At 37.0% G+C, this 57,671-nt stretch carries 58 protein-coding genes, 1 tRNA gene, 1 other RNA gene and 1 pseudogene (2 of these 61 cut by a window edge); 40 read left to right on the top strand and 21 right to left on the bottom strand.

Translation table 11 applies throughout. From position 1 onward, the window contains the following. The 5 genes from recJ to nth form a co-directional block, all read left to right on the top strand. Positions 1 to 1,690, top strand: partial view of a single-stranded-DNA-specific exonuclease RecJ gene (gene recJ / locus CBF33_RS02255; RefSeq protein WP_126761209.1) — the 3' portion only. 620 nt of this gene lie to the left of the window's left edge; only the last 1,690 of its 2,310 coding nucleotides appear in the window; its start codon lies off the left edge, out of view; it ends in the stop codon at positions 1,688 to 1,690. An 11-nt stretch (positions 1,691 to 1,701) separates the two neighbouring features. After that, the gene (locus CBF33_RS02250) at positions 1,702 to 2,214 is read left to right on the top strand and encodes an adenine phosphoribosyltransferase (protein ID WP_126761207.1); all 513 of its coding nucleotides are present in this window, start codon (positions 1,702 to 1,704) and stop codon (positions 2,212 to 2,214) included. Between the two features lie 92 nt (positions 2,215 to 2,306). Next, positions 2,307 to 2,924: a lysozyme family protein gene (locus CBF33_RS02245; protein ID WP_126761205.1), complete on the top strand. Its 618-nt coding sequence runs from the start codon at positions 2,307 to 2,309 to the stop codon at positions 2,922 to 2,924. 17 nt (positions 2,925 to 2,941) lie between these two features. Further along, positions 2,942 to 3,667, top strand: a complete 726-nt coding sequence (locus tag CBF33_RS02240) for a DnaD domain-containing protein (protein WP_126761203.1) — start codon at positions 2,942 to 2,944, stop codon at positions 3,665 to 3,667. Then, positions 3,667 to 4,323: an endonuclease III gene (gene nth, locus CBF33_RS02235; RefSeq protein ID WP_126761201.1), complete on the top strand. Its 657-nt coding sequence runs from the start codon at positions 3,667 to 3,669 to the stop codon at positions 4,321 to 4,323. The genes CBF33_RS02240 and nth overlap by 1 nt, the downstream gene beginning before the upstream one ends. A 28-nt stretch (positions 4,324 to 4,351) precedes the next feature. Here nth and CBF33_RS02230 read toward each other — a convergent pair whose 3' ends face one another. Next, entirely contained in the window at positions 4,352 to 6,571 is a 2,220-nt protein-coding gene (locus CBF33_RS02230; protein WP_126761196.1) for a PBP1A family penicillin-binding protein, read from the bottom strand. A 15-nt stretch (positions 6,572 to 6,586) separates the two neighbouring features. Further along, on the bottom strand, positions 6,587 to 7,180 hold the full coding sequence (gene recU / locus CBF33_RS02225) for a Holliday junction resolvase RecU (protein WP_126761194.1): 594 nt from the start codon (positions 7,178 to 7,180) through the stop codon (positions 6,587 to 6,589). 57 nt (positions 7,181 to 7,237) lie between these two features. Here recU and CBF33_RS02220 point away from each other — a divergent pair, with 57 nt between their 5' ends. From CBF33_RS02220 to CBF33_RS02200, 5 genes are all read left to right on the top strand, one after another. Then, the gene (locus CBF33_RS02220; protein ID WP_237662147.1) at positions 7,238 to 7,789 is read left to right on the top strand and encodes an SLOG family protein; all 552 of its coding nucleotides are present in this window, start codon (positions 7,238 to 7,240) and stop codon (positions 7,787 to 7,789) included. A gap of 98 nt (positions 7,790 to 7,887) precedes the next feature. Then, the gene (gene gpsB, locus CBF33_RS02215) at positions 7,888 to 8,250 is read left to right on the top strand and encodes a cell division regulator GpsB (RefSeq protein ID WP_126761191.1); all 363 of its coding nucleotides are present in this window, start codon (positions 7,888 to 7,890) and stop codon (positions 8,248 to 8,250) included. A gap of 18 nt (positions 8,251 to 8,268) precedes the next feature. Further along, positions 8,269 to 8,642, top strand: an RNA gene (rnpB, locus tag CBF33_RS02210) — RNase P RNA component class B. Positions 8,643 to 8,751: 109 nt separating this feature from the next. After that, a complete protein-coding gene (locus tag CBF33_RS02205) occupies positions 8,752 to 9,903 on the top strand; it encodes a THUMP domain-containing class I SAM-dependent RNA methyltransferase (RefSeq protein WP_425330194.1) in 1,152 nt (383 codons plus the stop codon). A 13-nt stretch (positions 9,904 to 9,916) separates the two neighbouring features. Continuing rightward, a complete protein-coding gene (locus CBF33_RS02200; protein ID WP_126761407.1) occupies positions 9,917 to 11,413 on the top strand; it encodes a carboxypeptidase M32 in 1,497 nt (498 codons plus the stop codon). Between the two features lie 35 nt (positions 11,414 to 11,448). Here the strand turns inward: CBF33_RS02200 and CBF33_RS02195 are convergent, their stop codons facing one another. Next, entirely contained in the window at positions 11,449 to 12,624 is a 1,176-nt protein-coding gene (locus CBF33_RS02195; protein ID WP_126761187.1) for a dicarboxylate/amino acid:cation symporter, read from the bottom strand. 89 nt (positions 12,625 to 12,713) lie between these two features. Then, on the bottom strand, positions 12,714 to 13,109 hold the full coding sequence (locus CBF33_RS02190; protein WP_126761185.1) for a ribonuclease HI family protein: 396 nt from the start codon (positions 13,107 to 13,109) through the stop codon (positions 12,714 to 12,716). A 77-nt stretch (positions 13,110 to 13,186) separates the two neighbouring features. Between CBF33_RS02190 and CBF33_RS02185 the strand changes: the two genes are divergently transcribed. Further along, the gene (locus CBF33_RS02185; protein ID WP_126761183.1) at positions 13,187 to 13,621 is read left to right on the top strand and encodes an EbsA family protein; all 435 of its coding nucleotides are present in this window, start codon (positions 13,187 to 13,189) and stop codon (positions 13,619 to 13,621) included. Positions 13,622 to 13,635: 14 nt separating this feature from the next. On the opposite strand, the gene CBF33_RS02180 is transcribed toward CBF33_RS02185, so the two are convergent. Continuing rightward, entirely contained in the window at positions 13,636 to 13,857 is a 222-nt protein-coding gene (locus CBF33_RS02180) for a cold-shock protein (protein WP_126761181.1), read from the bottom strand. Positions 13,858 to 14,072: 215 nt separating this feature from the next. Here CBF33_RS02180 and CBF33_RS09650 point away from each other — a divergent pair, with 215 nt between their 5' ends. The 23 genes from CBF33_RS09650 (at position 14,073) to CBF33_RS02070 (ending at position 38,662) form a co-directional block, all read left to right on the top strand. Next, positions 14,073 to 14,207 (top strand): hypothetical protein, encoded by a 135-nt coding sequence (locus CBF33_RS09650; RefSeq protein ID WP_023606256.1) that lies wholly within the window; start codon positions 14,073 to 14,075, stop codon positions 14,205 to 14,207. Between the two features lie 106 nt (positions 14,208 to 14,313). After that, entirely contained in the window at positions 14,314 to 14,700 is a 387-nt protein-coding gene (locus tag CBF33_RS02175; protein WP_126761179.1) for a hypothetical protein, read from the top strand. Then, positions 14,697 to 15,398: a CBS domain-containing protein gene (locus tag CBF33_RS02170; RefSeq protein ID WP_126761177.1), complete on the top strand. Its 702-nt coding sequence runs from the start codon at positions 14,697 to 14,699 to the stop codon at positions 15,396 to 15,398. Before CBF33_RS02175 ends, CBF33_RS02170 begins: the two co-directional genes overlap by 4 nt. Then, a complete protein-coding gene (gene lspA / locus CBF33_RS02165) occupies positions 15,382 to 15,864 on the top strand; it encodes a signal peptidase II (RefSeq protein ID WP_235047333.1) in 483 nt (160 codons plus the stop codon). Before CBF33_RS02170 ends, lspA begins: the two co-directional genes overlap by 17 nt. Positions 15,865 to 15,867: 3 nt before the next feature. Beyond that, on the top strand, positions 15,868 to 16,770 hold the full coding sequence (locus CBF33_RS02160) for an RluA family pseudouridine synthase (protein WP_126761174.1): 903 nt from the start codon (positions 15,868 to 15,870) through the stop codon (positions 16,768 to 16,770). Between the two features lie 209 nt (positions 16,771 to 16,979). Continuing rightward, positions 16,980 to 17,510 (top strand): bifunctional pyr operon transcriptional regulator/uracil phosphoribosyltransferase PyrR, encoded by a 531-nt coding sequence (gene pyrR / locus CBF33_RS02155; RefSeq protein WP_126761172.1) that lies wholly within the window; start codon positions 16,980 to 16,982, stop codon positions 17,508 to 17,510. Between the two features lie 137 nt (positions 17,511 to 17,647). After that, positions 17,648 to 18,940, top strand: a complete 1,293-nt coding sequence (locus CBF33_RS02150; RefSeq protein ID WP_126761170.1) for a solute carrier family 23 protein — start codon at positions 17,648 to 17,650, stop codon at positions 18,938 to 18,940. A 24-nt stretch (positions 18,941 to 18,964) separates the two neighbouring features. Beyond that, the gene (locus CBF33_RS02145; RefSeq protein WP_126761168.1) at positions 18,965 to 19,891 is read left to right on the top strand and encodes an aspartate carbamoyltransferase catalytic subunit; all 927 of its coding nucleotides are present in this window, start codon (positions 18,965 to 18,967) and stop codon (positions 19,889 to 19,891) included. 3 nt (positions 19,892 to 19,894) lie between these two features. Continuing rightward, complete coding sequence (locus CBF33_RS02140; RefSeq protein WP_126761166.1) at positions 19,895 to 21,193, top strand: dihydroorotase; 1,299 nt, start codon at positions 19,895 to 19,897, stop codon at positions 21,191 to 21,193. Next, positions 21,190 to 22,275 carry a carbamoyl phosphate synthase small subunit gene (locus CBF33_RS02135; protein WP_126761164.1) on the top strand — a complete coding sequence of 362 codons (1,086 nt, stop codon included), beginning with the start codon at positions 21,190 to 21,192 and terminating at the stop codon, positions 22,273 to 22,275. Before CBF33_RS02140 ends, CBF33_RS02135 begins: the two co-directional genes overlap by 4 nt. Beyond that, a complete protein-coding gene (gene carB / locus CBF33_RS02130; protein WP_126761162.1) occupies positions 22,268 to 25,447 on the top strand; it encodes a carbamoyl-phosphate synthase large subunit in 3,180 nt (1,059 codons plus the stop codon). The genes CBF33_RS02135 and carB overlap by 8 nt, the downstream gene beginning before the upstream one ends. A gap of 20 nt (positions 25,448 to 25,467) precedes the next feature. Next, positions 25,468 to 26,256 (top strand): dihydroorotate dehydrogenase electron transfer subunit, encoded by a 789-nt coding sequence (locus CBF33_RS02125; RefSeq protein WP_126761160.1) that lies wholly within the window; start codon positions 25,468 to 25,470, stop codon positions 26,254 to 26,256. Beyond that, entirely contained in the window at positions 26,253 to 27,170 is a 918-nt protein-coding gene (locus CBF33_RS02120) for a dihydroorotate dehydrogenase (protein WP_126761158.1), read from the top strand. Before CBF33_RS02125 ends, CBF33_RS02120 begins: the two co-directional genes overlap by 4 nt. 1 nt (position 27,171) lies before the next feature. Then, positions 27,172 to 27,885, top strand: a complete 714-nt coding sequence (pyrF, locus tag CBF33_RS02115; protein WP_126761156.1) for an orotidine-5'-phosphate decarboxylase — start codon at positions 27,172 to 27,174, stop codon at positions 27,883 to 27,885. A gap of 1 nt (position 27,886) precedes the next feature. Then, complete coding sequence (pyrE, locus tag CBF33_RS02110) at positions 27,887 to 28,519, top strand: orotate phosphoribosyltransferase (protein WP_126761154.1); 633 nt, start codon at positions 27,887 to 27,889, stop codon at positions 28,517 to 28,519. 25 nt (positions 28,520 to 28,544) lie between these two features. Then, positions 28,545 to 29,261 carry a carbonic anhydrase family protein gene (locus CBF33_RS02105; protein WP_126761152.1) on the top strand — a complete coding sequence of 239 codons (717 nt, stop codon included), beginning with the start codon at positions 28,545 to 28,547 and terminating at the stop codon, positions 29,259 to 29,261. Positions 29,262 to 29,366: 105 nt separating this feature from the next. Beyond that, positions 29,367 to 31,199 carry a cation:proton antiporter family protein gene (locus CBF33_RS02100; RefSeq protein ID WP_126761150.1) on the top strand — a complete coding sequence of 611 codons (1,833 nt, stop codon included), beginning with the start codon at positions 29,367 to 29,369 and terminating at the stop codon, positions 31,197 to 31,199. 183 nt (positions 31,200 to 31,382) lie between these two features. Further along, entirely contained in the window at positions 31,383 to 32,282 is a 900-nt protein-coding gene (locus tag CBF33_RS02095; RefSeq protein WP_126761148.1) for a phosphate ABC transporter substrate-binding protein PstS family protein, read from the top strand. 80 nt (positions 32,283 to 32,362) lie between these two features. Then, positions 32,363 to 33,082, top strand: coding sequence for a response regulator transcription factor (locus tag CBF33_RS02090; protein WP_126761144.1), 720 nt, complete (start codon positions 32,363 to 32,365; stop codon positions 33,080 to 33,082). Then, positions 33,079 to 34,809: a sensor histidine kinase gene (locus CBF33_RS02085; protein ID WP_126761142.1), complete on the top strand. Its 1,731-nt coding sequence runs from the start codon at positions 33,079 to 33,081 to the stop codon at positions 34,807 to 34,809. The genes CBF33_RS02090 and CBF33_RS02085 overlap by 4 nt, the downstream gene beginning before the upstream one ends. Before the next feature lie 67 nt (positions 34,810 to 34,876). Further along, entirely contained in the window at positions 34,877 to 36,079 is a 1,203-nt protein-coding gene (locus CBF33_RS02080; RefSeq protein WP_126761140.1) for a chloride channel protein, read from the top strand. Positions 36,080 to 36,277: 198 nt separating this feature from the next. Continuing rightward, positions 36,278 to 37,474: a hypothetical protein gene (locus tag CBF33_RS02075; RefSeq protein ID WP_126761138.1), complete on the top strand. Its 1,197-nt coding sequence runs from the start codon at positions 36,278 to 36,280 to the stop codon at positions 37,472 to 37,474. Between the two features lie 21 nt (positions 37,475 to 37,495). Continuing rightward, on the top strand, positions 37,496 to 38,662 hold the full coding sequence (locus CBF33_RS02070; protein ID WP_126761136.1) for an amidohydrolase: 1,167 nt from the start codon (positions 37,496 to 37,498) through the stop codon (positions 38,660 to 38,662). A gap of 32 nt (positions 38,663 to 38,694) precedes the next feature. Here CBF33_RS02070 and CBF33_RS02065 read toward each other — a convergent pair whose 3' ends face one another. Continuing rightward, positions 38,695 to 39,294 carry a class I SAM-dependent methyltransferase gene (locus CBF33_RS02065; protein ID WP_126761134.1) on the bottom strand — a complete coding sequence of 200 codons (600 nt, stop codon included), beginning with the start codon at positions 39,292 to 39,294 and terminating at the stop codon, positions 38,695 to 38,697. A gap of 253 nt (positions 39,295 to 39,547) precedes the next feature. Beyond that, complete coding sequence (locus CBF33_RS02060; RefSeq protein WP_126761133.1) at positions 39,548 to 40,027, bottom strand: hypothetical protein; 480 nt, start codon at positions 40,025 to 40,027, stop codon at positions 39,548 to 39,550. Positions 40,028 to 40,351: 324 nt separating this feature from the next. Between CBF33_RS02060 and CBF33_RS02055 the strand changes: the two are divergent. The 4 genes and pseudogenes from CBF33_RS02055 to CBF33_RS02040 all read left to right on the top strand — a co-directional run bounded on the left by CBF33_RS02055 (position 40,352) and on the right by CBF33_RS02040 (position 45,469). After that, positions 40,352 to 41,752: pseudogene (locus tag CBF33_RS02055) on the top strand (PTS mannitol transporter subunit IIBC). 26 nt (positions 41,753 to 41,778) lie between these two features. Then, positions 41,779 to 43,848, top strand: coding sequence for a BglG family transcription antiterminator (locus tag CBF33_RS02050; RefSeq protein WP_126761131.1), 2,070 nt, complete (start codon positions 41,779 to 41,781; stop codon positions 43,846 to 43,848). A gap of 30 nt (positions 43,849 to 43,878) precedes the next feature. Next, positions 43,879 to 44,307 carry a PTS mannitol transporter subunit IIA gene (locus CBF33_RS02045; RefSeq protein ID WP_126761130.1) on the top strand — a complete coding sequence of 143 codons (429 nt, stop codon included), beginning with the start codon at positions 43,879 to 43,881 and terminating at the stop codon, positions 44,305 to 44,307. Position 44,308: 1 nt separating this feature from the next. Continuing rightward, complete coding sequence (locus CBF33_RS02040) at positions 44,309 to 45,469, top strand: mannitol-1-phosphate 5-dehydrogenase (protein ID WP_126761128.1); 1,161 nt, start codon at positions 44,309 to 44,311, stop codon at positions 45,467 to 45,469. A 36-nt stretch (positions 45,470 to 45,505) separates the two neighbouring features. On the opposite strand, the gene CBF33_RS02035 is transcribed toward CBF33_RS02040, so the two are convergent. From CBF33_RS02035 to CBF33_RS02020, 4 genes are read right to left on the bottom strand one after another with little or no spacing between them, the layout of a single operon-like run. Next, on the bottom strand, positions 45,506 to 46,165 hold the full coding sequence (locus tag CBF33_RS02035) for an amino acid ABC transporter permease (protein WP_023606229.1): 660 nt from the start codon (positions 46,163 to 46,165) through the stop codon (positions 45,506 to 45,508). A gap of 20 nt (positions 46,166 to 46,185) precedes the next feature. Continuing rightward, the gene (locus CBF33_RS02030) at positions 46,186 to 46,833 is read right to left on the bottom strand and encodes an amino acid ABC transporter permease (RefSeq protein ID WP_126761126.1); all 648 of its coding nucleotides are present in this window, start codon (positions 46,831 to 46,833) and stop codon (positions 46,186 to 46,188) included. Between the two features lie 12 nt (positions 46,834 to 46,845). Continuing rightward, positions 46,846 to 47,652: a transporter substrate-binding domain-containing protein gene (locus tag CBF33_RS02025; protein ID WP_023606227.1), complete on the bottom strand. Its 807-nt coding sequence runs from the start codon at positions 47,650 to 47,652 to the stop codon at positions 46,846 to 46,848. An 18-nt stretch (positions 47,653 to 47,670) separates the two neighbouring features. After that, entirely contained in the window at positions 47,671 to 48,402 is a 732-nt protein-coding gene (locus CBF33_RS02020) for an amino acid ABC transporter ATP-binding protein (protein WP_126761124.1), read from the bottom strand. A 324-nt stretch (positions 48,403 to 48,726) separates the two neighbouring features. Here CBF33_RS02020 and CBF33_RS02015 point away from each other — a divergent pair, with 324 nt between their 5' ends. Then, positions 48,727 to 48,918: a hypothetical protein gene (locus CBF33_RS02015; RefSeq protein WP_126761122.1), complete on the top strand. Its 192-nt coding sequence runs from the start codon at positions 48,727 to 48,729 to the stop codon at positions 48,916 to 48,918. 119 nt (positions 48,919 to 49,037) lie between these two features. Here the strand turns inward: CBF33_RS02015 and CBF33_RS02010 are convergent. The 8 genes from CBF33_RS02010 to CBF33_RS01975 all read right to left on the bottom strand — a co-directional run bounded on the left by CBF33_RS02010 (position 49,038) and on the right by CBF33_RS01975 (position 55,334). Beyond that, a tRNA-Ala gene (locus tag CBF33_RS02010) sits at positions 49,038 to 49,110 on the bottom strand. Positions 49,111 to 49,174: 64 nt separating this feature from the next. Next, the gene (locus CBF33_RS02005; protein ID WP_126761120.1) at positions 49,175 to 50,971 is read right to left on the bottom strand and encodes an acyltransferase family protein; all 1,797 of its coding nucleotides are present in this window, start codon (positions 50,969 to 50,971) and stop codon (positions 49,175 to 49,177) included. Between the two features lie 178 nt (positions 50,972 to 51,149). Next, entirely contained in the window at positions 51,150 to 52,190 is a 1,041-nt protein-coding gene (locus CBF33_RS02000) for an AI-2E family transporter (RefSeq protein WP_126761118.1), read from the bottom strand. A gap of 23 nt (positions 52,191 to 52,213) precedes the next feature. Beyond that, entirely contained in the window at positions 52,214 to 52,450 is a 237-nt protein-coding gene (locus CBF33_RS01995; protein ID WP_126761116.1) for a YozE family protein, read from the bottom strand. Further along, positions 52,443 to 52,970 carry a peptide-methionine (S)-S-oxide reductase MsrA gene (msrA, locus tag CBF33_RS01990; protein WP_126761114.1) on the bottom strand — a complete coding sequence of 176 codons (528 nt, stop codon included), beginning with the start codon at positions 52,968 to 52,970 and terminating at the stop codon, positions 52,443 to 52,445. The genes CBF33_RS01995 and msrA overlap by 8 nt, the downstream gene beginning before the upstream one ends. A 10-nt stretch (positions 52,971 to 52,980) precedes the next feature. Continuing rightward, positions 52,981 to 53,622, bottom strand: a complete 642-nt coding sequence (locus CBF33_RS01985) for a YpmS family protein (protein WP_244919672.1) — start codon at positions 53,620 to 53,622, stop codon at positions 52,981 to 52,983. Next, positions 53,609 to 54,439 (bottom strand): SGNH/GDSL hydrolase family protein, encoded by an 831-nt coding sequence (locus tag CBF33_RS01980; protein ID WP_126761112.1) that lies wholly within the window; start codon positions 54,437 to 54,439, stop codon positions 53,609 to 53,611. The genes CBF33_RS01985 and CBF33_RS01980 overlap by 14 nt, the downstream gene beginning before the upstream one ends. 55 nt (positions 54,440 to 54,494) lie before the next feature. After that, a complete protein-coding gene (locus CBF33_RS01975) occupies positions 54,495 to 55,334 on the bottom strand; it encodes a DegV family protein (protein WP_126761110.1) in 840 nt (279 codons plus the stop codon). Between the two features lie 126 nt (positions 55,335 to 55,460). On the opposite strand from CBF33_RS01975, the gene trhA reads away from it, so the two are divergent. After that, on the top strand, positions 55,461 to 56,105 hold the full coding sequence (gene trhA, locus CBF33_RS01970) for a PAQR family membrane homeostasis protein TrhA (protein ID WP_126761108.1): 645 nt from the start codon (positions 55,461 to 55,463) through the stop codon (positions 56,103 to 56,105). A gap of 50 nt (positions 56,106 to 56,155) precedes the next feature. Here the strand turns inward: trhA and CBF33_RS01965 are convergent, their stop codons facing one another. Beyond that, complete coding sequence (locus CBF33_RS01965; protein WP_126761106.1) at positions 56,156 to 56,872, bottom strand: amino acid racemase; 717 nt, start codon at positions 56,870 to 56,872, stop codon at positions 56,156 to 56,158. 3 nt (positions 56,873 to 56,875) lie between these two features. After that, a protein-coding gene (locus CBF33_RS01960; RefSeq protein ID WP_126761104.1) for a carboxylate--amine ligase crosses the window boundary here: on the bottom strand, positions 56,876 to 57,671 show its 3' portion. 449 nt of this gene lie beyond the right edge of the window; only the last 796 of its 1,245 coding nucleotides appear in the window; its start codon lies off the right edge, out of view; its stop codon occupies positions 56,876 to 56,878.

Below are 57,671 nucleotides of genomic sequence, written 5' to 3'. Positions count from 1 at the left end.
TGCTTCTGCACTATTAGAAGACGCTCCATTAGAGTTGCTTGATTTAGTTGCGATAGGAACGGTTGCTGACTTAGTATCACTGACAGGTGAAAATCGGTTACTTGTGAAGCATGGTTTAGAAATGTTAAAACAGACGGAGCGAGTCGGTTTACAAGTGTTGTATGAGGAATTAGGAATTGACACTACTCAGTTAGGCTCAGAAGATATCGGCTTTCGAATTGCCCCCCGTCTTAATGCGTTGGGCAGAATGGAAGAGGCTATTGTCGGCGTCGAGTTACTTTCGACCTTTGAACCTGAACACGCACGAACGCTTGTCGCACAAGTCGAAACAACGAATCAGGCGCGTCAAAAAACGGTACAACTCATCAATCAGGAAGTCGATACGTTAATAGAAGCTGAAAAATCAGATATCTATGTTCTCGCAAAAAAAGGATGGCATGAAGGGGTTTTAGGAATAGTGGCAAGCTATGTTGTAGAAAAAACGCAACGACCGGCTATTATTTTATCAATTTCTGAAGAAGGCCACATAGCGAAAGGCTCGGCACGTAGTGTTCCAGGAGTCAATATTTTTAATCTATTAAAAGAAGTAGCACCGCTTTTACAACAGTTTGGTGGGCATGATATGGCAGCAGGCTTAAGTGTTTCAGTAGACAAGTTAGCGGAGTTGAAAGCTGCATTAAATAACGTCATCAAGACAGATAATTATGATTTAGGGCAAAAGGAGACACTGACCGTTTTAGAAGTCACACAATCAGAGATGTTAAGCATTGATTGGATTGAAAAACTTGCGGTATTAGAGCCATTCGGAACGGATAATCCTAAACCGTTATTATTGTTAGAAAATGCTCGTCCAATGGATGCTCGTCAAATTGGCATTGACCATCGACATTTAAAAGCACAGCTTCAACATAAAGTAGCTGAACGCCCTCTAGATTTAATCGGATTTGGCTTTGGTGAAGCTTACGACAGCTTTAGCATGACAGACGAAGTCGATGTAGTAGGTACATTATCGATTAACGAGTGGAATGGAGTTAGACAGCCACAGCTAATGCTGAAAGATTTTAAATTACAAGGCACACAATTATTAGACTTTCGAGAACAAGCTCATAAAGTAAAAGATATCATGCGTGATAACACTGTCTATTTCTATTTTAAAGAAGACACAGCTAAGCAGTTTTCTTTTATCCCTACTGCACAATTAATCGCAGTGAATGAATCTCAGCCTATTGAACAGTTAGATATCGAAGCAGGGACTAGTGCGGTTTTTTTAGACTGTCCAGTCGAAGCAGAAACGTTACGTACGATAGTAAATCTGACAGAGTTTTATAAAATCTATTTAATACTCTTAAGTGAAACGCAAGCTTATTTAACAGGTATGCCATCTCGTCAGGATTTTGCTGCCCTCTATCGCGTCATCCAATCCAGTCAGGAAATAGACGTGCGAAATAAACTACCAATGCTTGAGAAATATTTAAGAATTCCAATTTCTAAGATAAAGTTCATGATAAACGTGTTTTTTGATTTGAATTTTGTTACAATAGAAGATGGTTTGATGACAAAAGTAGTGGAACCAGTCAGCACACCTCTTGAAGAAAGTCGTTATTATAAAGAACGACAAAAACAAATGAAAACTGAAGAATTTTTATTATATGGTGATATCAATCAAATAAAAGATTGGTTACATCAATAGGAGGAAATAGTGTGAATTTAAAAGATTATATTGCAAGTATACCGGACTATCCAAAAGAAGGAGTTATCTTCCGTGATATTTCCCCATTAATGGGTGACGGAGCGGCTTATCGAGAAGCGACGCATCAGATTGTAACTTATGCCAAAGAAAAAAATATTGATATGATTGTTGGGCCTGAAGCGCGTGGTTTTATTATCGGCTGTCCAGTTGCTTATGAATTGGGAGTAGGATTTGCCCCAGCGCGTAAAAAAGGAAAATTACCTCGTGAAACGATTGAAGTAAGCTATGGCTTAGAATATGGTGAAGCCATCCTAACCTTGCATAAAGATGCTATTAAACCTGGCCAACGTGTTTTAATTTGTGATGATTTATTAGCAACTGGTGGTACCATCGCGGCTACTATCGAAATGGTTGAGAAACTTGGCGGCGTTGTTGTCGGATGTGCCTTTCTAGTAGAATTAACTGAGTTAAATGGTCGAGATAAGATTAAAGATTATGATATTTTAACTCTTATGGATTTCTAAAATATGATAAAAGCGTAGGGAGCGTATTTTGTTCCTTACGTTTTTTTAAACAATGGGAGCCTGTTACCGACTGGGAAAAAGAAAGGATAGTTATGCGAAAAAAGAAAAAAATCGGAACGTTTTTAATTGGATGTGTGCTCCTATGTTTTCTAATGCTAAGTGGTATTTATCTTTACCGAGTAAAAAAGGGAATTCGAGAGTTAGAAAAATGGGAAGGGTATATTAATCAAATGGTCGTAAAATATGATATACCGGATGATCAGAAATTAGTAGAAGCGATTATTTTAACGGAAACTAAAGGACAACATATTGATATTATGCAAAGTAGTGAAAGTCAGACGGGAAATCCGAATACGATTTTCAGCTCGGAAGAGTCGATTGAATCCGGCGTTAAGCATTTAGCCGATGTGATTCACTATGGGGAGCAAAAAGAGGTAGATAAGTGGACGAGTGTTCAGGCTTATAACTTTGGTAGTCAATATATAGATTATGTAAACCAAAGAGGGAATATCAATACATTGGATCTAGCGGAGGAGTATTCAAAAACCGTCTTAGCCCCGTCATTAGGAAATAAAGATGCTACAACGTATCGTTATTTAACACCTAAAGCGGTTTGGTATAATGGGGGCTACTTGTATCAAAATGGCGGAAATATTTTTTATGCAGATCGCGTTAAATGGCATTTAACACTGATAAAATGGTTGGAATGAGAAATGGAGAGAAGTAAATGGAACTATCGAGCTATTTGGAAGCGGGAGGGACGTATGTCTCTAACTTAGTCCTTCAATACTATCGACATATTGGGTTAAATGAAAAAGAAGTCATGCTATGGATGCAAGTGAATCGGTTCATTCAACAAGGTGTTTACTTTCCTAACATGCAACAAATTAGCGATGAGACGGGCGTCCCTTCCGAAGAGCTGTATCATCTATTAGAAGAACTTGTGAATAAAAAAGTCCTTGCCATAGAGTCAGCGGTCGATCAACAAGGACGAACCTATGATCAATATAATGTGACGCTTATTTATGGTCAAATTGAAGAGTATTGTCAAGAAAGCATGCATCAACATCAAGTCGTTGAACAAGAAATCAGTGAAAAACAACTATTTCAAGAAATTGAAGTAGAATTTGGACGAACCTTGTCTCCTATTGAGCGAGAAACAATAGGTTATTGGTTAACAAAAGATGGTTATGGTGTAGAATTAATCTCGCTAGCGTTAAAAGAAGCAGTATTAAATCAAGCTTACAGCTTAAAATATATGGATAGAATTTTATTAAGTTGGGAAAGAAAAAACATTCGTAATGCGCAGGATGTCGAAAAAGAAAAACGTCGTTATGAAAACCAGATGACAGATAAACATACTCCTGACTATGAGGATCATACTCGAAACGCACCTCGAGTTCCATTATATAATTGGCTAGATCCTTCAAAAAATAATGCGGAGGAATCATAATGTTATCAAAGAAAAAAACATTAAAAGCGATAGATGTTATGGCTGAGATGTTTCCAAATGCCGAAGGAGAATTAATACATAAGAATTCATTCGAGTTGCTAATTGCTGTGATTTTAAGTGCGCAAGCGACCGATGTATCGGTTAATAAAATTACCCCTGCTCTGTTTGAAAAATTTCCAACTCCGCAGGCTTTTGTAGAGGCTCCTTTAGAAGAAATTGAGAATAGTATTCGCACTATCGGCTTATTTAGAAATAAAGCCAAGCACATAAAAGGGTGCTGCGAAATGTTAATCCGAGATTTCAATGGGGAAGTCCCTCAAACTATTCCTGAGTTAATGAAACTACCCGGTGTTGGCAGAAAAACAGCGAATGTCGTAGCAGGAGATGCATTTGGTATTCCTGCAATAGCAGTTGATACGCATGTTGAACGTGTATCCAAACGGTTACGCATTGTTAAGCAATCAGCATCGGTTATAGAAGTAGAAAAAACACTCATGCAAAAAATACCGAAAGAACGTTGGGTAGATACACATCACCGCATGATTTTCTTTGGTAGATACCATTGTTTAGCACGTGCGCCAAAGTGCGAAACATGTCCACTGCTTTATCTGTGTGAAGAGGGACAAAAAAGATTAAATGTAAATGAAAAAAAGTAAGCAATGCGATTTAGCATTGCTTACTTTTTTAGTTATCCCGATTTGATTCAGTCGGTTTTTCTTCAGGCTTTTGTGTCGTCTGAGGCTGTGTTTGCTCAGTAGTCGGTGTTGTTTCGGTTGGTGCTTCAGTTTCAGTAGAAGTTTCAGGTGGTTCAGTGGCGGTGGTTTCTGTTTCTTCTGACTGAGTTGTTTCTGTTTTGGGTTCTTCTGTCGATGGTTTCGTTTTGGCAGTAGTTGGTGCTGGTTTCCAAGTCGTTTGATCTCTGACGTGGTCTTTTACATATAACTCATTACCTATTTTAACGACACTATCTGGCATGACCCAATCTTTTGGTTCAGTATTTTCTGTTAGATATCCCATTAGATACTTATAAATAAGCATCGCAAGGTGTTGCTCTTGGTAAGGAATAGGACGATAAAAATCTTTATAACCCGTCCAAACTGAAATCACATAATCTGGATTATAACCGACGAAACTAATATTAGGCGCGCCAGTAGTATCGCCTTTAATCTTATCCATGTCTTTTTCATCATAGTTAGACGTTCCTGTTTTACCTGCGTGGAAAATGTAAGGAATATCTGCTTGTGCCCCTGTACCGCGTTTTAGGACGTCTTTCAACATATCTGTGACAATGTAAGCCGTTGAGTCTTTTATGACTTTTTTGCCTTTTTCTTTGAAGATTTCCTCTGTACCGTCTGGGTAGATGATTCGGTTAATATAGGAAGGTTTGTGATAGGTTCCTTCATTTGCTAATGCACCGTATGCAGCCGCCATGCTTAACGAGTTTGTTTCTCCAAAAATAGCAGAGGAAGGATTTACGCCACCTGGATATTCCATATCAATACTTTCAAGAAATTCTGAAACTTTATCTAAACCAACTTCTTCGATCGTTTTAGCAGCAGGAACATTTCGCGAATCGACAAGAGCTTCACGAATAGTAATCGCTCCTAGATAACGACGATCGTAGTTATAGACATTCGTATTCGTATTAGGATACTTGTAAGGTTCATCTACAACGATTCTTGCACTTGAATAATTGAGAAATTCAACCGCAGGCGCATACACATTTATCGGTTTGACCGCAGAGGCAAAGTCACGTTTAGCTGACGTCGCTAAGTTTTCACCTAATTGAACGTCTTCAGGGACTTTACGTCCACCAATCTGAGCGATAACATCTCCCGTGTGAACATCTAAAATTGTAATTGCCGCTTGGAAATCGTCATTTGGAAATTGAATCTGTTCATCGCCATTGACTAGATTATATAAATATGATTGTGCATCTAAGTCAAGATTGGTATGAATTTCTAAGCCATCTGTATAAATATCTTTTTCAGATTTTTCTTTTGCTTCAGCAATCACTTCTTTAATATAGTTATCAATCATTCGATAGCTTTCCGACTGGTTTTCTAATGGTCGCAAGCCTTCTTCGATAGATTCATTGATTGCTGCTTGGTATTCTTCTTCATTAATGCGATTATCTCGCTTCATCTCACCAAGTACAATATCCCGTCTTTTCTTAGCAAGGTCAGGATTGACGTAAGGGTCGTAGGTAGCAGGGGCTTGTGGTAAACCTGCTAACAGTGCCGTCTGAGCGAGTGTTAACTGGTCAAGTGATTTCCCAAAATAAATTTCAGACGCGGTTTCCATACCATATAAACCATTAGACATGTAAACCTTATTGATGTAATACGTTAAAATTTCATCTTTGGTTTTGCTACGCTCCAATTCAATTGCTAAAGAAGCTTCTTGTGCTTTTCTTTTTAATGTTTGATCTTCTTCTTTAGTTGAGAAGTAAGATAACTTGATGAGCTGCTGTGTTAACGTACTACCACCTTGTAATGAATCAGATGTTAAGTTTGAAATAGCAGCACCTAAAATTCGAATTGGATCAACGCCAATATGTTTCTCGAAGCGTTTATCTTCGATGGACATGATTGCTTCTTTTAATTGAAAAGGAACTTGTTCAGGCGCAACTGTTTCTCGTTTTTTTTCACCTACTTCATAAATAAGTTGGTCATTTCGATCATAAACTTTTGAAGATAGCGTGTCTTCTAGTTTTGCAACATCAAGCTCAGGAGCCCCTTTTGTGTAGAAGAGAAAGAGACCCACTCCTGATAAAAAGGCGATAGAAACAACTAAGAAAAGAATGAGGAGAATTCTACCAATCCATTTCTTTTTATTTTGTTTGGGTTTCTTTTTATTTTTTCTTTTTTGTCCTTGTGTGTAAGAACGCGTCTTTTCTGACATAATGATTAAACTCCTTTAAATGTATTGGTCGACAGCTTTTAAGTAGTCTAACCTTGGTTGGTATGACAAAGCAATTTCAGTGCCTTTTGATTCTATCTCTTTAAGAGGAATAGATTTACGACCGTTATTGATTTGTGAGTCCCAAAAGTCAAACAAAACTTCTCCCGGTAAGAAAAAGTAACGGTTTAATGTAGAGAAACTAATTAAAACAAACGTTATTCCTTGTTGCTTATGACAAGCTTTCATATGCTGAATCTGATGCTCATGAAAGTTGCTAAGAGGAAACGATGTTTTATTCTTTGTTTCTTTGGCTTCAAAATCTAAATATCTTCCTTTGTATATACCGTTAAAATCAGTTGTTGACGGCTGTTTGAAGTAGGCCTCTTTAATTATCGCCGCACTGCGTTTTGGATAGTCGACATTTACAATCTGAACGGGAGTGGGTTTTTTATGAATGACCGCAATCTCACGCGTTAAATAGTAGGTATTAGAATCATTAATTAATGACTCTAACTGTTGACCACGATTTCCATGTTGAATCGGTTGCCTTAGTCGTTGATTCCCTTTATGATGGTGTTGAAGGCGACCGTTAGGATACTTTATTGTCATAACTCTCACTCCTAGCATGTATTATAGCAAAAATCAATTTAGAATGGAAAGGTTAGTGTGGTAGCATTGATAAAAAGATTGTGGTTATCAGGTTATCGTTCTTATGAACTCGGTGTTTTTAAGAAAGATGATCCGAAAGAAAAAGTTATCAAACACGTGTTAAAAGAACGATTAATCCACTTAATCGAAAATGGGACAGAGTGGATTATTACTTCTGGCAACTTAGGTGTTGAACTTTGGGGATTAGAAATAGCAGAAGAATTAAAGAAACTTTATCCAGAACTCAAAACAAGTTTGCTTTTTCCATTTGACGAATTTGGTAGTCAGTGGAATGAAACGAATCAATTAGCCTTAAGCACGGCAAAAAGCAAAGCGGATTTTGTAGACAGTGTTTCACATCAACCTTACCATTCGCCAAGTCAATTAAAAAATCATACGCAATTTCTAATAACGCATACAGACGGGGCATTATTTGTCTATGACCCTGAATTTGAAGGAAAACTATCTTATGCTTATCGCGATATACAGCAAACACAAGAAACAAGTCCATATTTTTTAGAACTTATTTCTATGTTTGATTTACAAGATGCAGCTGAAAATAACATATAAGAGGTAATTGTTTTGTTTTATCGGTAATTCTGGTAGAATCAACTTGGTGAAATATGTTATAATGATTGATGAACATGAATATGAGTGAGGTGTGGGATATGGCAAACTATAATTATATGGCAAGAGATATATTGCAAAAAGAATTTAAAACAAAAATGCGTGGCTATGATCCAGTAGAAGTGGATGAGTTTTTAGATGGGATTATTAAAGACTATGAAACGTTTAATCGTGAGTTATTAGAGTTAAGAGAAGAGAATCATCGATTAGTTGCGAAAGTAGATCAATTAACTAAGAGTACAGAGTCTCTGACAAGAATGCGTCAAGAAACGCCTAAGACTGTCAACACAGCAACAAACTTTGACATCTTAAAACGTCTATCAAATTTAGAAAAAGAAGTATTTGGTAATCGCTTAGTCGAGAGTGATAATCAAGATACTTTAGATGAAACAAAACAGTTTTAATCAAAAAATGATTTGGTAGTTTTCGGGTAATTACGGTTAGCTTGACTAGCTGAGGAAAGTCCATGCTCTCACAAGCTGAGAGTGCTTGTAGTGTTCGTGCTTAGCGAAAAAATAAGCTAAGGCAGATGTGTTTCACATTTGACGGCAGTTAAAACAGCTAAGGCTCTAGGGCTATGCTGGAGTAGACTTGAAAGTGCCACAGAGACGAAGCAATATTAGAAATAATATTGGTGGAACGGGTAAACCCCACGAGAGAGCAACCCAAACATAAGGTAGGGGCACTTTTTTCTAGGAAATGAACGAAGAAAAGAGGCAGTCGTAAGATTGCAGACAGATTATTACCGTTACTTTTTGATCCTGAGAGAAAGTAATACAGAACATGGCTTATAGAAAACTACCTTTATCAGGAATGAACCTTCCGTTTTAAAAAATGGAAGGCTTTTTTTTACAAAAGTTGATGAGTGAAATCAGAGTGATGCTGATATGAGAAAGGAATCCAACATGAAACAATTTAAATTAATGGCGACAGCAGCAAGTGGTATGGAAGCACTTGTAGGACAGGAATTACGAGATTTAGGAATAGAGTGTCAAGTCGAAAATGGACGCGCAATTTTTTATGGCGATATGACGACAATTGCTACCGCTAATATTTGGCTACGCACAGCTGACCGAGTAAAAATTATTGTAGGCGAATTTGATGCTTATACGTTCGAAGAGTTATTTGAAAAAACGAAAGCATTGCCTTGGGAAACACTATTACCGATGGATGCACAATTTCCAGTTGCTGGTAAATCAATTAAATCAAAATTATACAGTGTCTCTGATTGTCAAGCCATTACTAAAAAAGCGATTGTCAATCGTTTAAGCGAATACTATCATCGTTATGGTCGTTTACCTGAAACAGGGGCGTTGTATCAATTAGAAGTGGCTTTACTAAAAGACAAAGTGACCATTACCCTTGATACTACTGGCCCAAGTTTGTTCAAGCGTGGTTATCGTTTAGATAAGGGCGGTGCCCCTTTAAAAGAAAATATGGCAGCAGCGTTAGTGAAGCTAACAAATTGGCGAAAAGACCGTCCGTTCTATGATCCGGTTTGTGGTTCAGGAACCATTTGTATTGAAGCCGCATTAATCGGACATAATATTGCTCCAGGTTTTAATCGAGATTTTGCTTGTGAAGAGTGGTCATGGTTTGATCCCGAGATTTTTGACAAAGTACGAGCCGAAGCAGACGAACAGGCCGACTATGATATTGAACTTGATATATTAGGTACGGACATTGACGCACGAATGATAGAAATTGCGAAAAAAAATGCAGCAGAAGCGGGACTTTCTGATAGTATTCAATTTAAACAAATGCAATTAAAAGATTTTACGACTGAAAAAGAATATGGCGTGATTGTTGCCAACCCCCCATATGGCGAGCGTTTGGGTAAAGAAGAAGCCGTACGCCGATTGTATAAAGAAATGGGCGACGTCTATCGACCATTAGATACATGGAGTAAGTATATCTTGACAAGTGATTTACAGTTTGAAGAATTTTATGGCGCAAAAGCGACTAAAAAAAGAAAACTGTATAATGGCTCTTTAAGAACTGATTTATTCCAATATTGGGGTAAACGCCCACCAAGACCAAAACGGAATGAGGAGTAATAATATGACACATATGACAGAAAAAGCCTTTCTTGAGCATTTAAAGGAAATGTCTCTTATTTCGCAAACATTAGGATTATTAGAATGGGATGTTCAAACCGGTATGCCGGAAGCAGCAGCGGAACATCGTTCGGAGGTTGTCAGTTATATGAGTGGCAAGCACTTCGATTTAGCAAATGGGGAAAAGATGACGTCATTCATTGACTATTTTTCTGAGAATTTAGCGGAACTTTCGCCTTTTGCTCAAGAGGTATTTGCGGATGTAAAAGAGAGTTATGAGCTGAATAACAATGTACCTCAAGACCGAATTATTGCTTACAGTAAAGCATTGTCAAAAGCTCATCAATCTTGGGTGCAGGCAAGAGATGCGAAAGATTTTGCTATCTTTCTACCAGCGTTAGAAGAATTAGTAGCATTTAATAAAGAGTTTATTCCTTATCGTCAAAAGAACCAACGCACAGACTATGATGTATTACTTGATTTATATGAGCCTGACATGACAGTAGCGAAGTTAGATGATATTTTTGAAACCTTAAAAGAGGGCATTATTTCTCTTAGAAAAGAAATTGCCGAAAAAGGAACGCCTCCTGAAACAGACTTTATACATCGCTATGTTAGTAAAGAAGCGCAAAAAGAGTTTGTCTTAGAAGTTATTGAACAATTAGGATACGACTTATCTCGTGGTCGTTTAGATGATACCATTCATCCATTTATGCTAGGTATCAATCGACAAGATGCCCGTATCACAACGCGTTGGAACGAACATGACTTTTTAATGGCGACATTAGGAGTCATTCATGAAGCGGGACACGGTATGTACGAGCAAAATATTGATGAAAAATATGATCATACACCGTTATCACGTGGAACGTCTATGGGAATTCATGAATCACAGTCATTATTTAATGAAATCATTGTAGGGAGTAGTCGTGCTTTTTGGCAACGTCAGTACCCACGTTTACAAGCAATAACTGGTGATACCTTTGCTGATATAGACTTTGAAACATTTTATCGTGGGATTAAACAAAGCAAATCGAGCTTGATTCGTATTGAAGCAGATGCTTTAACCTACCCACTGCATATTATCATCCGTTATGAAATCGAGAAAATGATTTTTAATGAGGAGATTAATCTTGCTGATTTACCACAAATCTGGAACGATAAATATGAAGAATATTTAGGCATTCGCCCCGAAAATGATTTGGAGGGAATTTTACAAGATGTTCACTGGGCTGGCGGTAGTTTTGGTTATTTCCCTTCCTATGCATTGGGCTTTATGTATGCAGCACAGCTTTATCATGCGATGAATCAGCAATTTGATGTTGAAGCAGTCTTGGCATCAGAGGATTATTCACGTATTATTGAGTGGAATAAGAAACATATTCATCAATTCGGTGCTTCTAAAAAACCTAATGAATTAATTTTAAATGCGACAGGTGAGGTACTCAATCCAACCTATTTAATCGATTATATGCGAAAAATATTTTTTGACGTGTATCAAGTGCAATAAAAAAAGCCGATGAGTTTGCTCATCGGCTTTTTAGCTTAAACTAATTTCTTTTTGGAAGTTCGATTAGCAATCGCATCGACAATAGTTGCAATCGCTCCGTCTCCAGTAACGTTACATGCCGTACCAAAGCTATCCTGTGCAAGATATAAGGCAATGATTAATGATATCATGGCTGCATCAAAACCTAGAATTGATGCAAGAGGGCCTGTTGCAGCCATAACTGCACCACCAGGTACGCCTGGAGCAGCAATCATAATAATTCCTAAAACGAGAATAAAAGGAAACATCTCGCCAAAGTTTGGTAAGTGGTCTTTCATAAATAAAATGGCCATAGAACAGCTGACTAATGTAATGGTACTGCCAGCTAAGTGAATATTAGCGCATAATGGAATGACAAAGTCGACAATTCGCTCAGAGATCCCCGTTTTTTTTGCTTGTTGTAAAGTAACAGGTATAGTGGCAGCGGATGATTGTGTCCCGACAGCTGTAAAATATGCTGGCGCCATTGTTTTTAATAAAAAGAACGGATTTTTCTTATTCATTGATCCTGCAACTGAGTATAAGAAAATCAGATAAATGATATGTAAAATTATAATCATTAAAAAGACTTTCGCAAAAATACTTAAAATTGTCTGAACTTGTCCGGCATAAGTCATATTTGCAAAGATTCCGAAAATATGGAATGGCAATAAAGGAATAATTGCTTTTTGCAATGTCCATATAACTATTGATTGAAATTCATCGAAAACTTGAAATAGTTGATTACTTTTTAAAGTACTTAGACCTAATCCTATCATAAATGAAAGCACTAAAGCTGTCATCACATCCATAATCGGTGGAATTTCTATAGTTAGTAAACTTTTAACAAGCCCTTCGCTTGGATCACTAATATTTTTCATCATAGTTAAATGAAGCATTTTGGGATAAAGTAACCGTGCTACTGAAAATGCAAAAATGCCAGCAATAATACTTGATAGATAAGCGGTTAAGGTTGTCACCCCGAGAAGTTTGCCCGCATCTTGTGATAGAGAGCCAATCCCAGGGACAATAAAACCAATAATAATCAACGGAACAATAAATGATAAGAAACTTCCAAAGATCTGGTTAAATGTCGCACTAAGTTGAATAACTACCAGGGGGGCAAAGGTTCCTGTCATCACCCCTAAAATAACGGCGATAACAATTTTCAATAATAATGGTATTTTTTTCATAAAACATCCTCCTGGTTTCTCATTAGATTATTATTATTATATCATTATATTTTAATTTGTAAAGAGGAAATGAAAGAAATAATGTAAATTCATTTTTTATTCAAGGCTTGTCGAGCCAAGTTATCAGCGCCTTTATTTTGCTTTTCAGGAATCCATTGCAAAATAAAGAGATGACAGTGGTCTATCATATGATTGATACGTTGTAAATAGGGTGCAAAATGTTGATTTTTAGTATGACCTCGCTCAATCACTTGACTGACTACTTTACTATCTGTGAACATAAAAATCGTTTGATTTTCCCATTGTCGATTTAAGACATATTCCAACGCCCATTCAACCGCTCTAAACTCTGCTTCGTGGTTGCCCCTATCAGAAATAGGAATAGCATGTTGCTCGTATAGATTATGATCGCCAATCAGGACGATTCCAATACCACTAGGACCTGGATTGCCTTTTGTGGCTGCATCAACATAGATTTTTAACATAATTTACTCCTTTTTGCGTGTCAGTCTAATGTCGCTATGTTAAGATATAATAGAATGAGAAAAGGTGAGGAAGACGCGTGAATAAGAAAAACAGCACAGTTAAAATATACTGGCAGCCAGAATGGGCGACGAGTATCGTCTATTGGTCTTATACGATATTATTAGGTTGTTTAGCGCTGATTATTCAATTAGAATTAATTCGAGTAAATATCTATACCATTCTATTAGGAACAGCTAGTCTGATTTCTTTTGTAGTAGGAACTCAGCGTTATTTGATTGTCACTGAAAAAATTATTAAAACAGTGCCATTGTTAAAGAAAAATACTCAAATTATTGAAATTTATCATATCAAAAGCATCGATGTTTTAAACTTTTCAGTTACTATTACTCAACATGATGGCGCGACGATGACCATGCTAATGTTAAAGAAACAGCAAGTAAAACTTATAGAAGCATTATCGGACAACAATAATTTTCAAGGTATTATAATAAATAGAAAAGACATGGGATGAGTCCCATGTCTTTTTTAAAGACTTTCAGAATCTGAATCTAATATTTCTACATTTGTCGCTTGTTCACCACGTCGACCTTCAACAATATCAAAAGAAACGGGCTGGTTTTCTTTTAACGTTCTAAAACCATCACCTAAGATTCCTGTAAAATGAACAAAAACGTCCTCATCTTCGTGATAAGTAATGAATCCGTATCCTTTTTTGGCATCGAACCATTTCACTCTACCTTTTATCATTTTACATTCCTCCAATTAAAAGTATCGTACCTTTTCATTATAGAAGTAATTTCGAGAAAGGTCAATGATGAAACCTATTGGTAGCACAACATTATCCTGTTTGTGACATCTATGTTACAGACAGAATAAATTATATTACAAAGTCTAACAACTTGTTAACAACATCTCATTTTTTGCTATAATGATGGTGTTGAATACGTGTACAGGATGTGATAATGGTGCAGTCATGGAGAGAGTGGAGTTATAAATTAGGGTATGTTTGCGGTAAGTTTGTTTCGTTTTATCCCTCACAAATCAAAAAAACATGGGTTAAAATGACTGAGAAAACGACCGTTGTCACACGAAAATAAAAAATAGGGCTTACACGCCAAGTAGATTATCAATTTCTACTTGGCTTTTTTTGCTTTTAACGTTATGATAATAACGATACATGATATTGTAAGAAAAGGTGATAATATGAAAATAAATTTAAAACGAAAAGCAGGTTATATGGGGATAGGTTCTGCGATTAACGTATTAAAAAACAATCAAAAAATTGCTACGATTTCACCAGAAGAAACGATAGAAGTCGACGTTGAATCGGGGGACAAATTACAAGTAGTTTATGGTATTTTAAAAAGTGAAGTCTTTGATGTCACAGAAGAACATCAAGATCGTACTTTTGATGTTCATATGAACCCTGTCGTCTTTAATTTTTATGTGACTTACTTTACCTTGATTTTTATTATTCCTTTACTATTTAAATCATGGGTATTCGCAATAGCTTTAGTAGCCTTTTATGGCGTTTTCATTTGGTTAATGGGTAAGAAATTCTACATTATGGAAGAAGTGGCTGAAAAGTGACCTTAGCTTCAGATGAGTTCTTAGCTAGTTTTAATCGTATTGAAAAATGGTTACAAAAAGAATTACCTGGAGATGAACGCTTTGGTTTTTCAGAGTTAGTGCGAAGAGCAAGTAAGCAAAAGATTAGCGTTATTGAAGAGTATGAAGATGATTTATTGCAGATTGCACAATTACGAAATGCTATTATTCATGATCGTATTTCACCAGATTTTGTGATAGCCGAGCCAAATGAATGGGTGCTCAATCGTCTCATCGAAATTGAAAAACGCTTAACCCATCCAGAGATGGTTTTACCTCGTTACGAGAAGTATGTAACAGGATTTGAAGAAGATATACCGCTGACTGAGCTACTAAAAATTGTAGCGCAACATGGTTACTCACAATTCCCTATTTATCGTAAAGGGACATTTTTAGGCTTGATTACGGCGCATGGACTAGGTATTTGGATGGCAAAGCAACATAAAAATGATTGTTTACAAATCGGCGGTTTACACGCGAAAGATGTTTTGATTAGCGACCGTCGTAGTCAAAATTTTCGCTTTGCTTCTGCTACGACATTTGTATATGAAGTGACGCGTTGGTTTCATACAAATCCTTCTTTAGAGGCGGTTCTTATCACACGTGATGGTAAGCCTAATGGTAATTTATTGGGTATCATTCGTCCAAAAGATGTTTTTCAAAATGAATGGAGAAATTGAGGAAGCATATATGTGGTTTTTATTAATTATCGCAATCGTTATAGGGTTAGACCAGTGGTTAAAGTTTTGGGTAACAGAACATATTGGCTACGGTGAAACGCTATTTGACAATAATCCCATTTTGTCACTGACAAACATTCACAACGAAGGCGCAGCCTGGAGTATATTAGAAGGGAAAATGTGGTTCTTTTATCTCGTCACTTTTTTAACTGTTGGAGCGACATCGTTTATCTTAATTAAATATCGTTATGAGTCTAAATGGCTAACGATTGGCCTTAGTTTAATTATTGGTGGCGCATTAGGGAACTTTATTGACCGTTTACGTTTAAATTATGTTGTGGATATGTTTCAAACAAATTTCATGAATTTTCCAATATTTAATATTGCAGACGTCGCTTTAACGATTGGCGTTATCTGTGTTTTTATTTATATTATGTTAGATGACGCATTAGAAATGGTAGGATAAAAAATGTTAGAACAATTAGAATTAATCATTAGTGATGAAAAGGGACGTCTTGATAAGGTGTTAGCGGATACGTATAGTGATTATTCCCGCTCACAAATCCAACAATGGTTGAAAGCTGGATATGTGACAGTAAACGATATGCCTGTTGCGGCTCGTTATAAGGTTGCTACCGGAGATAAAATTGTCATCTCAAGACCTTCACCAGAAAAGTTAACAGTTGAACCTGAAGATATTCCACTAGACATCGTGTACGAAGATGACGATTTACTTGTCGTGAATAAACCACAAGGAATGGTTGTTCATCCGTCAAAGGGTCATGCCTCTGGTACATTAGTAAACGCGCTTCTTTATCATTCGCGAGATATTGCTAGTATAAACGATGTCGTCCGTCCGGGGATTGTTCATCGGATTGACAAAGATACGTCAGGATTGTTAATGGTGGCGAAAAATGACGTGACGTTAAGAGGGCTACAACAACAATTACAAGCACATACTGTCAAGCGAGAGTATATTGCCTTGGCTCATGGTGTCATTGTGCACGAGCGAGGTAAGATTGATGCTCCTATCGGTCGAGATCCACACAATCGCGTCACTCAAACCGTCATTGAGTCTGGAAAGCCTGCCGTCACACATTTTCAAGTAATGGAGCGGTACCAAGACTATACACTGTGTCGCTGTCGTTTAGAAACAGGACGGACACATCAGATACGTGTGCATATGGCGTATATTGAACATCCTATTGCAGGTGATCCTGTATATGGACCTAACGTCACTTTAGAAGGAGCAGGACAGTATTTACATGCTGCGACACTAGGATTTACTCATCCGAGAACGAATGAAACACTTTATTTTGAAGCTCCTTTACCAACATATTTTGAATCAGCTTTAAAAAACTTAGCAAAATAGTTTGCAATTTAGATGAAAAACAGGTATGATAATTTTAATCAAATAGAAATCCTTTAAAGTGGTCCTGTGAGGCTAACAAGGAAAGACACGACACGATTAGTTTGTACCTTAGAGATACTCTAAGTATGCACTATTCTCAATGTTTAAACGTCCATCCTACTTCACAGCGAAGTAGGATTTTTTTATTATAAAGATTAGGGGGAAATGAGATGACAAAGAAAGTGGTAGACGAGATGACGATGACACGCGCGTTAACACGTATCACGTATGAAATTATTGAAAGAAATAAAGGCATCGATGACATTGTGTTAGTGGGCATTAAAACACGAGGAATCTTTTTAGCTAATCGAATAGCTGATCGTTTGGAACAGTTAGAAGGAAAGAAAATCCCAGTTGGTGAGTTAGATATTACGTTATATCGAGATGATAAGCCAGGAAAATCAGATAGAGATGCCCAAGTGAACGGGACTAATATTCCTGTTGATATTCAAGGAAAACAAGTCATCTTAGTAGATGATGTCTTGTTTACAGGTAGAACGATTCGTGCGGCACTAGATGCGCTCATGGATATCGGTCGCCCTGAAAAAATATCGGTCGCTGTTTTAGTCGATCGAGGCCACCGTGAATTACCAATTCGTGCGGATTTTGTTGGAAAAAATATTCCAACATCCCTAGATGAAGAAATTATTGTTAAGATGAAAGAAATTGACGGAGAAGATGGTGTAACCATCGCGAAATAAATTTGAATAGCTTGCTTTTTAATTGAGTACAGAGAGACGCAAAAAAGCGACCATTAACTTACTGACAGGATGAGTAGGTTTAATTTGAGCAGTCTCTATTGATAGAGGCTGCTTTTTTTATTATGAAGGAGGATATTATGAAAACAACACAATCATTTAGAAATCCAGATGCTGTATTGGATATACAAGATAAACCGAAAGCGAGTCAGTGGTTATTACTTAGCTTTCAGCACTTATTTACGATGTTCGGTGCGACTGTTTTAGTGCCAATTCTAGTCGGAATCGATCCAAGTGTTGCTCTATTTAGTTCAGGTATTGGAACAATGGTTTATATTATCGCGACTGGGGCAAAAATCCCTGCTTATCTTGGCAGCAGTTTTGCCTTTATACCAGCAATGACGTTACTTTTAAAAGACCCCGATGCTGGCTACGCTGCAGTAGCGCAAGGTGCTATAACGACGGGACTTGTCTATATCATCGTGGCGATGATTATAAAGCGACATGGAGCAGATTGGATAGAAAAGCTATTACCTCCCATCGTCGTTGGGCCTGTTATTATGGTTATCGGTCTTGGTTTAGCTGCTAATGCAGCTAATAATGCGATGTTTGATATCAATGGTGATTACAGTCCAAAATATATCATGGTCGCATTAATAACACTGGGACTTACCATTATTTTTAATATGTTTTTAAAAGGGTTTCTAGGATTAATTCCGATACTACTAGGTATCGTCAGTGGCTACTTTGTTGCACTAGGTTTTGGCATTGTAGACTTGAGTATTATCAAAAATGCCGCATGGATACAAGCACCTGATTTTCATTTTATCTTATTAGAGGGAAGCAAAGGGATTCAGTGGAGCGCCATCTTAATGATGGCACCGATTGCGTTTGTGACAATGACAGAACATATGGGGCATATCACCGTCTTAAACCGTTTAACAAAACGTGATTTTTTCCAAAACCCTGGTTTACATCGCACGCTACTTGGTGATGGACTTGCTCAAATCACGGCTGGTTTAGTGGGTGGACCACCTGTGACGAGCTACGGAGAAAACATTGGTGTCCTAGCAATCACTAGAATTCATAGTGTCTTTGTTATTGGAGGAGCAGCCGTCTTAGCTATGATTTTAAGTTTTGTTGGTAAGGTTAGCGCAGTCATCCATAGTATTCCAAGTCCAGTTATATCAGGTATTAGCTTTATCTTGTTTGGCGTCATTGCTTCTAGTGGATTAAAAATTCTGATTGAACAAAAAATTGATTTTGATAAAAAACGCAACCTTATTATTGCATCAGTTATTTTAGTAGTAGGAATTGGCGGGTTAATCTTTAAAGTAGGAACTTTTGAATTACAAGGAATGGCACTTGCAACATTATTTGGGATTATTTTAAATCTAATTTTACCGGAAGAAGCAGCGAGCGAAAAAGAATAACGAATCAGAGAGGATGACATCATTGTGATTATCAATCGAGAACAAGTAAGTTTAAAACATTTATTAACTGTCGAAGCACTTAATAATCAAGAAGTATTAGGGTTGATTCGTCGTGCGCAACAGTTTAAACAAGGTGTGGCTTCGCCTAAATTGAAACGCGATTATTATGCCGCAAACTTATTTTTTGAAAATAGTACGCGAACGCATAAGAGTTTCGACATGGCTGAGCGCAAGATGGGATTAAATGTGATTGAATTTGACACGTCTACAAGCTCAGTTAATAAAGGGGAATCCCTCTATGATACGGTTTTAACAATGTCAGCGATTGGTGTCGATGTGTGTGTGATTCGTCATTCAGAAGAAAACTACTATCATCAATTAATGGAAAGTAAAACCATTCGATGTAGTTTAATCAACGGAGGCGACGGAAGTGGGCAGCATCCAACACAGTGTTTGTTAGACTTGATGACGATTTATGAAGAGTTTGGTCGTTTTAAAGGACTTAATGTCGCGATAGTCGGCGATATTACGCACTCGCGCGTGGCAAAATCAAATATGCAAATGCTTAAGCGATTAGGAGCTAATGTCTTCTTCTCTGGACCTGATGAATGGTACGACGCACAATATGAAGCATTTGGAACGTTTATGGCATTGGATGAGTTAGTGCCTAACATGGATGTCATCATGCTCTTGCGTGTACAACATGAACGGCATGACGGGACCGAGTTATTTGATAAGGAAGCTTATCACCAAGCGTACGGTTTAACAGAGGAGCGAGCAAGTCATATGGCAAAACATGCGATTATCATGCATCCAGCTCCTGTCAATCGAGATGTTGAATTAGCGGATAGTTTAGTTGAATCGTTATCTTCGCGGATCGTCATGCAAATGACGAACGGCGTATTTATGAGAATGGCAATATTAGAAGCAATCTTAGAAGGGAAGGCTTAAGACATGGCAATTTTATTGAAAAACGGCTTTTGTTTAAATGGACATAATGAATGGGTGGCAACTGATTTACTAATAGAAGATGGAAAAATTAGAGCGAAGGGACTAGCACTTGAAGATGTTAGAATTAACGGAAATCTAGAAATTATTGATTGTGCTGATAAGTTAATTGCTCCTGGGTTTGTCGACGTTCACGTCCATTTTCGTGAACCAGGTTTCACGCATAAAGAAACCATACAGACGGGAAGTCTTGCTGCCGCTCGTGGAGGCTTTACTACAGTCTGTGCGATGCCTAATCTTGATCCCGTCCCAGATAATGTTTCGGACTTTTTAGATATTGAGCAACGTATTGAAAAAGATGCTGTTATCGACGTTCGCCAGTATGCTCCGATTACCAAAAGCCTAAGAAGTGAAACGCTAGTGGATATGGCCGCTTTAAAAGAAGCTGGTGCTTTTGCCTTCACGAATGATGGTGTGGGAGTCCAAACAGCTGGCACGATGTATCTAGCAATGAAGAAAGCGAAAGAGTTAGAGATGAGTATTGTCGCACATACAGAGGATGAATCACTTCTCTTTGGCGGATGTATGCATCACGGCGCTCAATCGGAAAAGCTTGGTCTGCCTGGCATTTTAAGCGCAACAGAATCATCTCAAATCGCTCGTGATTGTTTACTTGCGGAAGAAACTGGCGTTCATTATCATGTTTGTCATGTTTCAACCAAAGAAAGTGTTCGAGTCATACGAGATGCTAAACGAGCAGGGGTCAATGTAACAGCAGAAGTCTGTCCACATCATTTGATTTTAACAGATGCTGCCATTACATCGGATAATAGTCAGTTTAAAATGAATCCACCTTTACGTGCGGAAGAAGACCGGTTAGCTTTAATTGAAGGTCTACTCGATGGAACAATCGACTGTTTAGCGACTGACCATGCGCCACATCATGCTGATGAAAAAGCTCTTTCCATGACAGAAGCGCCTTTTGGAATTGTGGGAAGTGAAACGGCATTTGCCTTGATGAATCATCACTTTGTAAAAACTGGGATTTTCACATTGCAACAAGTGATTGATTGGCTGACATACAAACCAGCTCGATTATTTAAGCTACCAGTGGGAACGCTAGATATTGGTGCACGTGCAGATATTACTGTGTTAGATGTTGAAAAACAATATGAAATTAACGAACAGGACTTTGCTTCTAAGTCACATAATACGCCATTTTTAAATCAAACGGTGACGGGACAAGTTCTATACACTTTCTCAAACGGTCAAAAAGTTTGGGGTGAACAGGAGGAACGGTCATGAAACGATTTTTACTATTAGAAGATGGAACGGTTTTAGAAGGCAAAGCGTTTGGTTCTCTTAAACCTACAACAGGTGAATTAGTTTTTACGACGTGTATGACAGGCTATCAAGAAACGATTACCGACCAAAGTTTTAACGGTCAGATTGTTGTCTTTACATACCCTCTGATCGGTAATGTAGGAATTAATCGAGATGATTCCGAATCGATTCAACCAAGTTGTAAAGGTGTCGTAGTGAATGAATTAGCTCGTCGACCATCTAACTGGCGTCATCATCTTTCACTGGATGATTTTCTTAAGCAACGAGGGATTCCTGGGATTGCTGAAATTGATACACGTGCATTAACTAAACGTATTCGTGCGAACGGTACTTTAAAAGCGACGTTTATCAATGAAGGGGTCGACCTAGAACATGCGTTAGATCAATTAAGAGCGACTGTTTTACCAACACAGACCGTTGCTGAAGTTTCAACGAAAACTGCTTATCCCAGTCCGGGAACAGGTAAAAAAATTGTTGTAATGGATTTCGGTTTAAAACACAGCATACTCAGAGAATTAAACAAACGTCAATGTGATATTACCGTCGTGCCTTATCATACATCAGCCGAGGAAATTGCTAGTATGAGTCCAGACGGCATATTATTAAGTAATGGACCGGGAAATCCAGCTGCTTTACCCACTGTTTTACCGGTTATTCAAACATTACAGCAACGCTTTCCAATGTTTGGTATCTGTCTAGGACACCAACTACTTTGTTTAGCTAATGGGGCAAAAACAGAACCTTTATCATTTGGTCATCGTGGTGGTAATCATCCTGTTAGAGAAATTGCTACAGGTGATGTTCGTTTTACTTCTCAAAATCATCAATATGTTGTAGCGAAAGATAGTTTAAGAGAGACACCACTATTATTAACCTATGAACATCTTAATGACGGAAGTGTGGAGGGGGTAAAACATCAAGAGTTACCAGTATTCAGTGTACAGTTTCATCCAGACGCTGCACCAGGTCCACACGATACCCTTACGATATTCGACGATTTTATGAGTTTGATTGAAAGTTGGAAGGAGCAAACACATGCCTAAAAGAAATGACATCAAGAAAATATTAGTAATTGGCTCTGGCCCAATCGTTATCGGACAAGCAGCAGAATTTGACTATGCTGGAACGCAAGCCTGTCTATCGTTAAAAGAAGAAGGGTATGAAGTTGTTCTTATTAATTCAAATCCTGCAACGATTATGACCGACAAAGAAATCGCTGACCGAGTTTATATTGAACCAATCACACTAGAATTTGTTTCAGCCATTATTCGCAAGGAGCGTCCCGATGCGCTTCTACCAACACTTGGTGGACAAACTGGTTTAAACATGGCTATGGCGTTATCAAAAGCGGGGATTTTAGAACAATATGATGTGGAATTGCTTGGAACAAAATTATCGGCGATTGATCAAGCAGAATATCGCGACCTTTTTAAACAACTTATGGAAGAGTTGGAGCAGCCGATACCAGAAAGTACGATTGTAACGACAGTCGAAGAAGCGTTAGCATTTGCTAATGAAATCGGTTATCCACTCATCGTACGACCTGCATTTACTCTGGGAGGAACAGGTGGTGGAATGTGCGATGATGAAGAGAGCTTGATTGCTATTACGAAGAATGGCTTAAAACTGTCGCCAGCCACTCAGTGCCTCATCGAAAAAAGTATCGCAGGTTATAAAGAGATTGAATACGAAGTCATGCGCGATGCAGCTGACAATGCGATTGTGGTTTGTAATATGGAAAATTTTGACCCAGTCGGTATTCACACAGGCGATTCCATTGTTTTTGCACCAAGTCAAACTTTAACGGACGTCGAGCATCAACTGCTCCGTGACGCGTCATTAAAAATCATACGTGCCTTAGAAATTGAAGGGGGCTGTAATGTACAATTAGCTTTAGACCCTGACAGTTTTAACTACTATGTCATTGAAGTTAATCCAAGAGTGAGTCGTTCTTCAGCCTTAGCTAGTAAAGCAACAGGCTATCCAATTGCCAAACTAGCAGCAAAAATCGCTGTTGGATTGACATTAGATGAAATCAAGAATCCCGTTACTCAAACGACATACGCCGCTTTTGAACCCACATTAGACTATGTTGTCAGTAAAATCCCACGTTGGCCTTTTGATAAATTTGATAAAGGGGAACGTCGTTTAGGAACACAAATGAAAGCGACTGGCGAAGTAATGGCGATGGGACGAACGTTAGAAGAATCTCTTTTAAAAGCAGTGCGTTCATTAGAAATTGGCATGAAGCATCTCGATCTTCCAGAAGCACAAGAAGCGAGTGACGATGACTTAATTATAAAAATGATTAAACCGCAAGATGACCGTCTTTTCTACTTGGTTGAGGCGCTAAAGCGTGGCTATACAATTGAAGAGTTAAATCAATTAACTAAGATCGACTTATACTTTTTAGATGTCTTAGCGCATATTATTGAAATAGAAGAAGAACTAAAGGTTAAGCCTTTTGATAGTAGCATATTAAAGAAAGCAAAACGCTACGGCTTAACTGATGAAATTATTGCCCAAATGTGGGAAACGGATGAGCAGGTCATTCGCGACTTGCGTAAAAAAGAAAACGTCTTACCAACCTATAAAATGGTTGATACATGTGCGGGAGAATTTGATTCAGCAACGCCTTACTTTTATAGTACGTATGCACAAGAACAAGAAAGTACGCGTTCTGAACGACCATCCATCTTAGTTTTAGGTTCTGGACCGATAAGGATTGGACAGGGAGTCGAATTTGACTACGCGACGGTTCACTCCGTTAAAGCGATACAATCACTTGGTTATGAAGCAATTATTATGAATAGCAATCCGGAAACTGTATCGACGGACTTTTCTATCTCCGATAAACTTTACTTTGAACCTTTAACGTTTGAAGATGTCATGAATGTCATTGAATTGGAACAGCCTGAAGGGGTCATCGTGCAATTTGGTGGTCAAACAGCGATTAATCTGGCAGAACCTTTACATCGAGCTGGTGTAAAAATTATGGGAACGAGTATTGAAGATTTAGACCGAGCGGAAAATCGCGATTTATTTGAACAAGCCTTACAAGCATTAAACATTCCACAACCATTAGGTAGTACGGCAATGAAGACGGAAACGGCGCTTGAGATAGCTAAAAAAATTGGTTATCCCGTATTAGTTCGGCCAAGTTATGTGTTAGGTGGTCGAGCGATGGAAATTGTCGATAATAAGGAAGATTTACGGGCTTATATGATAGACGCTTTTAAAGCCTCACCAGATCACCCTATCCTTATTGACCGATATATTACCGGACTAGAGTGTGAAGTCGATGCGATTTGTGACGGCAAGACGGTATTAATCCCTGGTATTATGGAACATGTGGAACGAGCAGGTGTTCACTCAGGAGATTCTATGGCGGTCTATCCACCGCAAAGACTCTCAGAAAAAGTTGTCGCTAAAATTGAAGCGTATACTGAAAAATTAGCATTAGGACTAAACTGTTTAGGAATCATGAACATCCAATTTGTCATAGACGGAGAAGAGGTTTATGTCATTGAAGTTAACCCTCGAGCGAGTCGAACGGTACCTTTCTTAAGTAAAGTGACCGATATTCCAATGGCTCAAATTGCCACTCGAGCAATTTTGGGCGAGCGCTTAATCGATATGGGGTATCAAACTGGATTGTATCCGAATCAGGAACTTGTTTCTGTTAAAGCACCTGTTTTTTCGTTTGAAAAGTTACAAGCGGTCGATAGTTATTTAGGTCCTGAAATGAAATCTACTGGGGAAGTAATGGGAACAGATCGCACATTAGAAAAAGCATTGTATAAAGCATTTGAAGCGAGCGGTATGCATTTACCTGAGACAGGTGCCGTATTAATGACCATTGCCGATGAAACGAAAGCTGAGGCTTTAGAAATAGCCAAAGAATTTGATGCAATTGGTTATGAACTCTATGCTACAGCCGGCACAAGTCGCTTTTTAAATGAGAATGGCTTACGTACGACCGTAGTAGCTAGGGTTAGTCAAGAAGCGGAAGAGACCGTTGTCGACGTCATTCGAACTGGAAAAGTCCAGGTCGTTGTCAATACAATGGATAAAAAAAGAACAGGTGCATCAGACGGCTTTATGATTCGACGAACAGCAGTTGAAAACGGTGTTCCTTTGCTGACATCTTTAGATACAGCCAAAGCCATTTTGAGTGTGATGGTATCACAACGCATGAGTGTTCAAGCATTATAATATGTAAGGAGACAAAAGAGATGAAACAAGAATTGATGAAAGTCGTATCACAACGTTTAATTGCTCATAATATATATGAAATGGTAATGACAGGTGAATTAGTTACAGAAATGAACACGCCCGGACAATTTTTACATTGTTTAGCTCCAAGAGCCGATTTACTGTTGAGACGTCCTATTAGTATCGCTGATATTAATCATCAAGAGCAAACTTGTACGATTATTTATCGAGCAGACGGTGACGGTACACGCGCGATGAGCACTTTAGTCGCAGACGATACGATTGATATTATGGGACCACTTGGTAAAGGTTTTCCGGTTGAGGATATTAGTGAACGAGAAGAAATTCTGATTGTAGGTGGTGGAATCGGGGTTCCGCCTTTACATGAAGTTGCTAAACAAGCTTATTTAAGAGGCGCTAAGGTCACCAGCTTACTTGGATTTGCAACAGAAAAAGTAGTGTACTATGAAGAAGCATTTCGTCAATTCGGAGACACCCTTATTGCAACAGATGACGGTTCTTACGGATTTAATGGTCATGTTGGACAATTACTCGCCAAACATTTAGAAGAAAATCCGACCGAATACAGTGCTATATACGCTTGCGGTGCCAAAGGGATGTTAAAACTGATTTCAGACTCGTTTGGTTATCATCCGCGTGCCTATGTTTCTATGGAAGAACGAATGGCTTGCGGTATGGGAGCTTGTTACGCTTGTAATTGTCAAGTGAAGCAAGCAGACGGGTCTGTTACAACGAAAAAAGTTTGTGATCAAGGGCCTGTTTTTAAAGCAGGGGAGGTAGTATTATGAACCGACTAAAAGTAGAATTACCGGGACTCTCTCTTAAAAATCCGATTATACCAGCTAGTGGTTGTTTTGGATTTGGCGAAGAATATGCCAAATACTACGATATCAGTCAGTTAGGTGCGATTATGGTCAAAGCGGCTACTCTCGAACCACGAGCAGGAAATCCGACTCCGCGTGTAGCAGAAACACCAAGCGGTATGTTGAACGCTATTGGCTTACAAAATCCGGGGCTTGATGTGATTATGAATGAAAAATTACCTGCGATAGAACAATATGATGTGCCGATTATTGCAAATGTCGCAGGTTATACGACGGAAGATTACGTTGAAGTATGTCGTCGCATTGGCGATGCGCCAAACGTCAAAGCGATTGAATTAAACATTTCCTGTCCCAATGTAAAATGTGGCGGGATTACGTTTGGAACAGATGCGCAAGTAGCTGGAGAGTTAACGAAAGCAGTTAAGGCGGTCGCAAAGGTACCCGTCTATGTGAAACTGTCACCGAACGTTACCGATATTGTGCCGATTGCAAAAGCAGTAGAAGCGGCTGGTGCTGATGGAATAACCATGATTAATACGCTCTTAGGAATGAGAATAGATTTAAAATCACGTCAACCTGTTTTAGCCAATCAAACGGGGGGATTGTCAGGACCAGGTATTAAACCTGTAGCGATTCGGTTAATCCACCAAGTCTCTCATGCAGTTTCTATTCCAATTATTGGAATGGGAGGCGTTATGACAGTCGATGACGTACTTGAGATGTTCCTTGCAGGAGCAAGCGCTGTCGCTGTGGGGACAGCAAATTTTACAGACCCTTATATCTGTCCGAAGTTAATCGATGCTTTACCTCAGAGAATGGACGAGTTAGGCATTGAAAGCATCGAACAATTAATTGCTGAAGTTAAGGAGGCACGTTAATATGCACAGACCGATTATCGCTCTTGATTTTCCTAACCAAAAAGAAGTCCTGAGATTTCTTAGTCAATTTCCTGATGACCTATCACTCTTTGTAAAAGTCGGTATGGAGTTGTTTTACCAAGAAGGGCCGTCAATTGTTCACTTGTTAAAAGAAAAAGGGCACGATGTCTTTTTAGATTTAAAACTACATGACATTCCCAATACAGTTCAGTCTGCTATGAAAGGAATCGCAAAGTTAGGTGTGACGATGACGAACGTTCATGCGGCAGGAGGAGTCGCTATGATGGAAGCGGCTTTAGCAGGACTCCATGCCGGCTCGCAGTCAAAACAAAAAGTACCTATTTTGCTGGCAGTTACTCAATTAACCTCAACTAGCGAAGAAATGATGCAAGCTGATCAGGGAATAAAGATGTCTCTAAATGAAAGTGTGTTACATTATGCGACACAGGTGAAAAAAAGCGGATTAGATGGCGTGGTTTGTTCTGCGTTAGAAGTTGAGATGTTAAAAAATCATATAGGGGAATCATTTGTTTGCTTGACACCGGGTATACGTCCGACTGATAGTCAACAAGGCGACCAAAAACGTGTTGTTACACCTAAACAGGCTAGACGTATCGGTTCAGATTATATCGTGGTAGGCCGTCCTATCACACAGGCGACAGATCCGTATGCTGCTTATCAACGCATCACAGAAGAATGGAATGGAGTGAAATAATATGACAAATGCCAAAGAAATTGCCAAACATTTACTTGATATTAAAGCGGTTAGTTTAAGCCCTACAGCGCCTTTTACTTGGGCAAGTGGCTTGAAAAGTCCTATTTATTGTGACAATCGAGTGACGATGAGCTATCCAGTAGTTCGTCGTCAAATAGCACAAGGATTGGCGCAGCTCATTCAAGATACATATGGAGAAATCGATGTCGTTGCTGGAACGGCTACGGCAGGTATCCCACATGCAGCGTGGGTAGCGGAAATTTTAGATTTGCCGATGATTTATATTCGAAGCAGTGCTAAAAAACACGGAAAAGGCAATCAAATTGAAGGAGTGCTACATGAAGGACAACGTGTGGTCGTCATTGAAGACTTAATATCAACAGGGGGAAGTGTCTTAGAAGCGACAGATGCTGTAGAAAATGCCGGTGGGAAAGTTTTAGGCGTTGCTGCTATCTTCACTTATGAATTAGCACAAGCAACAAAGCAGTTTTCTGATAAAAATATGGCGTTTGTAACCCTCACGCAGTATTCAACTCTCATTGAAGTCGCACGTGAAAATGGCGTTATTTCAGAAAATGAGTTAAAATTACTTATGCAGTGGCGCGAAAACCCGCAAGAATGGAATGCCCTGTAACGCTAAAATGAAATGAGTGAGGATTATGAAAAGTACCGCTTCAAATTTAATACTCCCATGGGATTATCATAATAATGGACCCGAAAGGTGGGCGACCTTGACAGACGATTTTAAAAAGGCCGGAGCAGAACCGCTTCAATCGCCAATTGCGTTAGGCAAAAACGAACTAACATCTGGAGCTTTACCCGATTCCTTGACTTTCCATTATCAAGCGACCATTTTTGAAAAATCCTTACAAACCTATACGTTACATTTACTACCAACACATCAAGAGAATACGATAGTTTGGCAAGATGTCACTTATATCTTAGAAGATATTCACTTTCATATTCCAAGTGAGCATACATTGGATGATAAGGCTAGCGAAATCGAGTTTCATTTCGTACATCGTAACCAACAAGATGAGTTACTTGTAATCGGCTGTTTATATAATCAGAGCGAAACAATAGCAGGTTTGTTTGATACAGGTCTATCCGAAGAACAACATTGGTACGAGTCAGCTGACAACATATCTTTTGATCCACGTATGTTATTACCTGTGTCACCAAGTTTCTATTATTATCATGGCTCCTTAACGACGCCTCCTACAGTTAGTGGTGTGAAATGGCTCGTAATGGATGATATTTATCATATACAGCCGCATTTATTTTTACAGCTAAAAGATTTTTTACAAAGTACGCACAATAATCGACCGTTACAACCGGCTTTTCATCGTATGGTGTGTCATTGTCCTAATCATTAATAGAAAGAAGAGTCTATGCTTTATGCCCTGCAAGACTCTTCTTTTTGTTTGACTTTTTATACGAATTCACGTAACTTGTTAAGAAAATAAGAAAGGACGTTTGATATGGAAAAATTACCATTGGTCATTGTGTTACTAGCGGCGCTTCTAATTCCACTTATGATGGGGAAATTTAAAATTAATGTCTTTCCATCGATTGTTGCAGAAATTATTGTCGGAATTATTTTAGGAAAGAGCGTTTTAAATATTATTGAAATTGGGGATTATTTGGAGATATTTTCATCTTTTGGGGTCGTATTCTTAGTATTTCTTAGTGGGATGGAAATTGACTTTTCTTTATTTAAAAAGAAAGAAGAGACATCCGATGATGATACGAAAGCAGTCAATCCGTTGAAGATAGCTCTGACAGCATATTTGACTATGCTAGTCTTATCGTTTGCTGTCAGTTACTTTTTTCATTTTAGTGGTTTATTTGAAGACTACTGGTTGTTATTTATTATTTTCACCTCTATTGCCTTAGGAATTGTGATTGCTTCACTAAAAGAAAGAGAACTTCTCAGCCAGCCTTTTGGACAAACTATACTTCTGATTGCAGTTTTAGGTGAGATTACGCCATTGGTCTTATTAACGGTTTATTCTTCCGTATTTGGCTCGGCCGATAGTAATTTATGGATGATTCTTTTAATATTAGGTGTAGCAGCCCTATTATTACGTTTTAAGAAAGTTTATACGTTTTTTGAAGAAATCGATAAAGTTACCACGCAACTCGATATTCGTTTAGCCTTCTTTATTATTTTGACGCTGGTCGCAGTTGCTGAAGGAACTGGAGCTGAAAGTGTTTTAGGCGCCTTTTTAGCTGGGATTGTAATGAAACTATTAAAACCACGTGAAAGTACAGTTGAAAAACTGGATTCTTTTGGCTATGGATTTTTTATTCCGATTTACTTTATCGTGACAGGTGTTAAGTTAGATTTATCTTCTATTTTTTCAGATGCCAAAACGTTATTACTTATTCCATTATTCTTTATTTCATTTTTCTTAACGAGAATATTGGTTATTCCGATTTTAAACCGTCATTTTAAACGCGCCAATGCCTGGGCAGGGACTTTTTTATCTGCTACTACTTTAACGCTTATTCTTCCAATTTTGGAAGTGGCCGAGCAAGTGGGGGCAGTGAATGACAACGAAAAGGGTGCGTTGATTTTAGCTTCTGTTTTAACTTGTGTGTTTTTCCCACTTTTCTATAATAAACTATATCAAAAAGAACCAACGGAAAATCGCCCAACTCGAGTTAGTATTATTGGTACCAATTCATTAACGATGGCGGTAGCCAATGAGCTGTTAAAGAAAAACTATGAGGTCAATCTTCTCACAGATGATGAACAAGCCTATCATACTTTCAATAGTGAAGGACGCGTGCAGTTAGTTAGTTCCATGGTTGAGCACTTTCCTGAACATTTAACGCCTACAACGACCGATGTTTTAATTATTAATTACGACGATACGGATAATGAAAGTCAAATGGCACGGTTAGCAAAAGAACGAGGGATTGAGCGAGTTATCGTTCATTTCGAAACTAATAATATTGTAGAAGATACCTATAGTGAACTAAGTGATTATGGCATTGAAATCTTTAGTACATTTGATGCACAAGCTAGTTTGTTACGCACGATGGTAGAAACGCCGTCGATTATGAAAATTATTGATGATACAGAAACAGGTTTATATGAAGCAACGGTTAAAAATAGTCGCTACGCTGGTATTCCGATTAAGCAGTTACCATTTGTCGATGCGATGACAATTAGTAATATTAGAAGAGGAAATCAACTCTTAACACCGCACGGGAATACGATAATTGAGCTGGACGACCATTTAATTTTCACGGGTCAAAAAGAAGAAATTACAGGTATTAAACAACAATTAGAACGAAAAAACTAACGAAACGTAACCAAACAGGAGAGTGGATAACTCTCCTGTTTTTCATTCTTTACATAAATGCTTTTAATCTTTACAAAAAATTTACAATAGTTTGGCATTAGAATTTACATAGGCGCGTTATGATAAAGATGTGGTTGAGATATATCACTTAGATAACATAGAATAAAGGAGACTCATTTAGTTATGAAAAAATTAAGTATCGTAACACTATTAGTTGGTGTTACACTTGCCATGGTTGGTTGTAATAGTGCTGGTAAAACAGATGAACCAACAACAGATGGCAGTAAATCAGCAAGCAATGGTAATGAAAAAATTGAAATAAGTGCGGTCGGTTCAACAGCACTCCAACCGTTAGTTGAAAATATTGCTGATATTTACATGACAGATAATCCGAATTACACGATTGTCGTCCAAGGTGGCGGAAGTGGGACAGGATTGAGTCAAATTGTAGCAGGTGCAGTTGATATCGGTAACTCAGATATTTTTGCGGAAGAAAAAGATGGCATTGATGCGAGTGAATTAGTCGATAATCAAATTGCCGTAGTCGGAATGGCACCAGTTGTTAATAAGGATGTAGGTGTTGAAAATCTTACTACCGAGCAGCTGATAGATGTGTTTACTGGTAAAGTAACGAATTGGAAAGATTTAGGTGGAAAAGACCAAGAGATACTTGTCGTTAACCGGGCTCAAGGTAGTGGAACACGTGCTACTTTTGAAAAATGGGCGTTGGACGGTGCTCAATCGATTGCCTCACAAGAACAAGATTCATCAGGTACGGTTAAAAAAATCGTTGCTGAAACACCTGGTGCTGTCAGCTATCTTGCTTTCTCGTACTTAGATGATACGCTAACGACGTTAAAAGTAGACGGCGTTGAAGCAACAACTGAAAATGTTGCAACAAATGATTGGAAAATCTGGTCATACGAGCATATGTACACGCAAAAAGATGCAAAACCAGAAGTTAATGAATTTATCGACTACATTCTATCAGACGACGTGCAAAAGAATGTTGTAGAAAAATTAAACTATATTCCAATTACATCAATGGATGTTACACGTGACGTAGACGGAAATATTAAATAACGGTCACGCTAGATTTTCTCAGACACTCTTGTCTATGCTATAATAGAAATACAAAAGACAATCTGAGAGGAGTGAGTAGTTTGAAACATATTTTAGTTGTGGATGACGAACCGTCAATTACGACATTATTAAAATATCATCTTGAAAAAGAAAATATGACGGTTACAGTTGTCCATGACGGGCAAACTGCTTACGACACAGCGTCAAAACATTCATTTGATTTTATTATATTAGATTTAATGTTACCCATGATGGATGGCTTTGAAGTCACCCAATTATTGCGGTCGCAAAACATTAAAACCCCCATTATAATGCTTACCGCAAAAGATGAAACTGTTGATAAAATAATTGGTTTAGAAATGGGCGCCGATGATTATTTAACCAAACCATTTAGCCCACGTGAACTTATGGCACGACTTAAAGCAGTTGAAAGACGTGGTTCTCGTTATCAAGTAGAGAAGGCTCAACCAGTAAAACCGACTAATGATTCCCCCACAATTATAGTAGGTGAACTGATTGCTTATCCTGAACAGTTTACTATTTTTAAAAATGATATCCCCCTATCATTAACTAAAAAAGAGTATGAACTGCTTATCTACTTTATGAAACGAAAAGGTCGGATTATCAATCGTGATACATTGGCTCAACAGCTTTGGGAAGATGAACTTTACCAACATTCTCGAACGATTGATATTCACATTAGCCATTTACGTGAAAAGATTGAACATTCACCGAAAACCCCCGAATACCTAATAACTGTTAGAGGGTTTGGTTATAAATTACAGGAGCCGACGATATGAATCAACGAAGACATCTGAGAAAGAAAATGACTTATATGATTGGTTTTATGATGCTTATTCTACTAAGCGTCATTTTAACCAATCGTTTTTTTAATCAACAACAACTTGGAAATCAACAAGCTCAGCTGACTCGAGATGCCGAATGGATGGTGCGTGTTTTAGAACTAGAGAACCGTGAACGATGGGAAACTGATCACTTAGACAAAGCGAAACGCTACTTGGCTGCTAGTCAACAACTTGATTTTTATGACCCAACAGGTGAGAAAATAGGAACAGATGAACAGGAAACAGGATTCCTACCAGAAATACAAGCCATTTTAAATCAAAATCAAGAACGAGGAAGTGCGGTGCGTAATGTTCATCAAACAACCTCGTACGTCTATTTAGCCTATCCAGTAAAATTTAATCACGAATTACAAGGAATAGTTCGCATTAGTGAACCCTTACGTACACCGAACAAGAGAGTGAAACAATTTCAATATGCATTAATCGGCATCGAAATTTTATTGTTTTTACTCGTGTCTCTTTCACTTTGGATTATTGACCGACACAAAAAAGCCCCATTACAATATGCCGTTCCTATCTTAAAAGATTTTTTATCACATCCTGAAAATCATCATGAATTAAGTGAGAACTCACAAGAGTGGGGCATACTTTACGAAGTCTTAAATGATGTGATGAAGGAAACGAATGATATGTATTATCAAAATCTCATTACGGAAGAACGGTTTTCATTCTTATTAGAACACCTATCAATCGGTATCATCGTACATCACGAGCAACTGAATGGTGACGTGCGCGTGACGAAAAATTCTGTGTCAGAAAAGTGGTTGTATCGTCAAAATGGACTTCAAGCGCAATTGGATGAGATGATAACAAACTTAAAACCTTTAAGACGAGATTGGGAAGAAGAAATCACGCTTAACTATCCAGAATTTCAAGTCATAAATGTATCGCTAAAATGGTTGAATACCAGTAATGCTATTGAGCGAGATGATTATGTTATAATGCTTTACGACTTAACGCCTATAAGGAAAATAGAACAAATTCAACACGACTTCATCCGCAATCTATCACATGAGTTAAAGACTCCGATTACTTCAATTATTGGATTTTCAGAAACATTGTTAGATAGTGCGCTAGAAGAACCCGAAGTAGCGCGCGAGTTTGTTCAAATTATAGAGAAAGAAGCGAAACGTTTATCACGGTTAATCCAAGATATGTTGTTACTATCTCGAACCGTAGAAACATTTGACGAACAGATAGCTCATAAAGAATCCATCGAGCAGTTGATAACAGAAGAAATCAATCTGTATCAGCCACTCATCAAACAAAAAAATCTATCTGTCATTCCAGAACTAGATGATGAAAGTCATCATTGCTTATTTCCATCTGTTTTTTTACAACCCATTATTAAAAATCTTCTGGAAAACGCATGTCTTTATACGGCCGAATCAGGTACGATTAAGATTCAAACGACGGTTTATGAGAATGAATTAATCCTGACGGTGACGGATGATGGCTGTGGTATACCTGAAGAGGAGCAAAATCGGATATTCGAACGTTTCTATCGTGTTAGTAAATCACGCCAACGACACACTGGTGGCTCTGGACTGGGACTTGCGATTGTGGCACACTATGTGGAATTGTTGGAAGGAAGTATTGATTTAAAAAGTAAATTAGGAGATGGCACCACGTTTAAAGTGACCCTTCCTATAACAAATTAACTTTACAACACCCTTTTCTTTGATAAACTAGAGAGGGTGTTTTTATTTTATTAGAGGAGGGAAGCCGGTGCAGAGACAACACGTATCTCTATACATCAAACTATTTTTTTCTGTTACCTTGATTAGCATAATCATGGGGGGATTAGCTTCTTTCTTTTTGAATAGTCTTACGCTAGTAAATGACATACGTTTACGTCATAGCTGGTTACTTTATTTATTACCGATTGGTGGTATGATAACCAGATATTGTTATTTAAAATATGATAAAATGGCGGCTGAAGGCGTTAATCTTGTATTAAAACGTGCTAGAGGTCATCAAAATAGGATTCCAATCGGTATGTTACCACTCGCACTCTTTGGAACACTTTTAACTCATTTGCTTGGTGGTTCGGCAGGAAGAGAAGGGACGTCCGTGCAGATGGGCGGAGCTGTGGCTGAAGCCATTACCAAGAGATTTGGCTTAGAGAAAGATAAAAGATATCAACGCCTGCTCATGATGACAGGCATAGCGGCAGGTTTTAGTGCAACGTTTGGCACACCGCTAGCTGGGACATTTTTTGCTTATGAAGCACCACGTTATCGTCATCTTCCGAAGATACAACCCTTACTCATTATTTATGCCAGTTTCCTTTCAAATATGATAGGCGAATTAGTGGGAGCGACGCATCGATTGTATCCCGCTGTCAATCTGGCTCGCATTTCGTTGAAAAACTTACTGTCCTTAGTCATATTGGGCATACTAGCTGGGATAGTCGCGTTTCTTTTTACTTTTAGTCTTACTATGTTAAAAAAAGTTTATCATGACTTAATAAGTAAACCGATTTTAATCAGTGCGATTGGAGCGGTTATATTCATATTCATTATCACCCTTTTCAAATTGGAAGATTATCAGGGGCTGAGTCTGCAGCTTTTTGATCGAGCTTTTTCAGAACAATCTTCTGATTGGGACTTTTTAAAAAAATTAATGACAACCGTCTTAACACTTGCTGCAGGATTTCAAGGGGGAGAAGTCACCCCATTATTTGAAATCGGTGCAAGTCTTGGAAACGTCCTAGTTCATCAAGGCTTAACACTTTCTATTACGACAGCGGCTGCCTGTGGCTTTATCGCTGTGTTTGCAAGTGCTGCCAATATTCCAATAACTGGATTTATTATGGGAATCGAATTATTCGGTTGGGGTATTTTACCTTATTTATTTATTGTAATCCCTATTAGTTATTTAATCTCTACTTCAAGAACAATATATACGTCTCAATTAAAACCGTTGTAAATAGAAAACATCTATATTCTTTGTTATATCCTTAATAATTTTTTATTAAACACCATAAGGAATACTAGAATATAGGTGTTTTTTTATATCTTCTTTGTTTGTTTTTAAACAAAAAAGTCCTTTACACTCTAAATATTAAACGATATGATAGTAAAAAATTGTCAGAATATTTAAACTTTTAAGAGAGGAGGTAATCAGATGAATGTACTAGTTGCTTTTATGTGTATTACCGGAATTTTATTCATTGGCGAATTTATTTCGTCTAAAACAAACGCTTGGATACCTTCCGTGTTTATTTCAGGTGTTCTATTCTTAGTAGGTTTTTGGACAATTTTACCACATAATATTTTAGAACTATCAGGGATTTCGCCACAATTATCCACGCTATTTGTTTATTTACTTATTACGAATATTGGAACGATGTTATCTATTAAAGAGTTAAAAGAGCAATGGAAGTTCGTTCTCGTATGTTTAGCCGGAATGCTAGGTGCGATTGTTTTACTCCTATCAGTCGGGCGTATGTTAACCGATTATAACACCGTTATTATCGGAACACCGCCTCTATTAGGAGGAATTGTTTCTGCTTTAATTATGAGCGATGCCGCAACCAAAGTAGGTTTAACTGATTTATCAGTACTAGCGATTGTTATCTATGTTATGCAAGGCTTTGCAGGTTACCCATTAACAGCAATTGTGTTAAAGAGAGAAGGGCGTAATACGTTAAAGTTATTACGGAATGGACAGTGGAAGAGAAACGAAGAAGATACTAAAGGTGCTGTCGCTAATCCTATGGAAGAAAGAGCAAAAATATTAAATTACTTACCATCTGCTTTTGATACAAGCTATTTTTGTTTCTTGCGCGTTGCCTTTGTAGCATTTTTAGCAAATGAGTTCTCAATACTCCTTAAAACGATTGTAGATATTAACGCATTTGTTATGTGTTTAATTTTTGGTATTTTTGCCCGTTACTTAGGTTTCTTAGAAAAAGCACCGCTAGTAAAAGCCAACGGATATGGTTACGCAATTCTTGTGCTAATGGCATTTGTATTTGATGGTTTAAAACAATCGACTCCTGAAATGCTTGTCAAACTTATGGTCCCGATGCTTGTTATCATCGGTGTAGGGGTTATTGGCATTTATATATTTTCATTTATCGCAGGTAAAATATTAAAAGTTAGTACAAACTTAGCATTTGCCACGTCACTTACCGCTTTATATGGCTTCCCAGCTGATTACATATTAACGACTGAAATTGTTAGAAGTTTAGCAACTAATAAAGAAGAAGAAGACGTGCTTTATCAACATATGGTTCCACCCATGCTAGTAGGCGGATTTGTATCAGTGACCATAGTATCTGTTGTTTTAGCTGGAGTATTTGTTGGATTTATTCATTAAGATAATAAGAAAGGTGATTATATGTCAGTAAAAGAAATGATACTAAAAGAAAAAGACTTTCTCGTTGATTTTAGACGAGATTTACATCAACATCCCGAATTGTCTATGGAAGAATATGAAACGACTAAAAAAGTCGCAAGTGAACTTGATAAACTAGGTGTTCCTTATCGTTTGACAGAACCTACAGGACTTATTGCAACGATTAAAGGCAATAAAGAAGGAAAGACAGTATTACTAAGAGCCGATATGGATGCACTTTCTGTACAAGAATTGAATGAAGGGCTATCATACACATCACAAACCGATGGAAAAATGCATGCTTGTGGTCATGATTCACATACGGCTATGCTTTTAACAGCAACGAAAGTTCTTGTTCAATTAAAAGAAGAATTAAACGGCACCGTACAGCTTGTATTTCAACCGGGAGAAGAAGTCGCTAAAGGTGCTAAAGCAATGATTAAACAAGGGGCTTTAGAAGGAGTCGACAACGTTTTCGGATTACATATTTGGTCACAGTTACCAAGTGGAGTTGTAGCATGTGATCCAGGTCCTAGTTTTGCAGCTGCTGATGTCTTAAAAATTCATTTTGAAGGGAAAGGTGGGCACGCTGCAATGCCACAACAAAGTGTGGATGCTGCAATAATGGCTTCCCAATTTGTTGCAAATGCGCAAGCGATTATATCACGAGAAATCGACCCATTAATGCCTGCAGTCTTAACGATTGGTAAAATGGAAGTTGGTCAACGATTTAATGTCATTGCTCAAGATGCTGTTTTAGAAGGAACTATCCGTACATTCCACAAAGAAGCTCGTGATACGGTGGAAGAAAAATTGCGCTGCTATGCGAATCAAATTGCAGCGATGTATGGTGGTAAAGTAACGATTGATTACGAACGCATTACTGAAGTAGTCGACAATGAAAAACAATCCGCTGAACTTGTAAAACAAATAACACGAGAAGCCTTCGGTGAAGAGGCAATAGCGAATCCCGCACCAACCATGGGTGGAGAAGATTTCGGATTCTTTATGACTGATACACCGGGAGCTTTCGCTCTAGTGGGTTCAGGAGATCCTGAAAAAGATACATGCTGGCCACATCATCATGGACGTTTTAATATCGATGAAGATGCCATGTTAGTCGGTGCAGAGTTATACGTTCAATATGCCATGAAGTATTTAGGTCAATAAGAAATAACCACTCTCTATTAGAAAGGGAGTGGTTATTTCTTTTTTAGTACTAAACTATATGAAAAATGTTTCTTTATCTCATTGTGAGAGGATACATAAAATCCAGCTTTCTGAGCGAAACGAATTAAATCTCGCGTTCGATAAATAGATAAACCAAACTTATCAGCATGCATGAAAGAAAGGTACTGTTCATCCAGATAGATTAAGATGACTGTGCCATTTCTATTTAAGATACGAGCTAACTCTTTAAATACGATAGACAGATCCGACCAAAAGTAAAGCGTATTAATACTGTAAATCATATCAAATTGTTCACTTAGATAATCTGTTTGATGAATATCACCTAAAGAAATATTAAGATTGGGCAAGGGATACATTTGTTTAGCATGAGTGACCATATCAGGAGCGTATTCAAGACCATAAAATTTAGCATGATTTGAGTTTGCTAGTTGAGCTAATAATGATCCATTACCAAAACCAACTTCTAAAACAGATGGAGGTTTAGAATAATCAATCATATCAACAATAAAAGAGCGTTCACGATGAGTTAAATGTGACATCATGAAGGTACTAATGAGCCCAATATAGCCAGTTGGTTTAGCAAATGGTCGTGCAAGTTTTGATATTGTCATAAAATCATCCTTTAATTTTAACTATATAGTCACACTATAACATATAACTAGCAAACAATCGTTTTAGCAGTAGAAAGAGCATATAGTAGTAAAATATTTTTAAAATCTTTGATTTTTTTAAAATAAGCTAAAAAATCAATAAAAAGAGAGTAATAGCGAGGGAATGACTACTTTATTTTAATAAATTATTTTAGGTTTACATAATATATATTATACGAAGTAGAATTTGTTTTTATTATTAAACATATAATCATTAAGGTGTTTCTATAATCAATTGATACTCTATTTTAGCATCATCTATTAATCGTAATGGATTATCAGGATTTCTTTTAAACGTCTTTTTAAAATCTTTACTTTGAAGCAAAACATGTTTGTCTGTTAGTTTTAAACTGACGTCTTCAAAATTGTACGTTAACCGACTTGACTCCAAGTCAGTTTCTGTTAATTTAGTAGTCAAAAATTCTTGATTAAATCGATTGAGATCATTATTTACAATGTCTGAATCTGGTTCATCAGTCAGATACTGAAATGAGACGTACAATTTACCATTTTCATAATTATAGACGCCATCATGTTGATATGTATAAGAATCGGCCCAAACTTGCATGATACCAGCTTTAGAAATGTTGCTGTTACCACGATGTAACTTACTTTGATAGGACATTAATAAAAAGGATAAGGCAGAAATTAAGACGGTGATTCCAATAATTTTAGATTTTTTATTACTTTTCATCTAACAAAATCCCCCTTACATTAATCAATAGAAAACGCTTAAAAATACAGTGAAATCATTTTATTACTTATTTTAAGTATATAATATTTATCGTTAGGTTTCCAAATAATAACGTGCTATTCTATCAATGATTGTCCATAAATATTAGACTATGTTACTTTTGTCCGACAATCATGGACAAAACAGTTATTTCATTAGATTGTTATTCACATAGTAAAGCGGTTACTATATAGATGAACGAATTAGATAACGTTCAGTCTTCTTTTGCGCAAAAGAAACAATTCGTTTATTCACTCAAAGGAACTCATCATAAGGAGGAAAAAAATGAATAGTTCAGGAAATTTTAAAGTAAAAGTTCAACAGTTTGGTAGTTTTTTAAGTGGCATGATTATGCCCAATATTGGAGCATTTATCGCATGGGGTATTATTACAGCATTCTTTATTCCAACAGGCTGGTGGCCAAATGAAGCATTAGGCGAAATGGTAGGACCAACGATTACCTACCTCCTCCCTATCTTGATTGGTTACACAGGTGGTTCTTTAATTCATGATAAACGTGGTGGCGTTGTCGGAGCAATGGTTACGATGGGTGTCATTGTAGGAACAGATATACCAATGTTCTTAGGTGCTATGATTGTCGGACCACTATCTGCATGGTTAATGAAAAAATTCGATGATGCTATTGAAGGTAAAGTCCCTGCTGGTTTTGAAATGCTCGTCAACAACTTTTCTGCCGGTATTCTAGCAGCTATACTCGCTATCGTGTCATTTTAGGCAATTGGACCTGCAGTTGAAACGCTTAATAAACTTTTAGCTAGTGGTGTTGCCTTTCTTATCGACCACTCTCTCCTACCCCTTGTTAGCTTGTTCGTAGAACCAGCTAAAGTGTTGTTTTTAAATAATGCGATTAATCACGGGGTGTTAGGACCAATTGCCATTGAACAAGCTAATGAAATTGGTAAATCCATCTTATTCTTAGTGGAAGCCAACCCTGGACCTGGTCTAGGTATCTTACTAGCATACACTGTTTTTGGAAAGGGCTCTGCAAAACAAACCGCACCGGGTGCAATGATTATTCATTTCTTAGGTGGGATTCATGAAATCTACTTCCCTTACATCTTAATGAAGCCTGCTTTACTATTAGCAGCGATTCTAGGTGGAATGTCTGGTATCTTTACGTTCTCACTTTTCAACGTTGGACTTGTAGCTCCGGCATCACCTGGTAGTATCTTCGCTCTACTAGCAATGACACCAAAAGGCGGTTACTTAGGTCTACTCGCTGGCGTTTTTGCTGCAGCAGCCGTTTCATTTGTTGTATCTGCCTTTATCTTAAAAACATCTAAAAATGATACAAAAGACTTAGCAGAAGCTCAAGCGGAATCAAACTCACTTAAGCAAACACGTGTCACTGCTGACAACGTTTCTGTTGAAAAAAATACGACTAATTTCGCAACACCAGACTTAATTGTTTTCGCTTGTGACGCTGGTATGGGCTCAAGTGCTATGGGGGCTTCAGTTCTTCGGAAAAAAATCAAAGATGCTGGTCTTGATATTAAAGTGATCAATAAAGCCATTTCTCAAATTCCTGAAGAGGCAGATATTATTATCACGCATAAAGATTTGACTCCACGCGCAAAAGAGAAAAAAGCAGATGCCTACCATATTTCAGTCGATAATTTCTTAGCAAGTGATAAATATGATGAATTAGTTAATCGCTTAAAATAAACATCAGAAAGGATTTGTGAATCGATATGTATTTAACAGCACGTTCTCGCCTTATTTTAGAACAGTTACTTTTAACTAAAACATATCATGACGTGACAGAGCTAGCCGAACGTTTTGAAGTCAGTGAACGTACGATTCGTCGTGATTTAAAAGAAGTAACTGAACTTTTAGAAGAAAATGGTTTAACCTTGAAACGTGACAAACAAGCCATATCGATTCAAGGATCTGAAGAAAAAATTGAGGCATTTAAATGGCAAGTTTTAGATTTAACTTACAATGATTATACACCTGACGAACGTCAACAGTATATTTTAAAAGAACTTCTAAAAGCGACCGATAGCATTAAACTTGTCGCGCTTGCTAATGATTTAAATGTGACCGTCGCAACGGTTAGTAATGACCTTTCTAAGATTGAGAACGATTTTTTCCTTGCTAATAAGATTATTAGAAAGCCTGGTCTTGGTATTTATTTAGATATTGATGAAAAGTCAAAGCGTCAGCTTTTAAGTGACCTTTTTTGGAAAAGAATATCGCATAGTCAATTTATACAGCTTTATAATCAACGAAATACCAATGCTTTTTTTGAAGAACGTCTCGATTTCTTATTTGAAAATATAGATATTAAAATTATCGAACGTGGCTTGTCATATATAAAAGAAGTGTTTGGTCCTGGAATTTCAGATGATGCTTATTTTAATCTTGTGATTCATTTAGCCGTATCAGTAGAACGGATTTTAGAGGGTAATGCCCTACCTGTTCCTGAAAACTTATCGGATTTAAAACAACTACCTGAGTATCAGATTACCCGTGACCTTTTGGAACAGACATTAGCAGACGTATTACACACCATTCCTGAAGGAGAAATCGCTTTTCTGACCACTCACATTCGTGGAACGAAAACTTACGTTTTCACTGAGTATTACAGTGAAAACGAACACTTCTATGCGACAACCTTAGCTGCCCAGCTTATCCGTCTTGTTTCAGAAAATGTAGAGCAAGAGCTTTACACGGAAACGTTGTTAAAAGGTTTAACCGCACACTTACGTCCGACATTAAGACGGCTGCAGGATGGGTTAAGTATAAATAATCCACTTTTAGAAACGATAAAAGAAGATTATCAAGACTTATTTTATGTGATCAGACATATCTTTGATACTCATTATCCTGAAATGACCATTCCTGATGAAGAAATCGGATTTTTGGTCTTACACTTTGGAGCAGCAATTTTACAAAATTCGCAAAAGGCAAGTCTTTCAGGTTTAGTCATCTGTGCAAGTGGCATCGGCACGTCAAAAATGTTAGTCACACGCTTAAAAAAGGCGATTCCACAATTAAAGTATTTAAAGACGATTTCTCTTTTTGAATTAGAACGTAATCTAGCGTCACATGATTATGACGTTATTGTATCGACTATCGATTTAGGTAAAGTACCCTATCGTTATTTTTTAGTCTCCCCTATTCTAACCGATCGCGAACTTTCAAAAATTGAGATACATTTACAATCAAAAATATCAACATACGCACGTCGTACGACGTCTGTAGTTAACGACGTGACGTTAAATAAGCATGAAGCTCTTCACTTTATTCAAAAACAAGAAGAAAAACTTAAAGTAGTTCATTCCCTTATGAAACGTTTTGAAGTTCACCCCATCAATAGTCCTAAAGGAACGCAAGAGGATGTACTACGTGCGATGTGTACTAACTTACTACACTATGAAAGAAACCTAGATATAGAGGCACTAGTCGCCTCTATGAGATTAAGGGAAGAATGGAGTGGCTTTGGCGTGACTGGGACACAAATTGCACTCTTTCATGCTAGAACTGCTGAAGTAGATGAACCTGTTTTCCAACTCTTCCCTATTTTAAATGGCACGATGTTAATACCAGGTATGGACGGAAAAGAAATTGCTGTCAATACGTTGGTTTTATTACTCGCACCAGAAAAATTTGAAACAGAAGGCTTAGATATTTTAAGTCAACTAAGCTCTATGCTAATTGAAAATCAAGAAACGATAGACTTGATAGAGTCCGGCAACACAGAAGAGATTTCCTCTTTTGTGATTGCAAAACTCTTATCTTTTTTAAACGAATCTTGATAAAGGTATTTAAACACTGGAGGAACGCATATGTTATTACAAAAAAAAGATTTACGATTAAATCAACATTTTACAAATAAAGAAGAAGCAATCCGTACGGCCGGACAATTATTAGTCGACAATGGTTACGTCACGTCTGATTACATTGACAGCATGGTAGCGCGTGATGCGTTAACATCCACGTATATTGGCAATATGGTAGCCATCCCTCACGGTACAGAAGGCTCGCAAGAAAGTATTATCGAATCAGGCATTGTCTTACTACAAGTACCTAACGGCGTTGAATTTGACGGAGAAACCGTTAAAATTGTAATAGGTATTGCCGGTAAAGGTGATAGCCATTTAGATTTGTTATCTAACATTGCCATTGTTTGTTCTGATCATGAAAACGTGGAAGCACTTGTTGCCGCAACTTCTGCTGAAGAAATAATCGCTATTTTTAATGAAGGCGGTGAGTAATATGTCAAAACCAATTGCAATTCAGTTTGGGGCTGGCAATATTGGACGAGGTTTTATCGGTTGGTTACTTCATGAATCTGGTTACCATGTTATATTTTCAGATGTAAACGCCGATTTAGTCGATGAAATCAATCGACAAAAACAGTATGATGTTATCTTAGCTGAAGAAAACCAAACGACGACGGTTATTAATGATATTTCAGCAATTAATAGTCAAAAAAATCCAGAGCAGTTACAAGCAGCGATTAAAGAAGCAGAAATTATCACCACCGCAGTTGGTCCTACTGTTCTTCCATATTTGGCTGAAAATCTAGCAGCTGGTATCGAGTTAAGAGCAAACGAACAACCATCGTCACTGGTAATTATTGCCTGTGAAAATATGATTGGCGGTTCAGAAAGCTTAAAAGAAGCCGTCTACCCTCTTCTATCTGACAAAGGCGTCGCTTATGCTGATAAATACGTACGCTTCCCTAATGCAGCAGTCGACCGTATTGTACCTGACCAACATCATGATAATCCACTAACGGTTATGGTCGAACCTTTCTATGAATGGGTCGTAGAAAAACCAAAAGATGTAAGTATCACCATACCTACTATTAATGGAATGAAACTTGTAGATGATTTAGAGCCGTATATCGAGCGTAAATTATTTACTGTTAATACTGGCCATGCAGTGACAGCCTATCTAGGATATATGAAAGAGATTGAATCAATAGAAGATGCTATACATAATGAACGCATTCTTTTTGCTGTTCGAAGTGCCTTAGAAGAAACAGGCGCTCTTTTAATTAAAAAATATCAATTTTCTAAAAAAGAGCATGAGGAATACATTGATAAAATTATTAATCGCTTCAAAAATCCTTATATATCAGATTACGTCGTGCGCGTTGGGCGTTCGCCTATACGTAAAATTGGCGCTAATGACCGCTTTGTCATGCCAGCCAAGCAATATGTCGAAGCCTTTAATACAACACCAAAAGCTCTTTCGCATGCTATTGCTGCAGCACTACTTTTCACTTATGATGGTGACCATGAAGCAAACGATTTACAAAAAGCAATCAAAGAAAAAGGTCTGGATGCTACAATTACAGCCTATACAGGCATAGAAACTTATACCAAACTATTTGAAGAAGTAAAAGAAGCTTATCTAGAATTAGCCTAAAAAAAAGAGAGTTTAGCAATTTTGCTAAACTCTCTTTTAAGCTGTCGCCCATCTTTTTTCCAATTCTCTTGAAAGAATTGAAAGTGAATAACAAATAATAAAGTAAAAAAATGTCATAGCGAGAAACATTGGCAAAACAGCATTAGGCTGTTGAGCATAAATAATTTTGGCATTGTGTGTTAACTCTGGTAACGAAATGATTACCGCTAATGATGTGTCACGTATTAAAGAAATAAATTGACTCACAATGGGTGGAATCATAATTTTTAACGCTTGTGGAAAGATGATATACCATAATGTTTGGAAATAGTTTAATCCAGTAGAACGTCCTGCCTCCATCTGACCTTTTGGAACGGCCACTAATCCTGCTCGTATAATTTCAGAAAGCATAGCCGATTCAAATACCGTTAAAGCTACGACTGCCGACCAAAAAATATTAAACTGTATCCCTATTTGTGGTAAAGCAAAATAGGTAAAAAAGATAATTAATAATAATGGTAAGTTTCGGATGATGTCAATGATAATACCGACAATTAAAGAGACGTATGGAATTTTCATATATCTGACAACCCCAAGTAAACCGCCAATAATAAAACTTAGAACAATAGAAACTAAGGCAACTTTTACTGTAACCGCTAGTCCGTCCAGTAAAAAACGAATGTTAATCCATGAATATGCTTGTAGAAAATTTGACATTGTATAGCCTCCCCTCACGATTAATTAGAATGACGTAATTGATTTTCAATATAGCGCATCAAGTACGATAACGGTAGTGTTAAAAACAAGTAAAACAATCCAATTAGTGAGTATGTTTCAATAGTTTGAAAAGTTGTCGTTGCAATTAAATCACCTTGATACATCAAATCTAAACCTGTCACCATGGCCAAGATAGACGAGTTTTTGATTAAATTGATAAACTGATTGCCTAGTGGTGGAATAACCACTTTAAACGCTTGTGGCAAAACAATATAAAACATTGCTTGCATGTAAGATAGACCTGTCGAACGTCCCGCTTCAAGCTGACCTTTAGGAATACTTAGGATACCTGCACGAACAGTGTCCGCTATAAAAGCTGAGGTATATAAAGTTAATCCAATTGTCCCTGCCCAAAACCCATCAAAATTAACACCATAGATAGGCATCACAACAAAGAAAAACATCACAACAATTAGTAACGGGACATTTCGAAAGAAATCAACATAGATTGCCCCTATTTTTCTTACAAGTTTTATGGGAGAAACTTCTAAAAGTGCCATTAATGTTCCTATGATTAAGCTAGACACTAAGGCTAATAAACTAGCTGTCAACGTCACTTTTAGTCCTGATAATAACATATCTTGATTATTTAGGAATATATCTTTCATCGTATCTCCCTCCTATTTTCTTTCGACATTTGGAAACCATTTTTGATAAATTTTATCATAAGTTCCATTTTGTTTAAGTGTGGTAAGTGCTTCATTTACAGCCTTTAAAAAATCATCTTGATTCTTATTAATTGCAATACCATAAGGTTCATCAGTAAAGATATCTCCTGCTAAACGATACCCTTCATTCTCCTCAGCGATTCCTAACAAAATACTATTATCAGTTGTCATGGCGTCACCCTGCCCGGATTGTAATGCCGTGAATGCTTCTGAATAATTTTCCAACTCTAATACCTTTGCAGTTGGCGCTTTTTCGCGTATATTGACCGCAGAAGTGGAACCTTTTACTGCTAAAACAGTCGTGTTTTCATTTAAGTCTTCAATCCCATTAATCGGGGTTTCTTCTTTAACTAATAATGATTGCCCCGCATCAAAATAAACATCTGAAAAATTGACAACTTTTTTCCGTTCATCGCTAATCGTCATCGTAGCAATGATGGCATCAATATTCCCGTTCTTTAATAATGGAATCCTTGTCTTAGATGTCACTTCAACAAATGCCGCTTCTCCATCATTTGGTAATAACTCTTTCGTAATGGCTTTTGCAATATCAATATCAAAACCTTCAACTTCACCGGTTTCAATATTCATTAAACCAAACAAGCGAGTATCATTTTTTACTCCCCAAATGATTTTGTTGGCATCTTGTGAACGTTCTAAAACATCTTGTTCTGCTAAACTTGTTTTACCACAAGCAGTGAGAAGAATGATTAAAAGTGAAGACATTACTAAGGTAATTATTCGCTTAAATCGTTTCATAGCTAACGTCCTCCTTTATTAATGATTAATAATTTTACTTAAAAATTGTTTTGCGCGTTCTTCTTTTGGATGGTCAAAAAAAGTATCCGCGTCAGTATCTTCCAAAATCTGTCCATCAGCCATAAAAATAACACGATCGGCAACTTCACGTGCGAAGCCCATTTCGTGTGTTACTACGACCATCGTCATCCCTTTTTCATATGCCAATTTCTTCATAACTTCAAGTACTTCTCCAACCATTTCAGGATCCAATGCAGACGTTGGCTCGTCAAACAACATAACAGATGGATTCATTGCTAAACTCCGGGCAATTGCGACACGCTGTTGTTGCCCTCCCGAAAGCTGTGAAGGATAACTATCCTTTTTATCAGCTAATCCTACTTGCTCTAATAAGTCTATTGCTTTTTTTGTCGCTTGCTCTTTTGATAATTTCAACACTTTCATAGGAGCTAAAATTAAATTTTCAGTGACTGTTTTGTGCGGATAAAGATGAAAATGTTGAAAAACCATACCGAGATGTTTGCGTACTTCGTTTAAATTAGTTCGTTGATCATGTAAGTCAACATTGTTTACTAATAGTTTCCCGGTTGAAATTTCTTCTAAAGCATTAATGCATCGCAATAACGTACTTTTTCCGGATCCTGAAGGACCTAGTAGCACAACAACTTCGCCTTTTTCAATATGTAAGTTAATATTCTGTAGTGCATGAAAGTCACCATAATATTTATCGACTTGTTTAAATTCAATCATTTTAAGACCTCCATTTATATAATTTTTCTGAAGTTATTGCTGATTTCAGAAACCAGTTCTTCAAGTATAAACTAAATAACTATGATTTGTAAAGCGCATCATTAAAAAATAATGAGTTGAGCATTAATTTATTTTAATTTTATGCTATATAATTCATATAATTAAAGAGATTAAGCACAAATACAACATGTTTTCATAACTTATTTTCAATAACAATAACTTTATTAAAATATGATTAAATTAAAAAATAAAAAACGTTAGGCTTATCATAATAGTGTATAAATAGTTCTTTTTTTGATATGATAATAATAAGTAGGTGATATGATGCTTAAAAAAATTAAAAATGCACTTATTGTTACCGTCGTGTATTTAGTAACGGCTAATATTGGGAACTTTATTTTCGATACACACAATGCAATAGACTGGACGTCTACTCTTTGGGAAGCTATTTTTTTCTTTATTTTCATCCTACTATTGCAGCAATTTCGAACGTTACCTCAAGACGATGAGCAATAAAAAGAAAACGAGTCCTTTTCAATATCACGAAAAAGACTTGTTTTCTTTTTGTTTAGTCTGTTTGTTTTTAAATAGAAAAAGAACCAAGTTAAGTGTTTAAACCTAAATTGATTTTTTGATGGAGACAAGGGGGGTCGAACCCCTGACCTCTTGCATGCCATGCAAGCACTCTCCCAGCTGAGCTATGCCCCCGTACAGACTCTATTATACGATATAAAAAAAATATTTCAAGTCTGTGTAAGTTTACATAATAAAATTATGGTTGTTTTAAAATAAGGTCAAAAGATTGAAGTTGTTGTTGAATTAAATCAACATAAACTGAAGCTCCATCAGGATTTAAATGAACACCGTCTTCTTCTAATAATTGTAAGTTACTCTGAGCTACCGAGTACCAATCAACTAGCGTCAACTTGTCATTTTCGTGTGTCGCCGTCCATAAAAGTTGATTAACTTCATCTTGCCAGTTAAGTGGCACGTAGGCATTAATAAACATCACATGACTATCACCTGCTAGTGATAATAGATGAGTCAAATCCCGCTTTGAAAACGGACCATTGGAGCCTAACTCGACAATCAACAACGTTTCTTTTCCTAATTCTTTATGATATTTTTCTTCTAGCAAAACAATACCTTCACTCATTTGTCGTCCCACATGTGCATCAACAATGATTCCTGGAAAACGTTCTTTTAGTTCATTTTCTGCTCCTAGAATAATGGAATCGCCAATCACAATCATTTTATTAATTGTTTGTTTTTTTATAGGCTCAGTTTCTTCAGTCTTTATAGTATCTTTTTCTCTTACTTCTGTTTGTACTGTTTTTGCTTTTCTGTCAGAATGTTGCTCCACAGACTTTGCCGCAACCAAATTAGTACCAATTATTAAAGATAGCAATAAAGACGAACTTACCAAAAGATTTAATGCAATCCGTTTATTATCATGATAAGCCTGCTTCATATCACGTCCCCATTTTTTTAGAGGTGAACGTTTAAGAGGTTGCTCAATAAATAAATAAGAAAAATGCGCTACTATAAAAATTAAGACAACTTGTAATAATATCAGTATAAAATGTTGTGTAAATTTAAGTTTTGAAGGAGTTGTCAAAATAATAATCGGATAATGCCATAAATAAATACTATATGATCGCTGCCCAATCCATCTTAGTAAAGGATGCTCAAAAAACAAATGGACTCTTGAACCTGGATGAGCGATAACCGCAATCAGTAAAGCAGAAAAAACAGACACTACTATAAATCCAACCGGATACATCCATTTTTGAAACTCAGTCACGCGTATCGCTAGTAACATTAACACAGAGAAACTAATAATTCCTGTAATATCTAAAACACGTGTCACCGTTTGCGGAGGATTCGCATTAAGTCGTCCCCAAGGCCAAACTGTTCCCAGTATCGCTCCAATCATAAAAGAAAAGAACCGGGTGTCGGTACCATAATAGACACGATCGAAAGATTCCGGCTGATAAAGCAAGCCCATTAGGATAGCAGAAATCAAGGCAAAAATCCCCCAAACTTGCCAAGTCTTTACTGCTTTATCTTCTTTTCTCTTAAGATAAACAAAGATAAAAGGATAGATTAAATAAAATTGCGCTTCAACTGCCAAAGACCACAAATGTTTGAGCGGCGTCGGCTGACTAAAAAAATCAGCGTATGGGACTTTTTTGTAGATGTACCACCAATTACTAGTATATGTTAAAGCTGCTAGACTATCTTTTAATTGATTCAACCATGAGGTATGGGAAAAAAATAAAATCGCAATAAACGTCACGAGAATGACTGATACAACAGCTGGAATCAACCGCCGAAATCTGCGTTGCCAAAAGGCTTGGATATCAATTGTTTCTTTTTTTTGCCATTCATCGTTTAGTAAATTAGTTATTAAATAGGCAGAAAGAACGAAAAAAATATCGACTCCTATAAAGCCACCTTTCACAAAATGTGAGCGAAAGTGATAGGTTAAAACTATTAGAACGGCAATCGCACGTAAGCCGTCTAATCCATCTATATAAATGCGTTTCTTTTGTTGTGATATCGGCATATGAAATCCCCCTTTAATATAACGATGCCTTTATCTATTGTAATACAAATGTAACATTATAGCAATATAAAATCAGTTATAAGACATTAATATTACAATTGTTGCTTAGTGATTAATTTTCTTTTTTAAAATGATAGAGAGTTTTGAAATGTCAATAAAAAAAATAACACAAAATGTGTTATTTTTCTTTAGCTTTCAATATTTTAGTTTCAGGCATTTTTACTTCCAGTAAATCAAGAATAAAAACAAATGTCGGAATCCCGAGAACCAACCCCCAAACGCCAAAAAACTTTTCGGAGAACATTAAAACGATAAACACATAAAATACAGGTAAATTCGTTTTACTACTCATTAGTTTAGGGTTTAAGAAATAAGATTCAATAGCATGGATTACCGCAATCACAATTAACACGTAGATAACATCTTGAATTCCGCCAATAGAATAAGCAATCAATGACAAGGGAATACATGAAATGATAACCCCTGCTACTGGAATCAAACTTAAAATAAAAATCATAAGTGCCAAACTTAATAATTGTGGGAACTTCATTAATGATAATGCAATAGTCGTTAAAACAGTATTAACCAGAGCAATAATAAACTGTGCTTCAAGTACCACACCAAACGTATTAATAAATTTTTTCCCGAGATAAGCGACGTCCTCACTGAAAAGGGCTATCTTACTGTTTTTAAACCCTTTAGAAAAATCTTTAACCCAGTCTTCTTCGATTAAGAAAAAGAAACTTAGTACAAAGGCTAGTAAAAATGTTAAACCAATCGAGCCAATGCTTGAAATAGTGTCAAACACAACACGGACTCCAGAGGTAATTTGGTTTTTAATATCTGTTAAGCCGACATTTTCACTTAACCATTGCCACAATCCCTTTGCGCCGACTTGATTCTCTGGATGTTGGTAAAAAGCAAAAACCGACTCAATCATCGAGATAGTCTGACTAAAAAGTTTCGGTACATACACCGTAATCGAAAAATATAACCCTAATACAATAAGCAAGTATGTAAATATTATGATAACTTGCTTTGGAATTTTTGTTTTTTGATACAAGAGATTTACTAGACGAGTCAATAAATACGTCAAGATAAATGTAATAAGTAACAGATTTATGATACTTCGAAATATATACAACAATATGCCAATTAAAACTAATGCAAGTGTGCGACGAATTGTTGTTTGTTGCTTGATTTTATTCCACCATTCCATTTACAATACTCTTTTCTTCATATTTAATATTTACTGTCTGTTTGTTTAGTTGCGATTAAATAATCTTCCCACAGCAAGTCGAAGACATCCATCGTCTCAACATAGTCACCATAGTCTTCTAAGTATGAACTAATACGATGATAACTGCTATCGTGTTTATGAAATTGAGAATCTTGAGCAATCGCTTCGCAAAGTCGTGACCGTGCAGTGTTACTACGTGCTTGCCTTTGCGATAAAATATAATCGTAAAAACTACGCATTCACGTCATCCTTCCAAACCTTTTTTAAAAATTGTTGACGGCTTCTACTACTCATCTTATATCGTGAAGGATCTTTTTTATAAAAATCTTGATGATAGTCTTCCGCCGGATAAAAAGGTTGTTTAGGCTCAATTTTAGTAACTACCGGCGTACAATAACGTCCTGATGCATCCAAAGTTTTTTTACTTTTTAGGGCAATGTTTTTTTCTTCCTCATTTTCATAAAAAATAACAGGACGATAACTATCCCCTCTATCTTGAAACTGACCCCCAATATCGGTTGGATCAGTTTGTTGCCAATATATTTCGACTAACTCTTCAAATGAGATAATACTGTCATCATAAGTAATCTCAACAGCTTCCGTATGTCCCGTCTTTCCTGAACAAACTTCCTCGTAAGTTGGATTTACTACGTGACCACCCGTGTAACCTGAAATCACTGAAATAATCCCAGGGCGTTCGTCAAATGGCTGCACCATACACCAAAAACATCCTCCAGCAAATATCGCTTGTTTTTTCATGTTGTCCCTCCTACTTATTTTCTATGGGCAAATAAACACTCATGCGAATATCATCATCTACCAAATTAATCCGGTCTGCTTTTAAACGTAAACCATTTTTTAATGGTAGTTGATCTAAATGAACTATGATATACGTTTCTTCAGAATTAAACTCAACCCATTTCGGTATCTCTAAGCCATGCTCTAATTGTTTCATCACATAACTTATAGGTAATTGTAAACTACCTAAAGAAATATTGCGAGCCTTAAGCTGTATATTCCCATTTTCCATGACATACGGGTCAAAATATAAATAAAATTCAACTGGATACCCTAGTAACTTAAATGTCCCTGTTAATAACGCTTGATCTTCTAAATAAAAATCATAAGAAACACCGGAGTCTTTTAAGAACTCATTTAAATAATGACTAATCACAAAATTCAACTGTTTTTTAGTACTTGTAAGCTGAAAGCTTGGATCAGCTTGTGTTTTAACTCGTTGTTCCACTTCTTGTCGATATGTCACTTCTCTTTTATCCGTGATTCTATATCCTACAAACAAAATAACCGCTAGTAATACGCCGATTAAAGAAAAGAACGCAATACGCCATGGATTTTTCTTAACAGCCTTTTGTTTATGATTGCTTTCTACATTCATATCATTTTTTTTCAAGCCACTCACTCTTTTCACTTATTAATTTTTCGGTAAATTGATTCGCAATAAGCTGGTACCCCATCCGATTTGGATGAAATTTATCTTCATCAGACAATAGATTGTTTTCAGTTGTTTCTGATGTGGTATCCATACCAGAAGATAATAATTCATCTATTGGAACAAAGTACGCTCGTTTATCTTCTTTTGTCACTAATTCGCTTCGCTCATTCCACCGTGTCACAATCTCATCCATTCCTTCAATTTCTTGAAAAGTTAAATAAAAAGGATTATAAATTCCTAACTGAAAAATAGGTGCCTTTTTATTATACATTCGAATGGTTTCATACAAAGCAGATAAATTATTTTGATAATCAGTCGCTGGTTTAGCAAAAGTTGTAACATCCAACTCTTTAAATAATTGCTTTCGTATCACTTTCATCAAGTCATTTCCGCCAACAGTTAGTAAAATAAAGTCTGCCTTTTTTAAACTCGCTTGAATCTCATCATTCGACTCAATCCGCTTTTTAATTTGACTACTCGTGTCACCTGCTTTACCAAAATTAGATGCGTCAATCGCCTCTATACCGGTAGCTTCTCGTAATTTATCAGTGACTATCGGGACATAGCCACCTTTATTTTCAATATCACCAATACCTTCAGTCAGGGAGTCGCCGATTGCTACGTATTCTAAGCTATCCTTATATTTAATGCGTTGCTCATTCGGCTTCATTAAATTTGGCTGTTTTGGAATGAAAAGAGTCAGAGCCACTACAGCTAAGGTTAAACATAGGATAAAGCCTAATAATTCACCAAAATATTTTTGAAAAATTCTCATATTATCCCTCTTATCTATTTGGAATAAAAAAACAGATCAAATGATCTGTTTTTAATTAATCTGTATAATACATAATCGCAAATGCACCTTTACCCGCATGAGTTGAAATAGTTGAAGATGTCGTTAATAATGGAATATGCATTTGAGGAAACATTTTTTGTAGTTCTTCTTTATAATATGTAGCTATATCCAATCCATCTGCATGAGTAATCCCAATCGCACGAATATTTTTTTTGCTTGCGATTTCTTCTTTCGCCTCTTCAAACCATTTAATGAAAGCTTTTACGCCACGACCTTTACTTTTTGTAACGAGTCCTGTATCTAACAGTTGCATGACGACGCGGATATTAAACACATTTGATAAAACCCCAGTCGCACGACTAATTCGGCCACCTTTCACTAAATTATCTAGTGATGCGACACCGATATATAAGGTAGTGTTTTCTTTTACTTTTTCAACTTCTTGAATAATTTCTTCTTTTGTAGCACCTTCAAGTGCCATTTCTGCAGCACGGATAACTTGAAAGCTTGTCCCTTGGTCTGCAAAAGTGCTGTCAATCACAGTGACATCGGTTTTACTAATTTGTGCAGCCTGTCTTGCTGCTTCAACTGTACCACTTAGCAAATTAGTTAAATGAATGGATATAACGCTACTACCGTCTTTCCCTAATTCATCATAAGCTTCTACGAATTCGCCAATTGGAGGTTGACTTGTTTTAGGAAGAGCTTTAGCATTCGCCATCATGTCCATAAAATCGTCGCCATCCAAATCCGCATCACGATAAATTACATCATCTACCATGACGGAAAGCGAAACAATTTTAATTCCTAATTTTTCAGCCAGTCCTGGTTCCATCGTGCAAGCTGAATCTGTCACAATTTTAACTTTGGTCATATTTATACCCATCCTTTTACAAAAGAGTTTTTTCGTGTAGAATAAGTATCAGAGAGATACTTCCTTTCAAGTATAACAGATAAGAAAGGGTTTTTCACTTAAAAATAGTCGAAAGGACGTGGAAATATGGAGCAATCCTATTCATCGAAAAGATATTTAATCGTTAATGAGGTTTTAAACGCCGTCACACACGGAATTGGCGTTGGTTTAAGCATTGCTGGATTAGTTATTTTATTAGTCAAAGGAGCAAAGATGGGGTCGCCTATCCATGTCGTTTCTTACGCCATATATGGTGCTACCCTCATTCTTTTATTTTTATCTTCTACCCTATTTCATAGTTTGATTTTCACTAAAGCGAAAACGGTCTTTCAAGTTTTTGACCATAGTTCTATTTATTTACTTATCGCAGGTAGCTACACACCATTCTGCTTAACAGTCATCAAAGGTCCTTTAGGTTGGGGACTGTGCTTAGCAGTATGGGCTTTAGCAATTGCTGGCGTCATTTATAAATCCTTGTTTTTAAAGAAAAAAGGAAAAACAGACGTCGTGCTTTACATTATTATGGGTTGGTTATGTCTATTTGCTTTCAAACCACTTTTTAATGGACTTGGCGTTGAAGGGACATTACTCCTTGCTGGAGGCGGGGTTGCTTATACCGTTGGCGCACTGTTTTACAGTCTGAAAAATGTTAAATTCATGCACGTTGTTTGGCATTTCTTTGTTCTGTTGGGTGCTGGTTTAATGTACTTCTCCGTTTTATTTTACACATAAAAAATAATTAAAAAAATCTACCTGTTAACTCAAGTTAACAGGTAGATTTTTTAACGACGCGATAAAACACGTTCAATCGTTGCATCGACTAATTCAGATTGCGCGTCAATTACCGGAAATTTTGTTTGTAATGTTTCAGCTTGCATTAGCGATAATTCCGTACATCCTAGAATAACCACATCACACGCCTCTTCTTCCATCATTTCTTTCAAAATATATTGATAGCGTTCTTCATTTAAATAGTTTTGAGCCTTGATATCATCATAAATTAGCGTCATAACTTCTTCTTGAATCTCTTTGGATGCCATTACGAGCTCAATTTGCTCATGTTTTTCCATTTCGTGATGATAAACACCCGAGGATACCGTACCAGTTGTGGCTAAAAGGCCTACTCTAATCTTTCGATTGAGATGAGAATAGCTCTTGACAACCTGCTCTACCGCAATACGGGGCATGTGTAAAATAGGAATCTCCGTCTGTGTTTGTAGCTCATTGTAAAAATAATGAGCTGTATTGCACGTTAAAACAAAAAAGGAAGGATGTAGAGGTGATAATTGTCGGATATCTTCCGTTAAAGCCTCTACTGGACTGTCTAGCGTCGTATCAAGAATGTATGCGGTACGATCAGGGACCGTTGCATGATTAAATAAGCAGTAATTTAAATAATCTTGGTCTTTTTTTGCAGGTGTCCGTTTATTTAATAAATGAACGAAGCTTTCAGTTGCTTGTGTGCCCATACCACCTAATATGACAAAGAAATCTTTCATAGCTTACCCCTTCTTTTGTTTAAAGTATTTTTTAAAACGAGCATGATATTGATAAAACATATAACGCACTAAAACAAAGCGGCGCAAGTTCATATCCTTCTTAAAAAAGATAGTTGAACCATATTTTTTATTTTGAATATAATCCATTGCTTCTTCTTTGTCAGGGCTATCAGCAATATACTCTTTTAACACTTTGACTGGTGCACCAATCCATAACTTGTCACCATGTCCAATAGTCGTTTTAGTGAATGGTTTATTTAAGACATAATCTTCCGTAATATATTTAGCTAGATTATAACCAAATAGTGTCACATAGAAACTACTACGTCCTTGTCGTAAGTTAATTTCAAATAATTTATACTCACCGTCACGCGCATCGTATTTCATATCAAAGTTAGCAAATCCAGTATATTCAATCTCTTCTAAAAATTTCTTAATGCGGCGGTAAATATCATCATTAAAGTCTGGCATAATCGCCATATAGTTACCGACTGAACCAGGTGTCGGATCCTCTAATAAAGGATGCCCTAAGCACATCATTCTAACTTGATGATGTTGGTCAACATAGGCATTTAACACACGCATATGTGAATCATCTCCAGGAATGAAATCCTGACAAATCATCTCTGCTGTATAGCCATTTTCATAAATTTTATTTAAGATATCTTGAAATTCTGCTTGATTTTCAATAATATACGCTTTCTTACGTCCTTCAAATGATACATCTAAATATGACACGCTATCCGCTGGTTTTAAAGCGACTGGAAACGAAAATGGTGGCGCTATCTCGTCGGTTGTT

Source organism: Vagococcus lutrae (assembly GCF_003987555.1).
GTDB classification, from domain to species: Bacteria; Bacillota; Bacilli; order Lactobacillales; family Vagococcaceae; genus Vagococcus_A; species Vagococcus_A lutrae.
The sequence above is the reverse complement of the archived record's forward strand: the minus strand, read 5'-3'. Positions and strand labels throughout refer to the sequence as shown.

Bases quoted from the DNA above. Each gene is read 5' to 3' on its own strand.
- CBF33_RS02245 (WP_126761205.1), top strand. From the start codon at position 2,307: ATGCGAAAAAAGAAAAAAATCGGAACGTTTTTAATTGGATGTGTGCTC.
- CBF33_RS02240 (WP_126761203.1), top strand. From the start codon at position 2,942: ATGGAACTATCGAGCTATTTGGAAGCGGGAGGGACGTATGTCTCTAAC.
- nth (WP_126761201.1), top strand. From the start codon at position 3,667: ATGTTATCAAAGAAAAAAACATTAAAAGCGATAGATGTTATGGCTGAG.
- CBF33_RS02230 (WP_126761196.1), bottom strand. From the start codon at position 6,571: ATGTCAGAAAAGACGCGTTCTTACACACAAGGACAAAAAAGAAAAAAT.
- recU (WP_126761194.1), bottom strand. From the start codon at position 7,180: ATGACAATAAAGTATCCTAACGGTCGCCTTCAACACCATCATAAAGGG.
- gpsB (WP_126761191.1), top strand. From the start codon at position 7,888: ATGGCAAACTATAATTATATGGCAAGAGATATATTGCAAAAAGAATTT.
- CBF33_RS02205 (WP_425330194.1), top strand. From the start codon at position 8,752: ATGAAACAATTTAAATTAATGGCGACAGCAGCAAGTGGTATGGAAGCA.
- CBF33_RS02200 (WP_126761407.1), top strand. From the start codon at position 9,917: ATGACAGAAAAAGCCTTTCTTGAGCATTTAAAGGAAATGTCTCTTATT.
- CBF33_RS02195 (WP_126761187.1), bottom strand. From the start codon at position 12,624: ATGAAAAAAATACCATTATTATTGAAAATTGTTATCGCCGTTATTTTA.
- CBF33_RS02190 (WP_126761185.1), bottom strand. From the start codon at position 13,109: ATGTTAAAAATCTATGTTGATGCAGCCACAAAAGGCAATCCAGGTCCT.
- CBF33_RS02180 (WP_126761181.1), bottom strand. From the start codon at position 13,857: ATGATAAAAGGTAGAGTGAAATGGTTCGATGCCAAAAAAGGATACGGA.
- CBF33_RS09650 (WP_023606256.1), top strand. From the start codon at position 14,073: ATGGTGCAGTCATGGAGAGAGTGGAGTTATAAATTAGGGTATGTTTGC.
- CBF33_RS02175 (WP_126761179.1), top strand. From the start codon at position 14,314: ATGAAAATAAATTTAAAACGAAAAGCAGGTTATATGGGGATAGGTTCT.
- lspA (WP_235047333.1), top strand. From the start codon at position 15,382: ATGAATGGAGAAATTGAGGAAGCATATATGTGGTTTTTATTAATTATC.
- CBF33_RS02160 (WP_126761174.1), top strand. From the start codon at position 15,868: ATGTTAGAACAATTAGAATTAATCATTAGTGATGAAAAGGGACGTCTT.
- pyrR (WP_126761172.1), top strand. From the start codon at position 16,980: ATGACAAAGAAAGTGGTAGACGAGATGACGATGACACGCGCGTTAACA.
- CBF33_RS02150 (WP_126761170.1), top strand. From the start codon at position 17,648: ATGAAAACAACACAATCATTTAGAAATCCAGATGCTGTATTGGATATA.
- CBF33_RS02140 (WP_126761166.1), top strand. From the start codon at position 19,895: ATGGCAATTTTATTGAAAAACGGCTTTTGTTTAAATGGACATAATGAA.
- CBF33_RS02135 (WP_126761164.1), top strand. From the start codon at position 21,190: ATGAAACGATTTTTACTATTAGAAGATGGAACGGTTTTAGAAGGCAAA.
- carB (WP_126761162.1), top strand. From the start codon at position 22,268: ATGCCTAAAAGAAATGACATCAAGAAAATATTAGTAATTGGCTCTGGC.
- CBF33_RS02125 (WP_126761160.1), top strand. From the start codon at position 25,468: ATGAAACAAGAATTGATGAAAGTCGTATCACAACGTTTAATTGCTCAT.
- CBF33_RS02120 (WP_126761158.1), top strand. From the start codon at position 26,253: ATGAACCGACTAAAAGTAGAATTACCGGGACTCTCTCTTAAAAATCCG.
- pyrF (WP_126761156.1), top strand. From the start codon at position 27,172: ATGCACAGACCGATTATCGCTCTTGATTTTCCTAACCAAAAAGAAGTC.
- pyrE (WP_126761154.1), top strand. From the start codon at position 27,887: ATGACAAATGCCAAAGAAATTGCCAAACATTTACTTGATATTAAAGCG.
- CBF33_RS02105 (WP_126761152.1), top strand. From the start codon at position 28,545: ATGAAAAGTACCGCTTCAAATTTAATACTCCCATGGGATTATCATAAT.
- CBF33_RS02100 (WP_126761150.1), top strand. From the start codon at position 29,367: ATGGAAAAATTACCATTGGTCATTGTGTTACTAGCGGCGCTTCTAATT.
- CBF33_RS02095 (WP_126761148.1), top strand. From the start codon at position 31,383: ATGAAAAAATTAAGTATCGTAACACTATTAGTTGGTGTTACACTTGCC.
- CBF33_RS02085 (WP_126761142.1), top strand. From the start codon at position 33,079: ATGAATCAACGAAGACATCTGAGAAAGAAAATGACTTATATGATTGGT.
- CBF33_RS02075 (WP_126761138.1), top strand. From the start codon at position 36,278: ATGAATGTACTAGTTGCTTTTATGTGTATTACCGGAATTTTATTCATT.
- CBF33_RS02070 (WP_126761136.1), top strand. From the start codon at position 37,496: ATGTCAGTAAAAGAAATGATACTAAAAGAAAAAGACTTTCTCGTTGAT.
- CBF33_RS02065 (WP_126761134.1), bottom strand. From the start codon at position 39,294: ATGACAATATCAAAACTTGCACGACCATTTGCTAAACCAACTGGCTAT.
- CBF33_RS02060 (WP_126761133.1), bottom strand. From the start codon at position 40,027: ATGAAAAGTAATAAAAAATCTAAAATTATTGGAATCACCGTCTTAATT.
- CBF33_RS02050 (WP_126761131.1), top strand. From the start codon at position 41,779: ATGTATTTAACAGCACGTTCTCGCCTTATTTTAGAACAGTTACTTTTA.
- CBF33_RS02045 (WP_126761130.1), top strand. From the start codon at position 43,879: ATGTTATTACAAAAAAAAGATTTACGATTAAATCAACATTTTACAAAT.
- CBF33_RS02040 (WP_126761128.1), top strand. From the start codon at position 44,309: ATGTCAAAACCAATTGCAATTCAGTTTGGGGCTGGCAATATTGGACGA.
- CBF33_RS02035 (WP_023606229.1), bottom strand. From the start codon at position 46,165: ATGTCAAATTTTCTACAAGCATATTCATGGATTAACATTCGTTTTTTA.
- CBF33_RS02030 (WP_126761126.1), bottom strand. From the start codon at position 46,833: ATGAAAGATATATTCCTAAATAATCAAGATATGTTATTATCAGGACTA.
- CBF33_RS02025 (WP_023606227.1), bottom strand. From the start codon at position 47,652: ATGAAACGATTTAAGCGAATAATTACCTTAGTAATGTCTTCACTTTTA.
- CBF33_RS02020 (WP_126761124.1), bottom strand. From the start codon at position 48,402: ATGATTGAATTTAAACAAGTCGATAAATATTATGGTGACTTTCATGCA.
- CBF33_RS02015 (WP_126761122.1), top strand. From the start codon at position 48,727: ATGCTTAAAAAAATTAAAAATGCACTTATTGTTACCGTCGTGTATTTA.
- CBF33_RS02005 (WP_126761120.1), bottom strand. From the start codon at position 50,971: ATGCCGATATCACAACAAAAGAAACGCATTTATATAGATGGATTAGAC.
- CBF33_RS02000 (WP_126761118.1), bottom strand. From the start codon at position 52,190: ATGGAATGGTGGAATAAAATCAAGCAACAAACAACAATTCGTCGCACA.
- CBF33_RS01995 (WP_126761116.1), bottom strand. From the start codon at position 52,450: ATGCGTAGTTTTTACGATTATATTTTATCGCAAAGGCAAGCACGTAGT.
- msrA (WP_126761114.1), bottom strand. From the start codon at position 52,970: ATGAAAAAACAAGCGATATTTGCTGGAGGATGTTTTTGGTGTATGGTG.
- CBF33_RS01980 (WP_126761112.1), bottom strand. From the start codon at position 54,439: ATGAGAATTTTTCAAAAATATTTTGGTGAATTATTAGGCTTTATCCTA.
- CBF33_RS01975 (WP_126761110.1), bottom strand. From the start codon at position 55,334: ATGACCAAAGTTAAAATTGTGACAGATTCAGCTTGCACGATGGAACCA.
- trhA (WP_126761108.1), top strand. From the start codon at position 55,461: ATGGAGCAATCCTATTCATCGAAAAGATATTTAATCGTTAATGAGGTT.
- CBF33_RS01965 (WP_126761106.1), bottom strand. From the start codon at position 56,872: ATGAAAGATTTCTTTGTCATATTAGGTGGTATGGGCACACAAGCAACT.